The 44,619-nt window shown below is 49.4% G+C and carries 37 protein-coding genes and 1 pseudogene (1 of these 38 cut by a window edge); 25 read left to right on the forward strand and 13 right to left on the reverse strand.

All coding sequences use genetic code 11. The annotated features are described in order from the left end of the window. The 5 genes from C5O22_RS08190 to C5O22_RS08205 form a co-directional block, all read right to left on the reverse strand. On the reverse strand, positions 1–410 hold the start of the coding sequence (locus C5O22_RS08190) for a RelA/SpoT family protein (RefSeq protein WP_132780778.1). It extends 1,627 nt beyond the left edge of the window; 410 of the gene's 2,037 nt are visible here — the first part of the coding sequence; the start codon lies at positions 408–410; its stop codon lies beyond the left edge, outside the window. A 129-nt stretch (positions 411–539) separates the two neighbouring features. After that, the gene (gene prmC / locus C5O22_RS08195) at positions 540–1,403 is read right to left on the reverse strand and encodes a peptide chain release factor N(5)-glutamine methyltransferase (protein WP_132780780.1); all 864 of its coding nucleotides are present in this window, start codon (positions 1,401–1,403) and stop codon (positions 540–542) included. After that, on the reverse strand, positions 1,400–2,470 hold the full coding sequence (gene prfA / locus C5O22_RS08200) for a peptide chain release factor 1 (protein WP_132780782.1): 1,071 nt from the start codon (positions 2,468–2,470) through the stop codon (positions 1,400–1,402). Before prfA ends, prmC begins: the two co-directional genes overlap by 4 nt. Further along, complete coding sequence (locus C5O22_RS13505; protein WP_165910459.1) at positions 2,471–2,641, reverse strand: hypothetical protein; 171 nt, start codon at positions 2,639–2,641, stop codon at positions 2,471–2,473. It lies immediately after the preceding gene. 11 nt (positions 2,642–2,652) lie between these two features. Then, positions 2,653–5,301 (reverse strand): tetratricopeptide repeat protein, encoded by a 2,649-nt coding sequence (locus C5O22_RS08205; RefSeq protein ID WP_132780784.1) that lies wholly within the window; start codon positions 5,299–5,301, stop codon positions 2,653–2,655. A 381-nt stretch (positions 5,302–5,682) separates the two neighbouring features. Between C5O22_RS08205 and cysK the strand changes: the two genes are divergently transcribed. From cysK to hcp, 6 genes are all read left to right on the forward strand, one after another. Next, on the forward strand, positions 5,683–6,621 hold the full coding sequence (gene cysK / locus C5O22_RS08210; RefSeq protein WP_132780786.1) for a cysteine synthase A: 939 nt from the start codon (positions 5,683–5,685) through the stop codon (positions 6,619–6,621). A 42-nt stretch (positions 6,622–6,663) separates the two neighbouring features. Next, a complete protein-coding gene (locus C5O22_RS08215; RefSeq protein ID WP_132780787.1) occupies positions 6,664–7,110 on the forward strand; it encodes an RrF2 family transcriptional regulator in 447 nt (148 codons plus the stop codon). Positions 7,111–7,329: 219 nt separating this feature from the next. After that, the gene (locus C5O22_RS08220) at positions 7,330–8,526 is read left to right on the forward strand and encodes an LA_2272 family surface repeat-containing protein (protein ID WP_132780789.1); all 1,197 of its coding nucleotides are present in this window, start codon (positions 7,330–7,332) and stop codon (positions 8,524–8,526) included. A gap of 158 nt (positions 8,527–8,684) precedes the next feature. Then, a complete protein-coding gene (locus C5O22_RS08225; protein ID WP_132780790.1) occupies positions 8,685–9,134 on the forward strand; it encodes an RrF2 family transcriptional regulator in 450 nt (149 codons plus the stop codon). A gap of 114 nt (positions 9,135–9,248) precedes the next feature. Beyond that, positions 9,249–10,268: a 4Fe-4S binding protein gene (locus C5O22_RS08230; RefSeq protein ID WP_132780792.1), complete on the forward strand. Its 1,020-nt coding sequence runs from the start codon at positions 9,249–9,251 to the stop codon at positions 10,266–10,268. Between the two features lie 21 nt (positions 10,269–10,289). Further along, entirely contained in the window at positions 10,290–11,942 is a 1,653-nt protein-coding gene (gene hcp / locus C5O22_RS08235) for a hydroxylamine reductase (RefSeq protein WP_132780794.1), read from the forward strand. Between the two features lie 106 nt (positions 11,943–12,048). Here hcp and C5O22_RS08240 read toward each other — a convergent pair whose 3' ends face one another. Beyond that, complete coding sequence (locus C5O22_RS08240) at positions 12,049–13,938, reverse strand: methyl-accepting chemotaxis protein (RefSeq protein WP_165910460.1); 1,890 nt, start codon at positions 13,936–13,938, stop codon at positions 12,049–12,051. Between the two features lie 397 nt (positions 13,939–14,335). Between C5O22_RS08240 and C5O22_RS08245 the strand changes: the two genes are divergently transcribed. The 4 genes from C5O22_RS08245 to C5O22_RS08260 are packed head-to-tail and all read left to right on the forward strand — an operon-like array spanning position 14,336 to position 21,392. Continuing rightward, complete coding sequence (locus C5O22_RS08245; RefSeq protein WP_243692910.1) at positions 14,336–15,817, forward strand: extracellular solute-binding protein; 1,482 nt, start codon at positions 14,336–14,338, stop codon at positions 15,815–15,817. Further along, positions 15,814–18,102 carry a helix-turn-helix domain-containing protein gene (locus tag C5O22_RS08250; protein ID WP_132780799.1) on the forward strand — a complete coding sequence of 763 codons (2,289 nt, stop codon included), beginning with the start codon at positions 15,814–15,816 and terminating at the stop codon, positions 18,100–18,102. The genes C5O22_RS08245 and C5O22_RS08250 overlap by 4 nt, the downstream gene beginning before the upstream one ends. An 18-nt stretch (positions 18,103–18,120) precedes the next feature. Further along, on the forward strand, positions 18,121–19,080 hold the full coding sequence (locus C5O22_RS08255; protein WP_132780801.1) for a glycoside hydrolase family 43 protein: 960 nt from the start codon (positions 18,121–18,123) through the stop codon (positions 19,078–19,080). Next, the gene (locus tag C5O22_RS08260; RefSeq protein ID WP_132780803.1) at positions 19,080–21,392 is read left to right on the forward strand and encodes a glycoside hydrolase family 65; all 2,313 of its coding nucleotides are present in this window, start codon (positions 19,080–19,082) and stop codon (positions 21,390–21,392) included. Before C5O22_RS08255 ends, C5O22_RS08260 begins: the two co-directional genes overlap by 1 nt. A gap of 133 nt (positions 21,393–21,525) precedes the next feature. On the opposite strand, the gene C5O22_RS08265 is transcribed toward C5O22_RS08260, so the two are convergent. The 6 genes from C5O22_RS08265 to C5O22_RS08285 form a co-directional block, all read right to left on the reverse strand. Then, on the reverse strand, positions 21,526–22,827 hold the full coding sequence (locus C5O22_RS08265) for an ABC transporter substrate-binding protein (RefSeq protein ID WP_132780805.1): 1,302 nt from the start codon (positions 22,825–22,827) through the stop codon (positions 21,526–21,528). A 49-nt stretch (positions 22,828–22,876) separates the two neighbouring features. Continuing rightward, positions 22,877–23,740, reverse strand: a complete 864-nt coding sequence (locus C5O22_RS08270; RefSeq protein ID WP_243692911.1) for a carbohydrate ABC transporter permease — start codon at positions 23,738–23,740, stop codon at positions 22,877–22,879. After that, entirely contained in the window at positions 23,737–24,663 is a 927-nt protein-coding gene (locus tag C5O22_RS08275; RefSeq protein WP_132780807.1) for a carbohydrate ABC transporter permease, read from the reverse strand. Before C5O22_RS08275 ends, C5O22_RS08270 begins: the two co-directional genes overlap by 4 nt. Before the next feature lie 191 nt (positions 24,664–24,854). Then, on the reverse strand, positions 24,855–26,336 hold the full coding sequence (locus C5O22_RS08280; protein ID WP_347812559.1) for a sodium-translocating pyrophosphatase: 1,482 nt from the start codon (positions 26,334–26,336) through the stop codon (positions 24,855–24,857). Continuing rightward, on the reverse strand, positions 26,303–27,022 hold the full coding sequence (locus C5O22_RS13750; RefSeq protein ID WP_279432193.1) for a sodium/proton-translocating pyrophosphatase: 720 nt from the start codon (positions 27,020–27,022) through the stop codon (positions 26,303–26,305). Before C5O22_RS13750 ends, C5O22_RS08280 begins: the two co-directional genes overlap by 34 nt. A 190-nt stretch (positions 27,023–27,212) precedes the next feature. Further along, positions 27,213–27,968 carry an MBL fold metallo-hydrolase gene (locus tag C5O22_RS08285; RefSeq protein ID WP_207895366.1) on the reverse strand — a complete coding sequence of 252 codons (756 nt, stop codon included), beginning with the start codon at positions 27,966–27,968 and terminating at the stop codon, positions 27,213–27,215. Between the two features lie 132 nt (positions 27,969–28,100). On the opposite strand from C5O22_RS08285, the gene C5O22_RS08290 reads away from it, so the two are divergent. From C5O22_RS08290 to C5O22_RS08360, 15 genes are all read left to right on the forward strand, one after another. After that, the gene (locus tag C5O22_RS08290) at positions 28,101–28,805 is read left to right on the forward strand and encodes a type 1 glutamine amidotransferase (protein ID WP_132780808.1); all 705 of its coding nucleotides are present in this window, start codon (positions 28,101–28,103) and stop codon (positions 28,803–28,805) included. 574 nt (positions 28,806–29,379) lie between these two features. After that, entirely contained in the window at positions 29,380–30,204 is an 825-nt protein-coding gene (gene nifH, locus C5O22_RS08295; RefSeq protein ID WP_132780810.1) for a nitrogenase iron protein, read from the forward strand. A 139-nt stretch (positions 30,205–30,343) separates the two neighbouring features. Continuing rightward, positions 30,344–30,697, forward strand: a complete 354-nt coding sequence (locus C5O22_RS08300) for a P-II family nitrogen regulator (RefSeq protein ID WP_207895367.1) — start codon at positions 30,344–30,346, stop codon at positions 30,695–30,697. After that, on the forward strand, positions 30,694–31,074 hold the full coding sequence (locus C5O22_RS08305; RefSeq protein ID WP_132780813.1) for a P-II family nitrogen regulator: 381 nt from the start codon (positions 30,694–30,696) through the stop codon (positions 31,072–31,074). Before C5O22_RS08300 ends, C5O22_RS08305 begins: the two co-directional genes overlap by 4 nt. A 59-nt stretch (positions 31,075–31,133) precedes the next feature. Next, positions 31,134–32,846 (forward strand): nitrogenase molybdenum-iron protein alpha chain, encoded by a 1,713-nt coding sequence (nifD, locus tag C5O22_RS08310; protein ID WP_243692912.1) that lies wholly within the window; start codon positions 31,134–31,136, stop codon positions 32,844–32,846. A 73-nt stretch (positions 32,847–32,919) separates the two neighbouring features. Further along, positions 32,920–34,305 (forward strand): nitrogenase molybdenum-iron protein subunit beta, encoded by a 1,386-nt coding sequence (gene nifK / locus C5O22_RS08315; protein ID WP_132780814.1) that lies wholly within the window; start codon positions 32,920–32,922, stop codon positions 34,303–34,305. A gap of 27 nt (positions 34,306–34,332) precedes the next feature. Continuing rightward, positions 34,333–35,787, forward strand: a complete 1,455-nt coding sequence (nifE, locus tag C5O22_RS08320) for a nitrogenase iron-molybdenum cofactor biosynthesis protein NifE (RefSeq protein WP_243692913.1) — start codon at positions 34,333–34,335, stop codon at positions 35,785–35,787. Positions 35,788–35,859: 72 nt separating this feature from the next. After that, positions 35,860–37,404, forward strand: a complete 1,545-nt coding sequence (locus tag C5O22_RS08325) for a nitrogenase component 1 (RefSeq protein WP_132780817.1) — start codon at positions 35,860–35,862, stop codon at positions 37,402–37,404. A gap of 12 nt (positions 37,405–37,416) precedes the next feature. Then, positions 37,417–38,751, forward strand: a complete 1,335-nt coding sequence (gene nifB / locus C5O22_RS08330; protein ID WP_132780820.1) for a nitrogenase cofactor biosynthesis protein NifB — start codon at positions 37,417–37,419, stop codon at positions 38,749–38,751. 16 nt (positions 38,752–38,767) lie between these two features. Then, a complete protein-coding gene (locus C5O22_RS08335) occupies positions 38,768–39,070 on the forward strand; it encodes a (2Fe-2S) ferredoxin domain-containing protein (protein ID WP_132780823.1) in 303 nt (100 codons plus the stop codon). Positions 39,071–39,080: 10 nt separating this feature from the next. Then, the gene (gene modA / locus C5O22_RS08340) at positions 39,081–40,019 is read left to right on the forward strand and encodes a molybdate ABC transporter substrate-binding protein (RefSeq protein ID WP_132780825.1); all 939 of its coding nucleotides are present in this window, start codon (positions 39,081–39,083) and stop codon (positions 40,017–40,019) included. Then, on the forward strand, positions 40,016–40,672 hold the full coding sequence (locus tag C5O22_RS08345; protein WP_165910461.1) for a molybdate ABC transporter permease subunit: 657 nt from the start codon (positions 40,016–40,018) through the stop codon (positions 40,670–40,672). The genes modA and C5O22_RS08345 overlap by 4 nt, the downstream gene beginning before the upstream one ends. Before the next feature lies 1 nt (position 40,673). Continuing rightward, positions 40,674–41,438, forward strand: coding sequence for a sulfate/molybdate ABC transporter ATP-binding protein (locus tag C5O22_RS08350; RefSeq protein WP_165910462.1), 765 nt, complete (start codon positions 40,674–40,676; stop codon positions 41,436–41,438). A 41-nt stretch (positions 41,439–41,479) separates the two neighbouring features. Continuing rightward, positions 41,480–42,649 (forward strand): homocitrate synthase/isopropylmalate synthase family protein, encoded by a 1,170-nt coding sequence (locus tag C5O22_RS08355; RefSeq protein ID WP_165910463.1) that lies wholly within the window; start codon positions 41,480–41,482, stop codon positions 42,647–42,649. Further along, positions 42,630–44,207, forward strand: coding sequence for a sigma-54 interaction domain-containing protein (locus C5O22_RS08360; protein ID WP_132780833.1), 1,578 nt, complete (start codon positions 42,630–42,632; stop codon positions 44,205–44,207). Before C5O22_RS08355 ends, C5O22_RS08360 begins: the two co-directional genes overlap by 20 nt. Positions 44,208–44,414: 207 nt before the next feature. Here C5O22_RS08360 and C5O22_RS13510 read toward each other — a convergent pair. Next, a pseudogene (locus tag C5O22_RS13510) lies at positions 44,415–44,619 on the reverse strand (Rpn family recombination-promoting nuclease/putative transposase); the annotation flags it as partial.

Raw genomic sequence — 44,619 nt, forward strand, 5'->3', positions numbered from 1 at the left:
TTTATAAGGATCACCCGAATATCCTGGACCATGGCGAAAAGCATCTTTCGAATGTTTTCGGCTTCCTGAATCGTTTTGTTGTTGGCCTGGATGTCGGCAATTTTGGTGACCCCCTCTACCAGTTTAAGGACCGTTTTCCCGAACTTCTCTTCGATTTCTGCAGGGGTAGCGCTGGTGTCTTCCAGGGTATCGTGTAAAAGGGCCGCAATAATGGTGTCAGCGTCCAGGCGGAGATCCAGCAGGATAAGCGCCACTTCAAGGGGGTGAATAAAATAGGGATCCCCGCTGGCCCGTTTCTGTTCCCCATGGAGCGATTCTGACCATGCGAGGGCTTCCCGAAGGCGTTGTTGCTCTTCTTGGGTGTATGCTTCGGTTATCTTTTGTAAAAAAAGCGTAACGAGCTCATCCATTCTGTTTTCTGTTCCACCTTCTCCTGGAGTCGAGGGATTAAAAATCCCTTCGTCCTCGGGGATTTCAGGGTCTCTTTCCCTTCTATCATCTTAAAAATTTACAAAAAACCTTAGGTATTTGACCAGCCGCTAGGGCTTAATTCCCCGACTTACCCGGGGTAGCCCCGCCAGGTCGCTATAGGTATCTATCCCTATAAAGCCCGCTTTGTGCAAGAGGGTCCGTATGGATTCGACTTGACTGCTGTCGGATTCAAGAAAAAGGGCTCCCCCTGGTTCAAGGTACGAGGGCGCCATGGCGATGATACGTCGAATAAGATCCAGCCCATCGTCCCCCCCATCTAAGGCGCCAAGCGGTTCCTGTTGGACCTCTCTGGAAAGATGAGAAATCAGCGACCGGGGCACGTAGGGCGGGTTGGTGACAATACAATGAAAGGTCCCCCGGATGTTCTCGAAAAGATCGCCCCGACAAAAGTGGATGGCCCCGGGTCCTACAAGGCGCTCGGCGTTTTTCTGGGCAATCGCCAGGGCCCTCTCTGAAATATCGCTGGCCCATACCTCAAGGGAGGGAAGTAGCCTTTTTATGGCCACCGCGATACAACCAGATCCTGTGCAGAGATCGAGGGCTCGAAGGGAAGCTCCGGTTGTGACGGGCCTTTTAGAGAATTCTCTCAGCCAGGCCAGGGCCTGTTCAACAAGACCCTCTGTTTCGGGCCGGGGTACAAGCACATCGGGGGTCACAATAAAATCAAGGCCCATAAATTCCCGGTGTCCCGTAAGGTATGCCACACACAGACCTTTGCGCCGCTCCTCGAGGAGGGTCCTATAAGCGTTCCATTGGGATGGGGTAAGGGATGCCTCTGGATGGGCAAGGAGCCAGCTGCGATCAACCCCGAGGACATGGGCAAGAAGAAGCGCCGCATCTAAAGGGGCGCTTTCGATGCCCGCTTCCTGTAAATGTGTGCTACCGTAGCGACGAGCTTCGGCAATGTTCATGAAGCGGTGGCTTTAAGGAGTTCTTCCCGGGCAGAGAGTTTTAGGGCGTCGAAGAGTTCCTGCAGGTCCCCCTGCATGATAAGGTCAAGCTTATACAGGGTGAGGTTGATCCGGTGGTCCGTAAGTCGATTCTGCGGAAAGTTATAGGTCCTGATTCGTTCGGACCGATCCCCGGTTCCTACCTGGCTTTTGCGGGCCTCCGCCCGTTCTGCCTGGCGTTTGGCTTCTTCCATTTCGAATAAGCGGGCCCGCAGAATGCGCATGGCCTTGGCTTTGTTCTTGATCTGGCTTTTTTCGTCCTGGCAGTGGACCACGATTCCCGTCGGAAGGTGGGTAATGCGGACCGCCGAATCGGTGGTGTTTACGCACTGGCCCCCCGGACCACCGGCCCGCATGACATCGATCCGCAGGTCCTCGGGCCGAATTTCTATTTCTGTTTCTTCCGCCTCTGGGAGAACCGCTACCGTCACCGTAGAGGTATGGATTCGTCCTGAAGCTTCGGTGGCGGGGACCCGTTGTACCCGATGCACCCCCGATTCATACCGCAGGTTCTCGTACACATTTTTCCCCGCAATGGAAAAAATAATTTCCTTTAAGCCACCGAGTTCGGTTTCATTGGAACTCATGACTTCGATTTTCCAGCCCTGGTTTTCTGCATACCGGGAGTACATACGAAAGAGGTCCGCCGCAAACAGGGCCGCTTCATCTCCACCCGCACCGCCTCGAATCTCCATGATGATGTTTTTTTCGTCCAGGGGATCCCGGGGAATCAAAAGGAACTTAAGACGGTCCTTCGCATCCTGTAACTGAATCTCCAGTTCCCGCAGTTCTTCTTTTATCAGTTCCTTCATGCCCGGGTCTTTTTCTTCTTTAAGTAAGGCTTCGGTTTCCTGGATGTTTTTCTCTAATTCTTCGCAGCGCCGGTGGGCTTCCACGATTTCTGAGAGCTGGGCGTGCTCTTTCATGACGTCCCGGTATTTTTTGGGGTCCTTTGCCAGGTTGGGATCTTGAACCAGCAGGTCCAGCTCTTTAAATCGTTCCTGTATCGATACGAGTCGCTCGTTCACTTAGTCCTTCTCCTTAAAATAGGGACAGGTGTAAATAACCAGTTCCATCTGAATCTCTTCGTGGTTAAAGGGTTTTACGGCATCCATCAGGGCCTTTTGAATACGGCAATGATTGTGTTGTACACAGATAGGGCAGGCCCCGTTGCCACGGGAATTGAGCTCTATATTCATACTTCAGCATATCAAAAATTGATGTTTTTCGCAATCTCTGATTGACGGCTCCATTCATACAAAAGATACCGAAGTCGGTCATCAATCAGTTTTAAATGCTGTTGACAGGTGGGGCACAAAAAACGGCCCCCCGCATCCAGATGTTCTTTGGCACACTGGATACAGTAAATTTTCCCGCAGGAAGGACACATACCGGCGGGAAGGTCCTCCGGAGGCTGGGCCACCAGCTTGAGGGGCGGCACGGGAGGAAGCTGTCGGGGAAGTCGCCACAGGCGCTGACAGACCGAACAGGTGACTTTCTCCGTGGTACTTTCAAGGTATTGTTCTTCTAATGCCGTAATAGCAGCCTCCAATTCCGTATCCTCTCTGTTTCGAAGGGTCTTAAGCTTATCGATAAGTTCCCGGGCCTGTTGCCAGCGTCCCATGGTGAGGTACAGCCAGGCCAGTTCTTGATACAGATGGACCTCCTCTGGGGCGGCTTCGATTGCCAATCGGTAGGCCACTTCTGCCCGGGGGAATTCCCCTTTCTTGGTGGCCACATAGCCAATAAGATCCAGAATACGGGAAAGGTAGGGCTCTTTCCCTTCGGTTTCATAGGCATCTGCCAGGATATCGTCCGCTTCTCCGTACAACCCCATATCGATAAGCAGGTGTGCCCGGGAAAGTTGGTATTCAATGGATCGGGGATTCTTTCTCAGCGCTTCCTGAAAAGCCTCGTCTGCTTCTTCAAACCGTCCGAGACGATACAGGATGGTTCCCTTTTCGTGAGCCGCTTCTCCGGTGGTATCGTCGTGCTCGTAGCGACTTACCAGTTCTAGGGCCTGGGCAGGCTCTCCCTGAAGGTACAGAAGCTCTGCCTGGTTGATAATGAGGGGTATTTCTTCGCCTAAGAGTTCCCGGGCCTTTTCAAGATGAATTTTGGCGGTCGTTACATCTCCCTTTGCCATGGCGATCTGGGCGGCCAGGTTGTGGATCCATCCATTACCGGGATCCAGCCGCAGGGCCTCTTCCAGGTGATAGAGGGTTTTTCCATCATGGGTGGAGCCATAGAGGATGAAGCGGCTCTCGGCAAGTCGAAAATGAAAGGTTGCCACCGCAGGATCGAGGGCAATGGCTTCTTCTAATAGGGAGAGCGCCTTTTTCCGATGCCCCTCCTGAATGCTGATCAGGGCCAGGAGATACGGAACGGCCGCGTCTTCCTGGGCATTAAGGGTGTGGGCCCGTTCCAGTTCATGTTGCGCTTTGGGGTATTCTTCCACCGCAAAAAAATACTTCCCTATAATCCCGTGGGCCTCGGCAGAGCTAGACCCCAGTTCCTGGAGTCGGGGGATAAGAAGCTCCAGGTCATGATACTGTTCCTGGTTAAGGAACAGTTTCCCTGCCTTACAGTACCATCGCAGGGCTTCCTCTGGGTTTCCCAGTTTTTCGAAGGTGGAGCCAATGTTTTGGGCCAAAAGGCCGTTGTCATTATCCTTTTGAAAGGCCTCCTGATAGGAACTCAGGGCCTCTTCGTACAGGCCAAGCTGAAAGGCCCCGTGGGCCTGCAAGGTGTGAAGCACCGGATCCTGGGGAAAAAAGCCCAGGGCTTCCCGGGTAAGCTCTATCAATTCTCCGTAGCGGTCCTGGAGATACAGGATTTTTGCCTTCTCTGCCAGGGCAGCGCGGGATTCTTCGGCCTGACTATCTACTTCTATGCAGTGGTCGAAATATTCTTCCGCTTCTTGGTGAAGCCCCAGGAGCAGGGCCGAACGACCCGCCAACAGCAGTTCCGAAGCTGTCCGAGGACCAGGACGTTCTTTCCAAAGCCGTTTCAGCTGAACCAGGGCTGCGTGGGGTTGGTTCATCACAAAAAAGGTTTCCGCCAGATTATAGCGAGCACTGGGACTAATCGGGATAAAAGAGGTCCAGCGGATGTAATAGGCTTCTACGTTCAAAGGCCGGGAATCCACGTGGAGATGGCGGAAGAGGAGAGATGCCGATTGGTGAGTTTCCTTTGGTTTTTCGTAAAGCACTCCCAAAAGGGCAAGCCGACCTTCGGGAATGGTGGCATCCTGGATTTCGGCGGCCCATCGATTGTTGATAAGAATACACATCCGTTCCCCAGAGACGATAAGCCCAATTTGAACCGCCGTGATTGGGACGGAAAGGGATACCGGCGGAACAGAGGGGTTTTCTTGCCTTGTCTTCTCAGACTGGAACTGTTCTCTGGTTTTCCCTGAAGCTTCCTTTTCCTGACTCCGGGGTATTTCGGTCCACCCAATAAGAGGCATGGTCCGGCCGTTAAAGAGGAGATCCAGCCGAAAATAGCCCCTATTGGAAACCAGCAGGGAATAATAGGAACTGTCATCAACCCGATGAAACTGAAGCCCCCCCGCATAATACGCCGTAGGTGTAGAAAAATGAACATCAAGCTGAATAAAAAGATCTTGATAGCGGTACAGGGGATCTTCTATCCAGGTAAGGGTGTGTTCATGGTAAAGTTCTAGCGTAAAACCTTGTTTTGTATAGAAACCCCGGTACTTGGTGCTTTCTTCGGGAATAAAGCGCCCCTTACCAGGATGGCTCAGATCAGTGGTCCAAACTTCTTCTTTAATTTGATCGGGATCGTCTTCCTTTTTCTTAAAAAGCATGCGGAAGAACTGCACTATCAATTTCCACATGTTATTCTTTGTAGCGTAAAAGAAAAATAAAGTCGAGAGGATAGGGCGTTTTGAATAAAGAAACAGGCCCGTTCCGTTGGAGGGGATAAAGGGGTGTTCCTGGGACTTTTTGTATCAGCGATGCACGCCATGATAATGCGTGAGAGAAGGGAAGAAAGGCCCGCAGGTATGGATAACCAACAAAACCTGCTACATCACTTTGACCTCCTCCGCTTTCACCGCCTCAGAGGAGAAAAAATAGTTGACTAAATAAGTATTATATGCCATAGTAATCACTACTAATAAACTATTATTAGTAGTATATTAAAAGGGGAAAGAACAAGAGAACCCGTTGGAGGGAAAAACTCGGGGATTCCCCATGCCTTGCGAAGGAGGTACCACATGGCCAGGATAGCTAAGAAACTTACCGATCTTATCGGAAACACGCCCCTTCTAGAACTGGGGTCCTATGGGAAACAGGAGGGCCTACAGGCCCGACTGGTGGCAAAGCTTGAGTATTTTAATCCCCTTTCGAGTGTAAAGGACCGGATTGGCTATGCCATGATTGCCGATGCGGAAAGGCGGGGCCTTATCTCTCAAGATACGGTCATTATTGAACCTACCAGTGGCAACACGGGAATTGCCCTGGCCTTTGTGGCGGCGGCAAAGGGATACCGCCTTATTTTAACCATGCCCGAGACGATGAGCCTTGAACGGCGAAGCCTTCTTAAGGCCCTGGGGGCAGAACTGGTCCTTACCCCCGGTACAGAGGGGATGAAAGGGGCCATTAAAAAAGCAGAAGAACTGGCAAGCCAGATCCCCAATTCTTTTATCCCCGGCCAGTTTAGTAATCCCGCTAATCCCGAGATTCATCGTAGGACTACCGCCGAAGAAATCTGGCGGGATACGGATGGCGAGGTAGATGTCTTTGTGGCGGGGGTAGGGACGGGCGGTACCATCACCGGGGTAGGCGAGGTTCTGAAAGAGCGGAAAGCGCAGGTTAAGGTGGTGGCGGTAGAGCCCTTTGATTCCCCCGTACTTTCAGGGGGAACTCCGGCCCCCCATAAGATTCAAGGTATTGGGGCGGGTTTTGTTCCTGAGGTACTCAACGTGAAGATTATCGATGAAATCATTACCGTAAAAACGGAAGAAGCGGTGAGTACCGCCCGAAAGCTTGCCCGCTATGAGGGCCTCCTGGTGGGAATTTCCTCCGGAGCGGCGGCTTTTGCGGCAACCCAGGTAGCTAAACGGCCTGAATGGGCAGGTAAAACGGTGGTGGTGCTCTTACCGGATACGGGAGAACGGTACCTTTCTACCATTTTGTATCAGGACCCTCAGTAAAGGGGAACAGAACCTGCAAAATGGAGAAGATAAGGTCGAACTATGAAACTTTCTACCAGAACCCAGTATGGGTTACGGATGCTCTGCCAATTGGCGATGGAGTATCAAAAAAGGCCCCTGCAACTCAGCGAGATCAGTGAACGGGAAGGAATTTCAGAAAAGTATCTGGGGCAAATCATGTTGCTCTTGCGGGCTTCTGGTTTGGTGCTTTCCATCAGGGGGGCCCAGGGGGGCTACTACTTACGGAGGGCCCCCGAGAAGATCCGACTCCTCGAGATGTTTGAGGTATTGGAGGGGAAACTTCTGGATTATGAGATTGAAGAGGGTGGTGCGTCGCCCCCCGATGTTCCAACGGGTTTTAAAGAGGCCAGTGAAGAGCTCTGCATCCAGATTGAAAAAGCCATCCGGGCTGTGTTAGAACGATATACCCTCGATGATATGGTCCGTCTTGGGCTTTTAAAGCGAGGGGTGGTGGATTTTAGTATTTAAAAAGGGTCCCCTCGCAGACACTCGGGGGAGCCCTTTCTGGGCTACCCCTTCATATCTCATAATAAAAAATAGACAAGTTACACAGAGATTCTCTTTAGCTCGATTGAGTAAAAAAAATAGAGGATGTCTTTTTTGTTTTCTAAAAAAAGTGAGATATAGTTTTTTGTACTGAGGTGGTAGATAAACCATAAAAACAACTAAAAAAGTGAGGAGGATCCTATGCGGCGAATAGCGCTGGCGCTGATGATGCTGGGGCTTGCCCTGACGGGGGGAGCTCAGGATTGGTGGGACGATGATTCGGTTCTTCAGGAAGCCCGAAAACGGGCCCAAAAAGAGCAGGCGGAACAAAAAACGTCAGAAAATGAAACAATGACCTCTGTAGAATCGGAATCTAGGGAACCGGATGCGCCGCCGGTCCCGCTTGTCCTCGGGTTTGTGCCGGGCCTTTCGGTGCCTTCAGAGTATCGCACTGTTATTGTGAGCCTTAATGTGATTGGCGGGGCGGCGCCGAAAGTCTCGGGGATCATGGGAAGCGGTATCTTTAGCCTTTCCGGAAGGACCGAGGGAATTCTCGGTGCCGGTATTTTTACTATTACCGGTACCTTAAAGGGCATTCAAGGTGCGGGTGTTTTTAATATAGCCGGTGGGGTGCCCCAGGGAATCCAGATGGCAGGGGTCTTTAATATCAGTGGCTCTCTTCGGGGAGTACAGGGGGCAGGCCTCTTTAATACGGCTGAGACGGTCCGAGGAATCCAGGGGGCGGGGCTATTTAATATCGCCAAGGATGTTAAGGGCATTCAAGGGGCGGGACTGTTTAATGTCGCTGAGGATGTGCAGGGTCTTCAAATTGGCCTTATAAATGTGGCCAATAGGGTTCAGGGTCTCCAACTGGGGCTTATCAATGTGGCTCGCAATGGTATTCATGATGTGGGGCTCCTCTACGATTGGAACCGGGATCTGGTAACTGCCTATGTGCGGAGTGGCTCCTCTTTTTTATATTCTATCCTTCAGATTCGGCTCCCTTCGGATGAATGGTTTGGAAGTTCCCCCAATCCAGTTTATGGCCTTGGTCTAGGTACTCGTGCAGGGAGTCCTGATCTGCATCTTGATATAGATCTTTCAGCTTCGATGACCCAGCGACGGTTGCAGCAACTGGATACTACTACGGAAGAGTGGAAGAATATCAATTGGGTGTACCTGGGTAGTTTAGCCTTTGCGACACTGCGGGGTACCGTAGGTATATCCCTGGGAAATGGGGAATTCTTGATTGGATATGTGGCAGATGTAGAACAATCAGGTACTGAACGTATACCAGCATCTCTTAAAACTGGTAGTGTTTATAATGTTGATATATACCGGCTCTCCATGACCTTGTATGGTTCCTGGTTTATCGGTTTTTCGCTTCCTCTTTTTTAATCATAGGGTGCATATTTCTCTGCTGTAATGAAATCTTGTAGAGTAAGGAAGACTTTTTCCTGGAATAATTAGTCCAGAAAAATTATTTTTCAGAGATTTTTTACAGCAGAGAAGTATTTTTTATTGACAAAAAAATATTTTGGTATCATAATACCATTATGAGTGTTAACCGAATTGTCCATTTTAGCGATGCCAGCATGCTCGGTATCCACGCCCTGATGTATCTCGCCCAATATAGGGGAGAGCGGGTGCAGACCAAGGAAATAGCGAGTTATCTGGGTATCAGCGAAAATCACCTGGCTAAGGTGATGCAGAACCTGGTGCGAAATCAATTGGTCCGTTCGGTTAAAGGCCCCGCGGGAGGATTCTCATTGGCAAAGGATCCGCAGAATGTCACTTTGAAAGAAATCATCGAAGTAATAGATGGGCCCCTGCAGGCCGATTTTTGTCCCTTTAGTAGAGCCTGCAATGCGCAGCATTGTATCTTTGGTTCTGAAATAACCGGGGCTTCCCAGCGTCTGGTCCGTTTGCTGGCGGAACGGACCCTACAGCATATGATAGCCGAAACTCCTCTCCCTGAGGATACAATGAGGAGCGCCGGAAAATAAATAAAAGAGAGAATACTCCCTATGGGAGAGAAGCATCAAAAGGCAAGTTACGTGAGTTTTTTACGTCTTAAAATGGTAAAATAATACCATTATGCTTATATTAGGAGGAAAGGGATGGCAAAACGGACGGTTATAGAAATAAACGAAGACCTCTGTAATGGATGCGGCCTCTGTGCAGAAGGGTGCCCTGAGGGAGCCTTACAAATTATCGAAGGGAAGGCCCGACTCGTGGGAGAATCCCTCTGTGATGGTCTTGGAGCCTGTATTGGTGAATGTCCCCAGGGAGCTATTTCCCGCATAGAACGGGAGGCGGAAGCCTACGATGAACGGCGGGTCATAGAGAATATCATCCCTAAAGGGATGGCTACTATTGTGGCCCACCTGAAACATTTACACCATCATGGCCAGGAAAGCTGGTATCGACAGGCCCTGGCCATACTTGCTGAAAAGGGCATTTCTGTGCCAGAAGAAGTGCGGTCCCTGTCGACATCATCAGACCATGCTGTTTCTGACGAATCAAAAGAAGAGAAGCATAGGGCCACCGGAATTTTTAAAGAAAGGGGGCCTTCAGTATATCGGCAGGGAACGACTTCTATCCCGGCGGATACGCGGGGCAACGAACAGGGGGAGATAAGAACAGGGTGCCCGGGACTTCAAGCAAGAGGATGGAAAGGTCCTTCTACTGCAGTTCCTTCTCTGTCGGAGAAAGGGGATACGCCAGTCTTTCCTGAGGCCCAGGGATTGTCCTTCTCCTATGCTTCTCGCCTGGAACAATGGCCTATCCAGCTTCATCTTATTAATCCCCGGGCTCCGTATTTCCAGGGATCATCGCTTCTTATTGCCGCCAGTTGTACCGCCTTTGCCTGTGGAGCTTTTCATCCGGCCCTGCTTGCGGGGAAAAAACTGGTCATTGCCTGCCCTAAACTGGATGCAAACAAAGAAGTCTATGTGGATAAGATTGCGGCTCTTATCGATGAAAGCCAGGTAGCCCATATCACGGTGGCAATTATGGAGGTGCCCTGCTGTGGGGGGCTTTCTGTGTTAGTCCAGCAGGCCCTTTCTCGGACAAAACGCAAGGTCCCCGTTTCTACGGTAGTGATCGGAATCCAGGATGGAAGCCTTACCTGGAGATAAAACAATTTTAGGAGGAACACTATGTTTTGTTATCAATGTCAGGAGGCCATGAACGGTACGGGGTGTGCGGTTGCAAAAGGGGTCTGTGGGAAAGACAGTCAAACCTCGGATCTCCAGGATCTTTTGATACATACCCTGAAAGGAATTGGCGTATGGGCTAGTTTTGCCCGGGCGGTGGGAAAGCCCACCCCGATGGCAGATCAATTTGTTATGGAAAGTCTTTTTGCGACTATTACCAATGCCAATTTTGATGGGGCCTACTTTGTCCAAAAGATTACGGAGGGCCTTCAAATTCGGCAGGAGCTACAACGGTTAGTAGGCAACGAATTGGTGGTTCCTCAGGGCCTTCACAAAGATATCGCCAATAGCGATGCGGCCATCTGGAAACTTCCCTCGGATCAATTCCCTGCCAAGGCCCAGGAAATAGGTTTTTTGTCGATAGAAGATGTGAACCGTCGTTCCCTGGTGGCGTTGCTTGTGTTTGGTCTTAAAGGAATGGCCGCCTATGCGCACCATGCGGCGGTGCTTGGCTACACCGATGACAACATTTTTGCCTTTATGCATCGGGCCCTGGCTGCCACGGTGGATTCCCATCTTGAGACGAACGCTCTTATTCAGTGGGTATTAGAATGTGGTTCGGTAGGGGTTACTACCATGGCCTTGTTAGATAAGGCAAATACCGCTACCTACGGCAAACCGGAAATCACCAGGGTATCGATTGGGGTTCGTCATAATCCGGGGATCCTTATCTCTGGTCACGATCTTAAGGATCTGGAGATGCTTTTGGAACAGACGGCCGGTACGGGGGTAGATGTGTACACCCACAGCGAGATGCTTCCTGCCCACTATTATCCGACCTTTAAAAAATATCCCCATTTCGCAGGCAACTACGGGAATGCCTGGTGGAAACAGAAGGAGGAATTTGAGAAATTTAACGGTCCCATCCTCATGACCACCAATTGTCTTGTGCCGCCTTCAGCTTCCTACAAAGATAGACTCTTTACCACAGGAATAGTGGGCTTCCCTGGCGTACCCCATATTGAGGCGGACCACAAGGGCTGGAAAGATTTTAGCGCCCTTGTGGAATTAGCGAAAACCTGCCCCCCACCCACACCGATTGAAGAGGGCGAAATTATCGGTGGGTTTGCTCACGATCAGGTGGCGGCCCTGGTGCCCCAGGTAGTAGGGGCCATAAAGGCCAGCAAAATCCGTAAATTTGTGGTTATGGCCGGCTGTGATGGGCGTATGAAAAGCCGTGCATACTACGAAGAGTTTGCCCGGGCCCTTCCCCGGGATACGGTGATTCTTACCGCCGGCTGTGCCAAATATCGATATAACAAACTTCCCCTCGGAGATATTGAAGGGATCCCTCGGGTGCTCGATGCGGGGCAATGTAATGACTCCTACTCCCTGGCAGTAACGGCCCTTACCCTCAAAGAAGCCTTTGCTCTTGCGGATGTGAACGATCTTCCTATTGCCTTTAATATCGCCTGGTATGAGCAAAAGGCCGTATTGGTTCTCTTAGCGCTCCTTTCGCTGGGCTTTAAAAACATCCACATTGGGCCTACCCTCCCGGCATTCCTTTCCCCCGAAGTAGCAGAGGTCCTCGTAAAAACCTTTAATCTGGGAACTATTGGCACGGTGGAGGAAGATATAAAATTGCTTGTGGAGTAATTGGTAGGAACGAAAACGGCGTTTAAAATCTACTATATCTCAGAAAATTGTCCTGTCGGGGTTCCCCGACAGGGATGAAAGTGCAACAGAGTAAAAAGAAAAGGGGTTAGTTTTCCACTGTATTTGTAATAAAGCTTTCTACAACCCTATTCATAGTTTCGATAAGATTTTGGATATCTTTACCACTTTTGCTAAAGTCACGGACACTTTGTGCAATTAGATTAATTTTTTCAATCATCTGCTTAATACTTTCTGAAATATCTAGAGTAGCCTGATTAAGTTGTTTGTTCTTCTCAAGAATAGCTCCCGTATTATTTTTCATACTTTGAGACTCTTGTTGAACGGCGGTAGTAAGTTCATTCATGTTTTTAAGTGCTTCAAGGATCTGCCCTGAGCCTTCTTTTTGTTCTGCCATAGCTCCTTGTAGTTCCTGCACAAGTTGGTTCAATTCTTCAAGGGATTGCGATAACGTATCAAAAGAGCTCCGTGAAACTGTAGTGGATTGAAGTACCTTTTCTATTTCAGTTTGAATTTGGGAGATTTCTGTGCGGATATTCTTTGATTGAATAGCTGCATGTTCTGAAAGAGAGCGAATTTCGTCAGCTACTACCGAAAAGCCTCGACCTGCTTCTCCTGCATGAGCTGCTTCGATGGCCGCATTCATAGCCAATAAGTTAGTCTGGCTAGCAATAGTAGTGATAACTTTATTTGCTTCCTGGAGTGTTCGAGATCTTTCTACAATATGAAGCACCTGCTGATAAGTGTTTTCTTGAAGAGATTGTCCACGTTGAGCCGATCCCAGGAGATCTAAGAATTTATCAGCCATGCGCTTCGTCGTAGTGTTGATAGATTGAATATTGTGGATCATTTCTTCTATTGCCGCTGAGGCTTCGGTAATACTACTTGATTGGTCAATAATGAGCCTCCCCAGCGTATTTATTTGATTGGTGATATCGGTAACCGCATTGCTAGAATCTTGTACACAATTTGCTTGAAGTTTTGTTTTTTCTTGAACTATAGTAGCACTTTGTAAAAGAGGATCTGTGGTCTCTATTGATACCTTTGCATGTTCTTCGAAAATTTTGCTTACCTCATAAAGAGTTTTCTGAGATCTTTGTAATTCTTCAATACTGATAGTAAGGTTATGGCAGAAGGTGTTTATCAGGCCTCCAATAGTTCCTAGTTCATCTATGGAGGTAATATATATCCGTTGACGCAAATCTTTTTCTGCTGACGAAAGAATATCAAGTTGGTTAATAATAGAACGATAAATTATAGCTGTAGTTCTCGTCCAAATCCCTACCAACGTAAGAACAGTGATAAAATATAGCAATGACAAGAATATAACAGTACTATACACTTCTTTTTGGGTAAAGCTGAGATGACCTCGTACGTACTTTATGGTATCAAAGACAAACAGTGCTAGTGACACAGCAAAAATAAATGTCATAAGAGTCATAAAAGAAGGGATAATGAAATTCTTTCGTTGCTGGCGATTATCTCGAAGATCTGAGGGATAGTATTCCAATTGGTGGGAGAGAAGAACCCGAGCCCCAAGCCGGTCTGTGATTACAAATACAAAGGCCCCATCTAACATCCCTAACGATAGAATAAGCAAAAGAATAGAAATTTTATTACAATTTGTACCTATAAAGGGGGATGCGATATATAAAGAGAGTATGAAGATTAGAACGAGGATAATATATAGGATAAGAGATTTTAATGGGGTTTCCCCTAATGTGATGAGCGCTTTTTTATACTGCTCTGCATCTTTTTTTCTTTCTCCAAAAGGATAGTCATAAATACAGCAATATCTTCTGAGTATAAAATAAACTAGTAAAAAAAATAATGCTCCCATAATGAGTATACAGCGGATAATAGAGGCTATTTCGTGTTCGGGATTACGAAAGAACAGAGCCGCTGCAGTGATAAAGCCAATAAAACAAAGATTGGCACTTACGATAATACGGAGATAGGAAGTAGACTTTTTTCTCATGACGTTCATCCTTAAATATGACAAATTTTGTCTATTCCCTATGAGTATACACCCCTCATCTTATAAATAGTCAAGCTCAATATTAAAAAAGTGACAGGTTTGCCCCTCTCGATTGGTTTCGCATCATAAAAAATGTACCTCCCCGTAAAAAATGTTCCCTGGGAGAATTCCCCTTCCCATAGTATACTTACTAGCCATGAAGGCTCTGCTGTGGATACTCCTGGGCTCTATTACTCTTTCTTGCGTTCTGGGAGTAAGGAGTGAAAAAAGAGATGCGACGGAAAGAACAAAAAACGTTCTAACTTATGAGCACTCCCCGCCGTCTCTTCCTTTACCGCCCCCAGGAAAGCTTCCCTTAGTTACTGAGCCGGTTACGTTCCGGGTATTTATTCCCAGCGTGGGGTTCATTGCAGACTTAAAAACCAATGCTTATGTTCGCTGGATCGAAGAGCAGACCGGTATTCATATTGAGTGGATTGAAACAGACCGGGTAAGTGCCCGAAATAAGCTTCTGGCGATGTTCGCAAGTGGTGAATATCCGGACATCATTTTTGGTGCTAATGGAACGGGACTTTCCACGCAGGATATTTATCGATATGGGCGGATGGGGGTATTCTTGCCCTTAGAGGAATTAATAGAAAAGGAAGGCTACTGGATTAAAGAACTCTTTGATACCGAACCTACCATTAAAAAAATAATCACAAGCCCTGATGGTCATATTTATGGTTTACCGGCGGTTTTTACTGATGATTACCATATGACCATGCGCCAAAAGGCATGGATTAATAAGAAATGGCTCGATCGATTAGGACTGGCGGTTCCCAAAACCTTGGAAGAGTTGCACCAGGTCTTACAGGCGTTTAAAAAATTCGATGCCAATGGGAATGGGGATCCTACCGATGAAATTCCCATGGCCGGTGCCACGAGAAACCTTGAAAATGTGGTGCTCTGGCTCATGAATTCCTTTGTTCCTGCCGGCGGACCTGATGATTCTGGGGATCCCCTATTGAATAATTTTGAATTTATTGTAGATGGACGGGTCTTTTTTAGCGCTAACAAAAAAGAATACCGGGAGGGACTTCGTTTTATTCGTAGACTTTTTCAGGAAGGACTTGTGGATATGCATTCTCTCGTACAGGATCGATCCCGATTGCGCTTCTTCGTGGAAGGCCCGGTGAATCGCCTGGGGGTAGTGGTTTCCCATCACCCGGCTAATGTAGCGACCCTTTCCGAAGATCCCCGGGCCCCCCTCCATGAGTATGTGGTATTGCCGCCCCTCATCGGGCCCGAAGGAAAGGCCTATACGCCGTGGCTTATCGATGCGGTAATAAAAGTAGGGGAACTGGTTATTACCAAACAGTGTCGGTATCCCGAACTGGCTTTTCGGTGGGCCGATCATTTTTATCGGATCGAAAGCGCTCTCCATGACAAGGGCATTGAAGGGGTCCACTGGGAACGGATCCCCCAGGGAAAATTCTTTTTTGCCTTTAATGGAAAGCCCGCTAAGTATCGCTATTTAAAGCCCCTTGCCCAGGAAGACAATGCCCAGCTCAATATGGGACCCGGCTGGACCCGGGATTTAAAGAATGAGTTTGCCATCGATACGGGTTTTTCCTATGAAGAATTCCTGTATAAAAGCACCCAGGTGTATGAACCCTTTAAGGTTCGGCGCTATCCTTTTTCGACGGTAAGTATCTCTGATAGGGACTTGGGGGAATTTTATGAATTACGAAGGACGATTCATTCTTTTGTAATGGAAGCGAGTAATCGATTCATTATTGGAGAATTAGATATCGACCGGGATTGGCCATTGTACCTTAAACAATTAGAGCAACTAGGTCTTTCCCGGTACCTTTCTATCTTGGAGAAAAATTTATGAAAGAAACTCCAGGACCGAAAAGGCTTTTGCTGCGATATTTGAGTACTAATCTGTTTATTCTTATCCCCGCTTTTGTGGTAAGTGGTCTTTATTTTTTCGTAAGTTCTGCCCTACTTTTTCGTGCCGCCGATGAGGTTGCGTCGACCCAGCTAGAAAATAGTGTAAATTATGTGGACCGCACTCTTTCAAATTTAGAAAAATTGGCTTCCAAGGTTGTTTTGGATTACCGACTGAATCGATATTCGGTGATGGAAAGTCCCCTTTCTCCTCTTGAATTGTATCGTATGAAGGAACTTACCACCTATCTTTCCATGATTGTGTTGGGTGGGGATTTTTTAGATCGATGTATGCTGTATCTTAAAGCAGGAGAGCGGGTTCTGTATGAAAATGGGATAGCCGAATATTCCACTTTTTATGGAAACTTGCTAAGTGTGGAGGGGTTCACTGCCGATAGCTGGCGTCGCTATATCCTTGCGGGAGAGGGAGGTCGTTTTAATGCCCATTATGCTTTAACTGCAAGCACTGCCCGGGGGGGACGCCCAATGCTTGCCCATTTTCTGGTATGGCCCATCGGTTATGGGGATTACGTTCGGGGTTCCCTCGTAATTATGATAAATGGGACAGAACTGGGGAGACGCCTGGCACGCATACCTGATCAATATGGAGGATGGATTGTGGTGTATGGGCCGGAGGGTAAATTAATTGCCGCTACCTCAGATTCTATTCCCCTAGAGTTCCAGAAACAAATGATTTCTGTCGCTACACAAACGGTAGCAATTGGTACACATCGATACAAGGTGTATAGTCGTATTTCTTCGTATAATGGCTGGCACTATGTTGCCTTTATGGATGAGGAACGGATAACCGCCTCGGTTCGTCGTGTTCAGGTTCTGGCGTCTTTCCTCTTGGGAGGCGGTTTTTTGTTTGCCCTGGCGCTTTCTTTCCTGTTTGCTTCTCATAACAGTCGCCCCATTTCTCATTTGTTTTCTCTCCTTATGCCAGGAAAGAATCCTCTTTTTCAGAAAGGGACGTCCGTTTTTACGTTGCTCGAAGAGGCAGTGCTTAACCTGAGGGATACGAATCTTCAGCTGACGCAAAAGATGGATGTCCTGTTTACCATAGGGAAGGATTATCTTTTCCATAAATTACTCAAAGGTGAATATCGAGATCGGACCCTCTTTTTGGAAGATTGTCGCCGTTTTTCGGTTTTCCCTGCACCTGGTCCGTACTATGTCATAGTTGGGCAGGTTCCGTTTTTTATGAAGGACCTTGATGCTTCGGCGGTATTGAATTCCGATGATAGCCTTGTAATGTTTTTCAGGAATCATCTTGCCATCGATGAGTATGCTCTTTCATGGGGAAGGGGATATGCCGTTGCCATTAAGCGTTGTCTGGGAAACGCTACCTGTAATTTGGATGCGGAAGCTTTTATCGAAGGGGTTGTTCAGAAACTTCCTGCTAAATTACGGGAAGAGGTCTCTTTTGGGGTAGGGCGGCCGGTGGAAGATCCCTTCCTATTGTCCCTTTCACTTGCGGAGGCAGAGACGGCGCTGGCTTCATTGTATGGAGGCGGTTTTGAACGGATTCGTTTTTATACGGCCCTCCCCGCTCCCATGGATGTCTATCGCTATCCTATGGATGTGGAGGCCTCTCTTATTCGCTCAGTGCTGGCGGCGAATCTTAATTTATTCAGTTCCATATGGGACTCTATTTATAAAGAAAACTTTGTTCAACGGAATCTATCTATTAAAGAAGGACGAAAACTGATTCAGGCCCTTTGTCTGACCGCCCGCAGGCTTGCAGTGGAATTCCCTCCCCCACGCCAGGAAGTGTATGCAGCCTATCTTGATGCTATTGATACGACGGAGATTCAGCCCCTCACAGGATTTAAAGAGGTGGAGAAATTTCTTCGGTCTATGACAGAGGAGCGGTGCCGCGAAAAACGGAGTCATAACGAGATCCTTGCCCAGGAAATTCAGGAGTATATTGAAACCCATTTTCAGGACCCCAACCTCTCGCTTACGCTTATTGCGGACACGTTTCATCTGTCGGAAAGTTATCTTTCTTCGTTCTTTAAAGAACAGCGGGGAGAAAATATTTCCTGGTATATTCTCCGGCGGCGGATGACCGAAGCCCGAAGATTGCTTCTTGAAACTCGCGAATCGGTAGATACCATCGCACTCCATTGTGGCTATGTCAACAAGGCTAGTTTCAGAAGGGCCTTTAAGCGAATGTTTGGATTATCCCCTTCGGAATATCGTTCATCCCAGGGAAGGGTACTTTAAGAAGAGGAGGACCGTATAATGGGAATAGGGAAAGATCAGGAAGTAAAAAGAGCTTTTGAAGAGGGGCATGGCGCCAACTACTTACTAAAGAAGCGAGAGGCCATTCAAATTCGGGATCCCTTTGTTCTGCCGGTACAGAAACAGGGGAGATATTATCTTTTTGGCACCACTGACTCTGACTGTTGGCGAGGACCCGGCATTGGTTTTGATTGTTATCGAGGAACTGACCTGGAACACTGGGAAGGCCCTATTCCTGCCTTTCGGCCTTCCCCGGACTTTTGGGGCAAGGAAAATTTTTGGGCCCCCGAAGTCCATGAATGGCAGGGGGCCTTTTATATGTTTGCCAGTTTTAAAGCGCCGGGATATTGCCGGGCCACCCAGGTGCTCCGTTCTGATACTCCCGAAGGTCCCTACTATATTCATTCCCCCAGGCCCCTTACTCCAGAAACCTGGGAGTGCCTTGACGGAACTTTGTATATAGATAATGCGGGTACGCCCTGGCTTGTTTTTTGCCATGAATGGGTACAAACGGTGGATGGGGAAATTTGGGCCCTCCGCTTACGGCCGGACCTGCGGGAGCCCGTAGGAGAACCGGTATTACTTTTCCGGGGCTCTGAGGCTCCCTGGACAAGACCCCATAGGCGAAAGGATGGTTCGATAAATCCTCAAAGTCGCGTAACCGATGGGCCTTTCCTGTATACCCTGTCTACGGGAGAGCTGGTCATGCTGTGGTCCAGTTTTAGCGATACCGGCTATGCGATGGGCTGTGCCTATTCATGTAAGGGCATTTTTGGCCCCTGGATTCATGAATCGGCCCCCCTCATCAATGTTGATGGGGGGCATGGGATGCTCTTTCGATCTTTCCAAGGTGGCCTGTATCTTACCTTTCATAGCCCTAATAAGACGCCGGAAGAACGATTTTGCTATGTGCCGGTCCTGGAAAAGAACGGAAAACTGCAGCTTATGGAGGCCCGCTAATGGGTTCTGCCATTGATCGCAAAGCCCTGGTCCGGCGGCATTGTCCTTCCTTGCATCGGTATGATCCATGGGCCCCTCTTTCAATAGGGAATGGTGAGTTTGCCTTTACAGCGGATGTTACGGGGCTCCAGAATTTTTTACCTCCCCCTGGAGCAGGTATTCCTCTGTGTACGATGGCTCAGTGGGGCTGGCATAGCTATCCGGAAAGCGAAGGGCTTCAAGAATATCAATTAAGAAAACAGTACTTTGAAATTCCTTGCCAGCCGGCGGCGGGCCAGAAAAGGGATCGCCGTTCAGTAGGATACATGACGGACCCGACGGGACAAGACCCGCTTTTTACGAGCCTTCGGATTAATCCTCATCGATTTAATCTCGCGCGGTTTTCCTTTGTGGTTAGGGATACGGAGGGTTCCCCCTGGCGTTCCCTTTTGATGGATGATGTGGGGGAGCCCCGTCAATATGGAGATCTCTGGGAAGGTATAGTGTATAGTTCCTTTACTCTTAAAGGAAATCCTGTAGGGATAGAAGGGACAGTTGCTCCCGATGCGGATATCCTGGCCTTCCGGCTCTGTTCCCCTCTTTTAGAAAAGGGGTTGCTTGGTATCCAAATAAGTTTCCCCTATGCATCCCACGAAGAAAGCGCCTCTGACTGGAAAAGTCCCGAGAAACATGAGACCCGCCTAGTACAAAAGAGTACACCCTTCGGTGCCTATTGGTCCTTTGTTCGTATCCTGGATGCCACCGTCTATTTTGTTCAGGTTCAAGCAAGCCCTGGTGTTTCTCTTACTCCACGGGGGGCTTCAGAACCCCATGCTTTTTGGATTACCGCAGATAGGCCGGAACTAGAGGTGGCCTTCTGGTTCCTGCCACACCTGGTAGATGATCAGAAATTCTGGGCGGCGAAACTTTTTACCGGTGAGTTCCGGGTGCTTTGGCACGAAATTTCCTCCCGTTCTCAACGTTATTGGGAATCCTTTTGGGGCCAGGGAGGTATAGTCGATTTTTCCGACAGTACCGATCCTCGGGCGGCAGAATTAGAGCGGCGGGTGGTGCTTTCCCAGTATCTTACGGCTATTCAGTGCGCCGGGAGCCTCCCCCCTCAGGAGACGGGACTTACCTGTAATTCCTGGTATGGAAAATTTCACCTGGAAATGCATTACTGGCATGCTGCTCACTTTATCCAATGGGGACGGCCAGAACTTTTTGAACGGAGTTTCCTCTGGTACAAAAGAATTTTGCCCCGGGCCAAGGAACGAGCAGCGAGTCAGGGGTATCGGGGTGCTCGATGGCCCAAGATGACCGAGCCTGCTGGAAGCGATGCCCCTTCTCCCATTGGGCCACTGCTTTGCTGGCAGGAACCCCATCCTATCATGTATGGGGAGTTGCTTTCCCGGCGGCAAGGACTTCCGGCGGTCCTTGCCACATATGGGGAGCTTTTTTGGGAAACCGCCGAATTTATGGCCGATTTTCTTCAGTGGGATGAAAAGCTCCAGCGTTTCTGCCTTGGTCCGCCCCTGATCCCCGTCCAGGAGTGCCATGATCCCCGCAGGGTGTTGAATCCAACTTTTGAAATTGAATATTGGTACTGGGCTCTGCAAAAGGCGATAGAATGGTATGAAGGAGCGTCATCGGCCTTGTCAGCTCCTTCCCCAGAGTATAGCCTGGAAAAATGGAAGGATGTGGTAAAGGCTCTTGCAAAGCCCCCTAGTGGAATAGCACAGACCTCGGGTCTTGTGGTCTATTTTGCTCACGAAAATTGCCCCGAGACCTTCCCCATGGTAACCAAAGATCATCCTTCGATGCTTCTTGCCCTGGGTATGTTGCCGGGACGTCGTATCGAAGCTCACATCATGGTTAATACGTTGGAGGAAGTGCTGAAATCCTGGGACTTTTCTTCCTGTTGGGGGTGGGATTTCCCCGCTCTGGCTATGACGGCTGCCCGGCTGGAAAGAAGAGATGATGCGGTGAATATCCTCCTTATGGAGAGCCCCAAAAACACTTACCTCCCTAATGGCCATAATGTGCAGTGGAAAAATGAAGGAGCCCCGGGTGGAATGACTCGTTCCTCATCTTCCCGACGCATCGCCACCCCAGGGCTTACCACTTCTAGAAAGGCGGGAGAAAAAACAGAAACGCCGTCGGTATGGAGTGGTGGACTTCCTGTTTACTTACCGGGTAACGGCGCCCTTCTTCTTGCGGTGGGTATGATGGCGGCAGGCTGGGATGGGGCCCCTTCCCATTCGGCGCCAGGATTCCCCAACGATGGAAGGTGGCATCTTCGCTGGGAAGGGCTTATCCCCCTACCGGAATAGGCGGGGCCCCGGGTTTTGAGTCGGGGACCCTCCAATGGGCCCCCCACATGCTCATGGGAGAGTGTCTAAGGATTACATCAGGACCCCCTATTGTGAGAGGCCCCGACGATCCCCGGTTACCGGCCCATCTATTTTATTTATTGATAAGGCGAATAATCAGGTCGTAGATTTGTTTTCCCCCTTCGGTGGTATTTATTTGGTTAAAGGCAACCTTCTGATAAATGAGGTAGAGGGTACTGTTAAATTCCGTATCATTGGGGAGATTGGGTTTCTGCTTCGAAGAGTGGGCGGCGGCAATACTCATATATTTGATAACCTTTTGATCGTTGATGTCGGTGAACCCCGCGGCCCGGGCTTTTGAGGAAGCAGGGAAGCCCCGGTTGCTTCCCAGAATACGGGCTGCATCAGGATCGTTTACCAGGAAATTGATGAATCGAACTGCCCATTCAGGGTTACGGGATGCCAGGTTCACCGTATAGAATTGGCTGGGTTGTTGCCAGAGGGCCTTTGTTTCTGCTGCCCCCGGTGGTTCCATTAAATCGAGCTCATCCTTGGTAGCAGCCTGATACCCGCCGAGTTGGTTAGACCACAAAAAACCAATGGCCACTTTACCTGCAATAATAGCCGAGGTGTCCGCATTGGATTCCGCAAAACTGGCTGCCACGTCGGGGGGAGGGACAAGTCCGTTGTCCCGAAGATCTTTGAAAAAGTCCAGGTATTCTTTGGCAAGATCCGCCGTCACGGCGGTAGAATTGGTTTCTGCAATATACAGGGGGCGTTGTTTATAGCTTAACCAGTAGCCAAAGAAGGTGGAGTTGGATGCCATGGAACCGATATCCATCATCGGATAAATTCCTGCAGGAAGTTTCGACTTCAGGGTTACAAGGTACTCCCGGAATTCCTTGAAAGACATGGTTGTTTTGGGAAGGGGAGCCCCAATCCGCTGAATAAGGGATTTGTTGTACACTAAGGCGGGCATGTTGACCCCCGTCGAAATACCGTACAGTTTGCCGTTGAAAGTTCCTGATTCAATGGCGGTGGGGTCTAGGGATGCCACATCCAGAATCTTACCTGCATAGGGATCGAGGGGCAACAAAACCCCTCGCTTTACGTAGTCATTGATGTTTCCCCCCATTTGGATGATGTCCGGCCCGCTTCCACCGGCAAGCTGGGTATCCACCTTATTGAAGTGATCCCCCGTTCCTCCAGAAACTTCGGGGTTTATCTTAACCCCCGGATTCCGGGCCTGAAACAGATCGATCGCCTTCTGGCTTATTTCGATCCGGACCCCGCTTCCCCAATACGCCCAGCGAATGATCACCGGTTCACTTCCCTTTTTATCCTGTCCTGTGGGAGGGGTACCCTGTTGAGACCCCGAGGCCATAGCCATGGTGGCAGCCACAAGGGCGAACAAAAACACCAGAGCCTTCTTCATACAAACCTCCTTAATTAGGTATATGACTATTGAGGAAACTCCCCATGAGTTACCCCTTTAATCCTGTGGTGGTAATCCCCTGGATAAAATATTTTTGTAAGGAAAAGAAGAGCACAAAGCAGGGGACAAGAGATAATACCGACATGGCAAACATGGGCCCCCAGGAAGAGATTCCAGAAGCATCGAGAAAGAGTCGGAGCCCCATCGGAACCGTGTATTTCTGAGGAGAATTAAGGTACAGAAGGTGATTAAAGAAATCATCCCAGGTCCAGAGGAACGTGAATAGCATGGTGGTGATAAGGGCAGGCACCGTAAGGGGCATAATAATCCTCAGGTAAATACTGAATTTCCCGCACCCATCGATTACTGCCGATTCATCGAGGTCCTTGGGGATGGTTCGCACAAACTGTACTAAAAGGAAAATAAAGAATGCATCGGTTGCGAAAAGACGAGGAACCACCAGGGGTAAGATGGTGTCTACCCATCCCAGGGTGCGGAAGATAACGTACCGGGGAATGGTTGTTACATGGGAAGGAAGCATCAGGGTGAGCATCATGAGGGCAAACCAGAAATCCCGGCCAGGGAATTTAAGACGCCCAAAGGCAAAGGCGGTTAATGAACAGAAGACGAGATTTGCCACAACGCAGAGAAAACTGATGAGAAAGGAATTTTTAAAAAAGGTTCCAAAGTTTACAATGCCGATGCCTTTCCATCCTTCTATATAATTTTGAAAGGTGATTGTTTTAGGGAAGAGGGATGGGGCTGTAAAAATAATACTTGTTTCTTTAAAGGATGCTGAAATAAGCCACGCTACGGGGTACAGCATCCCCATACCAATGGTGATAATAAAAAAGTGGGTGACGATTTTCTGTACCAATTCAATGTCCCGTCGTCTCATCCTTTTCATTTTCATTCGCCGCTCCCATAGGTTACTAAGGAACCTGAAATTTTAAATGCCAGGGCCGTGAGGGCCGCAATAATAACTAAAAGAAACCATGCCATGGCGGAGGCGTACCCCATTTCTGCAAAGGCAAAACCCTTAAGGTAAAGGTACAAACTATAGAACATGGTGGAATCCAAAGGTCCCCCGCTTCCTCCGGAAATAATGAAGGCCTGCGTAAACACCTGAAAGGCGCTAATCATCTGCATCACAAAATTAAAAAAGATGATTGGGGAAAGCCCTGGAAGGGTAATGGCGAAGAACTGGCGAATCTTTCCTGCCCCATCGACGCTGGAAGCCTCGTAGTATTCTTGGGGAATCTGTTTAAGCCCCGCAAGGAAGATAATCATAGGGGACCCAAACTGCCACACCGCTAGTGCTACCAGGGTATACAGGGCATATCGGGGGTCCGAGATCCAGGACGGAGGGTTGGGTACTCCAAAAAAAGTGCGCAGGAGAAGGTTTACGAGCCCATCGGCAGAAAAAATCCGTCGCCACAAAACCGCTATAGCTACTGAGCCTCCGAGAAGTGTAGGAATGTAATACAAGGTTCGGTAAAAAGGAATAAACCGTAGTTTCTGATTCATCAACATGGCTACTGCCAGCGCAAAAAGAAGCTTTAAGGGAACCGAGAGAAACACATAACGAAAAGTTACCCACAGGGAATTCAAAAACCGCTCATCCCGGGGAAATTGGGCATTCCCCGTAAACATGATGAGGTAATTCCGTAGTCCTACCCATCGAGGGCTCTGGAGCACGTTAAAATTAGTAAATGATAAATACAACGAATACCCCATGGGATAGAGCGTTAGAAAGAAAAAACCGGCTAGCCAGGGAAGAAGAAAAGTATAGGAAGAGAAAACATCTTTAAAGAAGTGGATTGAACGGTGTTTCATGAACCTTTGTACTCCTCTTGGATAACATTGATGCAAAGGTGTCTTTTAAAATCATAGGGGGATAGCGGTATTTTGAGGAGAATTCATTTTTTATGATTTGAGGACAGGTTTTAAGAAGAGGGAAACACCTGCTTTGTAATATACAGCTCGGGGATAAAAACCCCGAGCCGTTTGGTGTTGGGACCGAAGAATTATTTAAAAAGCTGGATAAGCTTCATGAGGTTAAAGTCTGTAAAAATGTTTACCATGATAAGGCTTACCACGGCCATGATTTTGATAAGGATGTCCAGGGATGGACCTACCGTATCTTTGAGGGGGTCGCCCACGGTGTCCCCAATGACGGCCGCCGCATGGGCATCCGAGCCTTTACCTCCGTGATGGCCCTTTTCGATGTACTTTTTCCCATTATCCCAGGCTCCCCCCGCATTCGCAGTGTACAGGGCGAGCATGATTGCAGAAAGGGTTGTCCCAATCAGAAGCCCCCCTACAAAATCGGGGCCAAAGATAAAGCCCGTTACAATCGGAGTAAGGACCGAGATAAGGGCGGGTTTTCGCATTTCACTCAAAGCGCCGGCGGAAGAAATTTCGATGCATTGCCGATAGTTCGGCTTTGCTTCGCCGGTAAGGATCCTGGGATTTTCCTTGAATTGGCGGCGAATTTCCTGAACCATGTTCCGGGCTGCTTTGGCAACGGCATCGATCAAAATACCAGAGAAGAGGTAGGGAAGGGCGGCCCCTACCATGGCCCCTGCGAGGGTCATGGCATTAATCATATTGAGAATCAGTTGGAACCCCTTGGTGCTTTCTGGTCCTGCCTGGGTATACAAATAGGAAGCAAAGAGCGAAAGGGCTGCGAAAGCGGCAGACCCAATAGCAAAACCTTTTCCAATAGCCGCGGTGGTATTCCCTACCGAGTCCAGATGGTCGGTGATATCTCGCACATCCTCGTCTAGCTTTGCCATTTGGCTAATACCACCGGCGTTGTCCGCAATAGGCCCATAGGTGTCTACCGAGACGGTCGTTGCCACGAAGCTGAGCATCCCTACCGCGGCCATAGCTACTCCGTAAAGGCCTGCCAGGAGCGTAGCCCCAATGGTGGCCAGGCCAAGAATGATAACGGGAATGAAAACGGATCGCATTCCCAGGGCCATGCCACTGGTTATGGTAAGGGCAGGCCCTTCCTGGGAGGCCGCAGAAATCTGTTGAGTAGGTTTGTAATCAAAACTGGTGTAGTATTCCGCAAAAAATCCTATCGCTATACCACTGAGGATTCCCAGCACTGCCGCAAACCAGGGGGAAAGGCTTCCCAAAGAAAATCCAAGACCTGTCATATTCTGGTTTGAGAATAGAAACCAGGTGAGAAACCCCGTCCCTAGTATGGTAAGAAAAGCGGAAGTCCAGGTAACCCGATTCAGTTCCCGATGAGGATGATTCCCTGTTTTCCGAAGTACCAAATAAAGAATCCCCATGATACAAGAAAGAATACCTACCGCCGCAAAGAAGAGGGGATAGGTAATAAGCAGTCGGGTAAGTTCAAAAGAAATAGGGGTGGCGGTGTGCATATTGGTGTAATACAGATATCCGGTAAGCACAATAACCGAAATAAGGGACCCCACGTAGCTTTCCAGGAGATCCGCCCCTAAACCGGCCACATCTCCCACATTATCCCCCACATTATCCGCAATGGTAGCGGGGTTTCGGGGGTCGTCTTCCGGGATACGGGTTCTGTTTTACCTACGAGATCGGCTCCCATATCGGCGGCTTTGGTATAGATACCGCCTCCAACCCTATCGAACATTGCAATGATGGAACACCCCAGGGCATACCCTGAAACGGTCATAGTGAAGGGTATAAAATTGATGCCGAGCCAGTTGGTTATAACCACCATGCCATCCTGTGAAATTTGCCCCAGAAGTTCTCCAAATACAACATACACTATACCAAGTCCCAGGAGGGCAAAACCTCCCACGGAGAGCCCCATGACGCTCCCTCCCTGGAAGGCCACCTTGAGGGTTTTCCCCATGTTTCTGGTTTCCCGGGCGGTATTGGCAACCCGTACGTTGGCAAGGGTGGCAATTTTCATTCCTATCCAACCGGCGGACCCACTCATAAGGGCTCCGAGAAGAAAGGCTACGCCGGTGTACCAGGACACCAGTATTCCCAGAATTACCGCTATAAAAATAGCGATAGAACCGATAACTTTGTATTCATGGCGAATAAAGGCATCAGCCCCTTCCTGAATAGCCCCCGCTATCTCTTGCATAAGGGCCGTTCCTGCTTCTTTTCGCTTGACCGCATAGTAATTGGTAGCGGCCAATGCAAAGGCTCCTACTACTGCAAGTACCACGATTCCACCCATAGGGCGCTCCTTATAATTAAAGTAGTATAAGGGTAGATACTCCTTATTTTACCTATTTCATAATATATTTTTATTATTTTAGACAATCATAGTAACAGAAAGAGACTTTTTGTCATCCTTCGATAGGGAATTCTTATTTTTTGATTATATATAGAATTCCCTAGAAAAACGAGAAAAATGCTTATCTCTCTTAGGGCAAATTTCGAATTCGGATTTCGATATTTTTCTCCTGGGCTAAAAGAGGAACCAGTTCCTGAGGATTGGTGGAGGAATAGTGATAGGGATACAGTATTTTGGGCTTAATTTTTCTCGCCGCAGAAGCCACTTGCTGGGGGGTCATGGTGTAGGGTTGATTCATGGGAAGGAAGGCCACATCGATGGGGCCCAGGGATGCCATTTCAGGGATGTCTTCCGTATCTCCCGCTACATAGATGCGGAAAGAACCAAAGGAAAGAATGTATCCATTGTCCTTCCGTTCTTTAGGGTGATACATTTCTCTTCCCGGTGTAGTGTTATAAGCGGGGACCGCTGAAATCGAAAGGGACCCATGGGTAAGGGTCTGAAAATGCTGGAGCACCTCTCCCTGTCCGATTTTATCCCGTACGGCCTGGGTGGTGATGAGTCGAGTGGTAGGACCAGAAAGCATCTGAATAGCCTTCATGTCGAGATGGTCAGCGTGTTCGTGGGTGATAAGGATAATGTCCGCTTTTTCCCATTTCGAATAATCCGTGTATCGAGTCTGGGGATCGATATGAATTTTGAGGTTTCCCACCTGTAGCGCCAGGGTGGCGTGTCCAACAGAAATAAGCTGTACCTTTCCTACCGGCGTGGCAAATTCATCCCGTTCCAGGGTACCTGCCCCTTCCATGGCAAAAACACCTCCCGCGCCTATGATACATAAAAGCAACGATATAGCAAAAAAAATCTGGGTATGTTTCTTATTCATACGTACAATATACTACATAATTGGTCAGGATAAAAGATAAAAATTGATTATCGATGGATGAAATTACTATGAGGGATTCAGAATTATTTCATTAAGTACGGAGCTTGGTATAATTATTGCTGAATATTTTTTATGGACATTGCAATTATTAAGAATACCCTCCGGGAGGGTCCAGGTTTATTTGAGTCGGAATTGGCAGCTTACGGGCTGTCATATGGTGTTTTTGATCTTGATGCGGGGGACCCCTTGCCAGAGCAAGGAACCTTTCGGGGCCTTGTGGTGTTAGGGGGACCGGATAGTGCCAATGACAAAACCCCCAAGATTCTGAATGAGTTGCAGTTTATCCGGGAAACCCTTTCTCAGGGCATCCCCTACATTGGGGTTTGTCTGGGCCTTCAGCTTATGGTGAAGGCCTTAGGAGGCAGGGTGGTGCGTTCTTCCTACAAAGAAGTAGGATTTCGGGGCCCCGATGGGGATTTCTTCCAGGTGGCCCTCACTGAAGCGGGCCGGGATGTCCCTCTATTACGAGATTTTCCTGCGGTTTTCCCCGTGCTGCAACTGCATGGTGAAATGGTCTCGTTTGAAGAAGATTTTCTTCTTCTGGGAACGGGGCACTGGTGTTATCCTCAGATTGTGGGATATAAAACCCATGCCATCGGTTTTCAAGGGCATCTTGAGGTAACCCCTGATATGTTTGAATATCTTATTCAAGAGGATGAGGACTTAAGAGCCCTGGATAAAGGGGCACTCAGAAAAGATTACCTCTGTATTCAAGATGAATACCTTACGGTAGGACGGCTCCTGGTGGCCAATTTTATTAAACTCGTTACAGGGTAATCCCTTTTTTGAGGATTGGGGAAAGCACAAAGTTTTCTGTGTCTCCGTAAAAAACGCGTGGGGGGAGCGCCTGATCGCCTGAGCCGTGGGCTCTGGGTAGTGGGCCGGGCTGGAAGCCCGGCCGGGGAGGGGCTGTGGAAGCGGCGAAGGAAGCAGGCGCGAGGGGGGAGCCGCGGCGGCCAAAGCGGCGGCATGCGGGCTGAGCCGAAAGGGGAGCGGTACGGTGCTCCCCCTCGGGATAAGGTATATCTTGTTTTTTACCTGAAAGTGAAAATTAGGAAGGTTTTTACCTTTCGGTAAATATATCAAAGTAATGTCCGGCTCTGATTCTGTTCTTCTGTCTAATGCTATGTTATTGTAAATAATAGAAATATTTTTTCTTTAGAAGTTTTTCTCTTTTCTGCATAACACTGGCATAGGTCCTGCAATATACCTGGTGAGGTGTTTTTCCCAGTTAGGGGGGCGCCTTGCAGGGTATGTCCTATCTGCGGAGATTTCCCATGGAAGCTAGTGGGGCTGGTGTACCGGAGATAGGGGGTAACGCCTGCATCATAGTCTCTTCAGAGAGGTCGTTATGAGAAAGATTGCTATTTACGGTAAGGGGGGTATCGGGAAATCCACTACTACCCAGAACACCGTGGCGGGGCTTGCTGAGATGGGAATGAAAGTAATGGTCGTAGGGTGCGATCCCAAGGCCGACTCAACCCGTTTGCTGTTAGGAGGATTGTCTCAGAACACGGTTCTGGAAACGCTTCGAGAGGAGGGGACCGAGGTGGAACTGGATGACATTCTTAAGCCGGGTTTTAAGGATTGTCTCTGTGTTGAATCGGGCGGTCCTGAACCGGGGGTTGGTTGTGCAGGCCGGGGGATCATTACCTCGATTAACCTGCTTGAACAACTCGGAGCCTATTCAGAACAGCAGGGCCTGGATTATGTCTTTTATGATGTTCTGGGGGACGTTGTATGCGGTGGTTTTGCCATGCCAATTCGGGAAGGAAAGGCCCAGGAAATTTATATCGTGGTTTCCGGGGAAATGATGGCCATGTATGCGGCCAATAATATTTGCAAGGGAATCGTGAAGTTTGCCGAAGCGGGAAACGTCCGCCTGGGAGGTCTTATCTGTAATAGCCGGAAGGTGGATAACGAGCAGAAGATGATCGAAGCCTTCGCGGAACGGCTGGGGACCCAGATGATCCACTTCGTTCCCCGGGACAATGTGGTCCAGCGGGCAGAGATAAACCGGAAGACGGTTATCGATTTTGACCCTTCTCACCCGCAGGCCGATGAATATCGTACCCTGGCTCGAAAGATCCATGAGAACACTAAATTTGTGATCCCAAAGCCCCTTTCGACGCAGGAGTTAGAAAATCTCTTAATGGAATACGGATTCTTTAATTGAAGGAATTGAAAGAAAGGCAGGAAGAAGGGCTTTCTGGCTTGCCTGGAAGAAGGGAACGCCAAAAGAAGACAGAGGTATGGGGAATCGCAGAGCGTAGCAGCACGGGAGGCCCCCTACCCGACAAAACAAGGAGTGTATCATGGTAATGATTCGAGCGATTATTCGACCGGAAAAGACGGACGCCGTATTGGAAGCTCTCATGGAAGCGGGGTTCCCCGCAGTGACTAAAACCAACGTGGTGGGGCGGGGAAAACAACGGGGTATCAAGATTGGAGAAGTGGTATATGACGAACTTCCCAAAGAAATGATTTTTACGGTGGTGAAAGAGCAGGATAAGGACTACGTCATAAAGACTATTATGCAGGCTGCCCGTACCGGCGATCGGGGAAGTTATGGGGATGGGAAAATTTTTGTAAGCCCCGTGGAAGAGGTGTATACCATCAGTTCGGGCATCAAAGAGACCACAGAGAAACTGGAGGAGGTAGCCCTGTGAAGGAAGTACTCGCCATTATTCGGATGAATATGATGAACAAAACCAAACAGGCCCTGTCGGATGCGGGGATTTCCAGTTTTACCGCCCGGGAATGTGTTGGTCGTGGAAAGGGGATAGTTGATTATTCCATCCTTAAAGGGGCAGAGAAGGGCTACGACGAAGCTATATCGCAGTTAGGGATGAGCCATCCCCTTGTTCCCAAGCGGTGGCTCAGCATTGTGGTTCCCGACAAGCTGGTGCGTAAAACGGTGGAAACCATCATTAAGATAAATCAAACGGGAAAGGCCGGGGATGGGAAAATTTTTATTCTTCCTGTCATGGAGGCCTATCGAATCCGTACCGCTGAACAGGGAGACCAGGTGCTGGATGAGGCATAGGAGGCTTTCTCCTATGGAAGCTCTATAAATGGAGACATGAAGACAAGGGAGCGTAGAACATGAAAACCGAAATGTCTCGCGAAGACATTATAGTGGAAGAGGGGCCTGTGGTGGTATCTCAGGAAGCAGGGAAAGTATCGGACCCAGCGGGGGTATCCAAGAAGTCACCCGTGCTACAAAAGGACCTGCTTCTCGAAAAATATCCCACCAAGGTGGCCCGGAAACGGGACCGGCATGTGGTGGTGAACCGGCTGCATCCCGATGGAACGGTGCCGGAGATTGTGGCGAATGAACGGACCGCACCGGGGGTTATCACTCAGCGGGGGTGTACCTATGCCGGGTGTAAAGGGGTCGTTATTGGCCCTACCCGGAATATCCTTCAGATTACCCATGGTCCCATTGGTTGTAGTTTTTACTCCTGGTTAACCCGTCGTAATCAGACCCGGCCCAAAAGCCCGGATGAACCTAATTTTCTTCCGTATTGCTTTACCACAAATATGGAAGAAAAGGACATTGTTTTTGGGGGTGAAAAGAAACTTCGGGCGGCGGTGCGGGAGGCCTATGAAATTTTCCATCCCCCTGCAATTGCCCTTCTGGCTACCTGTCCTGTTGGCTTAATTGGGGACGATATTCATGCGGTGGCCCGTGACATGAGCGAAGAATTAGGCATTACCGTGTTTGCCATGAGTTGTGAAGGGTACAAAGGGGTTTCCCAGTCCGCAGGCCACCATATTGCGAATAATGCCTTGTTTGTTCATGTGGTGGGGAAAGACCAGCAAGGGGTAGAAGGAAAGTTCAAGATAAACCTTCTGGGAGAATATAACATAGGGGGTGATGCTTTTGAGATTGAACGACTTTTTGAAGAGGCGGGGCTGACCCTTATCTCTACCTTTTCGGGAAACTCCACAATAGAGGGGATGCGGAATTCGCCAGCGGCGGATCTTAACCTGGTGATGTGCCATCGTTCGTTGAATTACATGGCCGAAATGATGGAGAAGAAATACGGTATTCCCTGGATAAAGGTGAATTTTATCGGCGCCCATGCCACGGCTAAAAGTCTACGGCACATTGCGGCCTACTTTGATGATGCGGAACTTTCTGAACGGATAGAGCGCCTCATTGCCAGTGAAATGGAACTGGTAAAGGCGGTGGTAAACGAAATCCGTCCCCGCCTTGAAGGGAAAAAGGTTGCCCTCTTTGTGGGGGGGAGTCGGGCCCATCACTATCAGGAGTTGTTTAAAGAACTGGGGATGGAAGTAATTGCGGCGGGCTACGAATTTGCCCATCGGGATGATTACGAAGGGCGCCGGGTGCTGCCTTCGATTCAGGTAGATGCGGATAGTCGTAATATCGAAAACCTGGAGGTTGTTCCGGATCCTGCGCTTTATCGGCCAAGAAAGTCGGAGGAGGATCTGGCACGGTTACGGTCGAACGGTATTGAGGTAAACGATTATCGGGGCATGATGAGTGACATGGCTGAAGGAAGCCTTGTGATTGATGATATCAGCCATTATGAGCTGGAACGAATCATAGAACTTGCTCAACCGGATCTTATCTGCGCGGGTATTAAGGAAAAATACGTGGTCCAGAAGCATGGCATCCCCATGAAGCAGCTCCATAATTACGATTACGGGGGACCCTATGCGGGATTTACGGGGGCTATCAATTTTTACAGAGAAATTGATCGGTTGATAAATGGTTCGGTGTGGCGCCTTATCCCTGCTCCCTGGGAACGTCAGCCGGAACTCCATGGGGCTTATGTATATGGATAACAGAATACATTGATCTCTGGATGGATGTGTCTGTTGTGTTCATACGGTTCTGTTATGTGAAGGAGAATTATGTATGGAAAAAGCGCTACTTTTAAAACATACACCGGCAGAAGTAAAAGAGCGATCTGCCCTTACGGTTAATCCTGCCAAGACCTGCCAGCCCATTGGGGCCCTGTATGCGGCCCTTGGTATCCACCGTTGTTTACCCCATAGCCATGGATCACAGGGGTGCTGCGCGTACCATCGTTCCATGTTAACCCGCCATTATCGCGAACCTGTCATGGCTTCTACTTCATCCTTTACCGAAGGGGCGAGTATTTTTGGTGGTCAGGGAAATCTGGTCCAGGCGATTGGCACTATTTTTAAGCTCTACGATCCGGATATCATCGCCGTTCATACCACCTGTTTGTCTGAGACTATAGGAGACGATATTCCTCAAATTATTTCTAAGGCTCAGCAGGAAGGGAAAATTCCCCCCGGCAAAGTGGTTATTCATACCAATACGCCCAGTTATGTGGGGAGTCATGTGACCGGTTTTTCCAATATGGTGCGTTCTATGGTGGATTATCTTGCAGAGTCGACGGGACGGCGGGGGAACTATATCAACCTTATCCCTGGCTGGGTGGAACCGGCGGACATGCGGGAAATAAAACGGATCCTTTCATGCATGGGGGTGCCCTTTATTTTGTTCCCTGATACCAGCGGAATACTGGATGGTCCCTTAACGGGGAAGTTCGATATGTATCCTGCAGGAGGAACCCGCATAGAAGATCTGCGACGGACCGGTGATGCGAAAGCTACTATCGCTCTGGGAGAATTTGCCAGCGGCGCTGCGGCAAAACTGCTGGATGCAAAGCATAAGGTGCCCTGTTCCTTATTGGGGCTTCCCTTGGGTCTTAGCGGTACCGATCGATTTGTAGATACCCTCAGAACCATAACAGGAAGGCCAGTGCCGGAAGAACTTATGGAAGAACGGGGGCGCCTTTTGGATCTGATGGCAGATATGCATCAGTATACCTATGGGAAAAAGGTGGCCCTGGCGGGGGATCCGGACCAGCTGTTAGGACTTACGGAATTTTTACTCGAACTAGATATGAAGGTTTCCTTCGTGGTGACGGGGACTCCCGAAAATCGGCTTGAGGCGCCCCTGCAAAAGTTACTTGAGCGCGTGCCCGGGGCACAGTATCGAGTTAACGGGGACCTCTTCCTCCTGCACCAGTGGATAAAGAATGAGCGGGTGGATCTCCTTATTACCAACAGTCACGGGAAATATATCGCCCGGGACGAAGATATTCCCTTTGTTCGCTATGGGTTCCCCATCGTTGATAGGCCCCATCACCTGTTGTTCCCTTCGGTAGGCTATCGGGGAGCTATGTACCTGCTTGAAAAAATTCTTTCGGTTTTAATGGACCGCCAGGATCGGGATGCCCCGGCCGAGGCTTTTGAGTTTGTTCTGTAATAGGCAGGAAATGCCAGGAGGAAGAAGATGATGCCTAACATCCCGGATATTCTGGAAGAACGGCGGAGCCAGGTGGTGTACAGCACCGACGATGCTAGCCAGGGCATGGCCATCCCCACCTGTGATAAACCAAGTGTGGCAGGAAGTGTCAGTCAACGGGCCTGTGTGTTCTGTGGAAGCCGGGTGGTCCTGTATCCTATTGCCGATGCCATCCACATTGTTCACGGACCTATAGGCTGCGCCGGTTTTACGTGGGATATCCGGGGTGCCCTTTCTTCTGGGCCTGAGTTACATCGAAAGAGTTTTTCTACCAACCTGGAAGAACTGGACATTATTTTCGGCGCAGAAAAGAAATTACATACCCTTGCGACCCGATTGATTAGTACCTATAAGCCCCAGGCAGTTTTTATCTACGCTACCTGTATCATCGGGCTTATTGGGGATGATGTTGATCGGGTGTGTCGAATCTTAGAGAAAGAACACGGTATTCCGGTAATTCCCGTTCATTCGGAGGGTTTTAAGGGGGTTAAAAAGGATGGCTATCGGGCTGCCTGTATGGCCCTCTTGAGTCTCATGGAGCGTTCCTGGGGCTCCGTACAGAAAGAACGGGATGGTGCTTCATCCGAAGAAAAAGATGACCCTTCTTGTAATTCTTCAGAGGCCCTTTCGCCTTCCCCATCGTCCCGGCAAGAACCTTCCATAAATCTCTTAGGGGAATTCAACCTTGCAGGAGAAGGGTGGCTCATCAAATCCTATTATGAACGGCTGGGGATCCGGGTGGTATCGATGCTGACCGGCGATGGCCGGGTAGCCGATATCCGTCGGGCCCCTGAGGCGGCCCTTAATCTTGTGCAATGCTCTGGTTCGATGGTCTACCTTGCAAAAAAAATGGAAGAACAATGGGGTATCCCCTGGCAGCAGGTTTCCTTTTTTGGGGTAGATGAAATGGCTCGAGCCATCTATGGGGTGGCCGAATTTTTTCGAGAATCCCATCCAGAACTCCTAGATTCTGCCCGTGCATTGGTCCGGGAGGAACTTTCATCGCTTCTTCCCCGTCTGGAAAAAATAAAGCCCGCCCTGGAAGGGAAAAAAGTAGCCATTTACGTTGGTGGGGGCTTTAAGGCATGGTCCCTTGTTCGTATCCTTCGGGATTTTGGGATGCGGACCGTGGTGGCAGGTTCCCAGACGGGCAGTAAAGAGGACTACGAGGAACTGCGGCGGATCTGTGAAAAGGACACGGTCCTGGTAGATGATTCGAATCCCCTGGAGCTTGGCCGTTTCATCAAAGAAAAACAGGTAGATCTCTTGATTGGGGGAGTAAAAGAACGACCCGTGGCCTACAAAATGGGGATTGGTTTCTGTGATCATAACCACGAACGGAAAATACCCCTGGCAGGCTTTATAGGAGTGTATAACTTTGCCTTCGAACTGTATCAGAGTATTACCAGCCCCGTGTGGGACTGGGTTCGTAGGGAACTATAGGAACCGAGCGAACCATCCTGGAGTAGCAGGAATAGAAAGGGGGCTCGAAAAATACGAAGGGGAATCAAGAAAATGGGTAACCACACATACAAGGGTGTTTTGAATTTTGAATTTAAGAAACCAACGGGTGCTTCTCCCGGCTTCTCTCTAAAGGAAGAGGAAGTCCCCGAAAAGAGCTCTGGAGGAGTAGAAAATCCCTGTCATCTCTGTGCTCCTCTTGGGGCGGTGGTGTTTTTTGCGGGGTTTGAAGGGGGTATTACGATTCTCCATGGTTCTCAGGGCTGTTCTACCTATGTGCGCCGATACCTTATTTCTCATTTTAGAGAACCGGTAGATGTGGCGAGTTCCAATTTTATAGAAGCTTCCACCATATTTGGGGGCAAAGACAATGTACAGAGAGCGATTGGAAACGTGATCCGTCAGTATACCCCTAAGGTAATTGGGATTGCGACCACCTGTCTTGTGGAAACCATGGGGGAGGATATCTATGGGATCGTAAAAGAAATGGAAGCCCGGTATCCCGAGGTATTACTTATTCCTGTCTCGACCCCCGGCTTTCTGTATAACCACCGGGAAGGGTTTCAGCTTGCCCAGAGCGCCCTGCTTCGGGTGCTCGCTACCAGGGGGAACACCGATATTGGGCCCCATCATAAAACCGATACGGATGCCGCTGGGATTCCCTTCGGTAATAATGTAGATCCTCTGCGGGAACCCCTTAAGGGTGCTAAGGTCCCCTCGGTACTTTTGTTCCCTAACTTTGCATCTCCCGCGGATCTCCGGTGGTACAAGAGGGTAGGAGAGCTCTTCAATATATCATTAAAAGTGGTAGGTGATTACAGCCAGACCCTCGACAGTGGTCCCTGGCTTATCTATAGGGGGCTTGCGTCAGGGGGGACCGCCCAGGAAACGATAGCCACGTTGTTTCGTGCCGATGCGGTCATCGGCATAGGGAGTCTTCCCCTCAAAGAGCCGAGCCCAGCTGAGATCCTCCAGCGGTACACCCATATCCCTGCGGTAAATCTGCCGGTGCCGATAGGGCTTGGCTATACGGATCTCTTTATGAAACATCTTTCGAGTCTCTCGGGCCACCCCATCCCTTCTGTTGTTCGGGAAGAACGGGCCCGTCTCCAGGATGCCTATGTGGACGCCCACAAATACGTGGCCACCCTTCCCTGTGCGGTAGTCGGAGATGAAGACCTGGTGCTTTCGCTCGCATCCTTCTTGCTCGAAATTGGGGCTCGGCCAGTGTTCTGCGCGTCGGGAGGGAAAACTGGCTACCTTCGGGATGGAATGCTGCGTTTGCAAGCCCAGTGGGGAGATCGGTGGCCCCGGAACTTTGAACCGGTGATTCTTTCGGGCACGGATTTCCAGCATGTGGAAGAACTAATAAAACGCCTCGGGGTTCGCCTTATCCTAGGATCCAGCAAGGCCTATACCACGGCCCGAACGCTGGGAATTCCCCTTGTTCGCTGTGGATTCCCTATTCACGACCGATTTGGAGCTTCCCAGATACTCCATGTGGGGTATGAAGGAACGTACAACCTGCTACGGTTAGTGGTAAATGCCCTCATCGAGCAGGAACAGGAAACCAACCCCGTAGGATACACCTACTATTGAGGAGGCATACGTATGCATTGGGAACGGCATCCCTGTTTTAATGAGTCCTCCCGTCATCGTTATGGACGGGTCCATCTCCCCGTGGCACCTCGATGCAATATCCAGTGTAATTATTGTAACAGAGATTTTGACTGTGCCCACGAAAGCAGACCGGGGGTCTGTAGCAAAATAATGGAACCCGCAGAGGCTCCCGAATATGTAGAAGCTTTGCTGGCCCGATTCCCACAGCTCGCGGTGGTGGGGATCGCCGGCCCCGGGGACCCCTTTGCCAATCCGGAAGAGACCCTTAAAACCCTCAGTCTCATTCATGGAGCATTCCCAGACCTGCTCCTTTGCGTAGCTACCAATGGGTTAAACCTTGCCCCTTATGTGGGGGAACTGGTGAATTTAGGGGTTTCTCATGTGACGATTACCATAAATACGATAAACCCTTCCGTGGGGCAACGTTTGTATGCCTGGGTTCGTAAGGGTAAACAGACCCTCAATGGTTACGAGGCTGCGGCCTATCTACTCCAGGAGCAGCTTTCCAGTATTCCCTTGCTGAAAAGGGCGAACATCCTGGTAAAGGTGAATACGGTACTCGTGCCGGGTATAAACGAACATGAGGTGGGTATCCTGGCCCAGCATCTTGCTTCTCTCGGGGTGGATATCATGAATATTCTTCCCCTGTATCCTGTTAAGGGAACCCCTTTTGCCCGTTTAGAACCACCCTCTTCAGAGATGGTGCAAAAGGCTCGAGAGCGAGCGGGGACCTATCTTCCCCAGATGTATCATTGTACCCGTTGTCGCGCCGATGCGGCGGGTTTCCTTGACCAGGACCTTAATGTTTTCCAGGAAAAGAAAAAGGAGCGGGGAGAAAAAGCTTCTGGTAAGACCTTTTCTCCGGGAGTTCGCCAGAAAGACAATCCTGTCGTCCTACAGGAGAAAAATATCGCCGGTGCTCCACAGACAGGGGACGCTCGTTACCGCATAGCCGTTGCCACCTATGAGGGACTCCTGGTGAATCAACACCTGGGGGAAGCCAACAGGGTCCAGGTGTACCGATTAGAATCGGAGGGGTGGGTACAGGAAGATGAGCGGTGCCTTCCTCCGCGAGGGGGGGGTGATGCGCGGTGGTCCGGGGTGGCTGAAATCCTCGGGGATTGTGATGAACTGTGGGTTGCAGGAATAGGAGAGAATCCCCGCCGCATTCTGGAAAAAACGGGGCTCGTTGTTCGAATACTAGAGGGTTTTATTCACCAGGTTTTAGAAAAATATCGGCCAGGGGAATCCCTGGAATATTATGAGGTTCATCGCCCTCATCGCTGCGGCGAATTCTGTGGGGGGAGTGGTACCGGCTGTGGATGAGGAGGAGGGTGTTGATATGAAGGGACCAAAGATTCATGTGTTGGTATGCGCAGGATTTCGTGTCGGTTCTCCCGTGCAGGGCATGTGTGCAAAACGAGGGCCGGTGAACCTCGTGGAGTATTTGACCAATGAACTCTCTGACCGTGGTTTGGGGGAAGCGATGGTAACTCCGGTAGGCTGCCTGGGCTATTGTGCAGAAGGACCGGTGGTGGCCGTCTATCCTATGAATCGCTGGTATGGAGCAGTTAAAAGCGAAGAGGATATAGATACGCTCCTCGATGATGTAGAATCGGCGCTGGTCGCATTGCCGAAAGAGTAAAGGGGTACCTATGATGAGGGCTTTTCGTTATTTCGCCAGAGGTAGACGATACGGCAATAGTGCAATAGGTTCGTGGTTTGTGAGGCTTCTCGTCGGGATACTGGTGGTTACCGGTTGTAGGGGGCAGGCGGGGAATACCTCAAAAAAATTACAGTCTGAATTAGTCCTGGCCGCTGCCCCGGTATTGCAGGGGGTCTTGGAGAAGTTAATTGCCGAATATACGGCCCAACACCCTACTGTCAATGTACAGGTTCGCTATGGGCCTTCGGGGGTTCTGGTTAATCAGATAAAAGAGGGGGCACCCTGCGATGTCTTTATGGCCGCTGATATGGATTCCTGTACAGCCTTAATTAACGAAGGGATTGCAAAAGGTCCTGTGGTGGTATATGGACAGGGTCGTCTCTGTCTGGCAGGGAAAGGGCTTATGCCCCTGGCGTCTTATCTGGTTCCCTATATGGAAAAAACTAGCGAGGCGGATAAACAATTAGCATCGATGTTTGAAAGGGTTTTAGAATTCCCCGAGATAAAAAGCCTTTCTATCGCCAATCCAGAGGTTTCGCCGTATGGAAAGCTTTCTGTGGCGGTGATGCGCCAAACGGGAATGGACTTTACCGGTGATACCCTGCGAAGTTCCTCGGGTAGAAGCATAAAACTGGTTACTGCCGCTTCTATCAGCCAGGTTCGGCAGTATGTTCTGGAAGGAATAGTAGATGCGGGCTTCGTTAGCTATAGCATGATAAAGACTTCCTCGGGATTTTCTAATCCTTCGGCCCAATCCTCTGTATCGGAGGGTATTCCCTGGATTATGGTTCCCCCTGGGCTTGCACCGCCGGTTAATCAGGGCCTGGTGCTTCTTTCTAACAAAGAGGCGGCCCTTCGATGGAAGGAGTTTCTCGCTTCTTCTCGGGCCCGGGAGATTCTAGAGGAAGGAGGGTATATCGTACCATGAAATTCGATTTTGTTCCCCTCTGGGTTAGTTTGCGCCTGGGCTTATTGGTAACGATTCTTGCCTTTCTTACCATGACGCCCCTGGCGTGGTATACGGTCCGCAAGGATACCCCCCTTCGTCGGTTCCTTGAATCTTTGTTGGTTATCCCCCTGAGCTTACCCCCCACGGTTCTCGGTTTTTATATCCTTTTATGCTGGTCTCCTCGTTTTTTCCCGGGGAAAGCCCTTGGAGCTATGGGTTTCTCGTTACCGTTCACCTTTCTGGGACTTGTCGTAGCCTGTACCATTGCCCATGGTCCCCATATGTATCAATCCTTGCGAACCAGTTTTGCCAGGATAGAAGGGGACCTGTGGAATGCCAGCCTTTTGCTGGGGAAAGGTCCGGTGGAAACGTTTTTTCGGATTGTACTTCCCCTTTCTCGTCGGGGGATAATCTCTGGCGTTTTAACCACCTTTCTGCATACCCTGGGAGATTTTGGTCTTGTGTTAATGATTGGGGGAAGTATCCCCGCAGAAACGAGAACCATTTCTATCGCTCTGTATGAGCAAGTTGAAAAGATGAATTATGCGGTGGCCCACCGGTACGCAGCCGTTTTAATTGGTATTAGTTTCCTGGGAGTGTATGTGCTTAGTAAACTTCAGAAGGAGTCGTGACATGGGGCTTACAGTACATCTTACGAAAACATTAAAAACGACATCAGAAACAATTCCCCTGGCGTTTGCCCTTACCCTGGGTGGAGGAGAACGGAAGGGGATTATGGGGGCCTCTGGTTCAGGGAAGACAACCCTGCTCCGCATGATAGCGGGCCTTATACGGCCTGACAGCGGCATAATTCGCTGGAACCAACAGATATGGTATGACGAGAATCATTGGGTGGTTCCTAATAAGCGTAAGGTAGGGCTCATGTTTCAGCATCACGCCCTATTTCCCCACCTTACCGTGGAAGAAAATATCCGCTATGGCGCGATGAAGGGGTGCGATGTTCAGGAACTACTCCATATGGGAGAACTGGAAAAACGACGAAATCACTATCCGTTTCAGCTCTCTGGTGGGGAACGCCAGCGGGTAGCCCTCTTAAGAACCTTAGCCTATAAACCTGAAATTCTTCTTCTGGATGAACCCTTTAATGCGCTCGACAGGGGCACTAAAACTCGACTTTTATCCTGGGTCCAGGAAATTTTTGAGTATTGGAAGGTGACCCTCCTTATGGTGTCTCATGAGAATAGCGAATTAGATTCCCTGTGTACTGAAATTTGTTCTGTGGAGGACCTCAGGGCTCTCCATAAGAAATGGGAGAAAATGTCCGAAGGAAGAAACCCCAAAACTTATGGTGCGATTAATACTGGAGGTGTTTCTCCCTTGGCAGGTACCTATGTGTGGGAACTTCCTTCAGAAAAACCGGAGCGCTTATATGTGTGAATGCCTTTCCCACAGGGGTTCTCTGGTAAATGGTAACTAGGATGATACACGAATTTTCAGGAACGACGGAGTTTTCTGGCAATACCTTAAAAAAGGTTACCCTCCTTGATACGACGCTGCGGGATGGAGCCCAAAGCCCGGGGATATGGTTTAGTCCAAAAGAGCAAAGCCACATTCTTCGGGCCCTTTTGCGTGTGGGAATCTCTGAAGTGGAAGGGGGTATACCCGCTGCAAGCCCTTACCACCAGAGGGAATTCCAGAGGCTGGTCGAACAATTTCCAGATATGAAGATCATTGCCTGGAATCGGCTCCGGAAGGATGATGCGGAAGCAAGCCTTCGCACCGGTTGTCGGTATGTTCATCTTTCTGCCCCAACCTCAGACCTTATGAGAGAGGCAAAGTTGGGCTGGTCCCGGGAGCAGTTGCTGCAAAAAACCTACGACTTGCTTCAGTGGTGTGGTGATAAGAATGTGACCGTGTATCTTGGGGCCGAAGATGCCTCGCGGACGGAAGAGTCTTTTTTGATAGATTATTTTTGCCAGGTCGCCGAATGGGGGGCTCGGCGGGTTCGGTATGCCGATACGGTCGGTTGTGAACACCCCCTTTCGGTCTGGCAACGGTTGGGCCGTCTTTGTTTGCAGGTTCCTATTCCGGTGGAGTATCATGGTCATAACGATCTTGGCCTTGCAACAGCTAATACTCTTGCGGCGGTATCAGCGGGTTGTGGGGCTGTTTCAGTCACGGTGAACGGTTTGGGCGAACGGGCAGGTAACGCCCCCCTTGCAGAGGTAGCGGTGGCGCTCAAACTTTGTTGCGGGGTAGAGATAGGAATCGATATGTCTCGATTGCCTTTTTTGTCCCGTCTTGTGGCTCGTCTGAGCCATCGCCCTATTCCACCGGATCGACCGTTGGTAGGTTCCCTCGTTTTTACCCACGAATCGGGAATTCATATAGATGGCCTTTTAAAAGACCCCCGTCTCTATACCTTTGTGTCTCCTCATATGGTAGGAAGAAAACATCGTTTTGTAGCCGGAAGGAATTCGGGTATTGCGGCTCTTCGAACTCTTACGCAACAGAAGGGATACTCTTTTTCTGATGCGGAGCTAGAAAAAATTCTTGATTTGTTAAAGAATCCTTCTGTGTTTCCCCACTTGCGGGGATGTCCTAACCGGTTTCAGGAGATACTTCACCATGTCCAATCCCGTACCTAAAAGCAATTCCTCTTGTGATCATCGCTGTAGCTCCGAGATTTTGCCGATGCTCTATGAAATTGCCATCACGAGCAGAGAAAGTAAGGATCTCCATCTCCTCATGGATAGTATTGTGAATCTGTTGGTTCGTTATGTCTCAGGGGTAAAACGGATTCTTTTAGCGATGTACAACCGTCATACCGAAACAATTACCATAGAAAGCGCCTATGGAATCTCGGCGGATGAACAGAAACGGGGGGTGTATCGACGAGGGGAGGGTATTCTTGGCCGGGTAATAGAGGAGGGGAAACCAGTAATAATTCCTGATCTTTCCCGTTCTCAGGATTTCCTTAATCGAACCGGTGCCTGGAAAGAAGAGGAACGCCGGGGTCTTTCTTTTCTCTGTGTGCCTATTGTGATGGGGCAGGAAAGTCTTGGGGCCCTGAGTATGGATCGTACCATACAGGATGAAAGTCTTTTAGAAGATGATCTTAAAGTTCTTATGATTATCGCTACTTTAGTGGCCCAGGCCTTTGCGTTATACCGGGCTCAAGTAGAAGAACAGGCTCTGCTTAAAGAGGAAAACCGTAGGCTTCACCAGGAATTGGAAGAAAAATACCGAAAGACCAATATCATCGGTAAGTCCAAGGCTATGCGCAGCCTTTTTGGCATGATGGAACGGATATATGATAAAAATACCCCGGTTCTTATTTTGGGTGAATCCGGTACGGGAAAAGAACTGATTGCCCATGCTATTCATTATAACAGCCCTCGACGGGAAAAGCCTTTTATTAAGTTTAATTGTGCGGCCATTCCCGAAAGCCTTGCAGAAAGCGAACTGTTTGGACATGAACGGGGGGCCTTTACGGGGGCGTCGGAACAACGGCTTGGGCTTTTTGAAAAAGCCCACGGGGGAACCCTGTTCCTTGACGAAATTGGGGAACTGTCTCTCTCTATCCAGGCGAAACTTTTACGGGTGCTCCAGTTTCAGGAGTTCCAGCGCCTCGGTGGTCACAGAACTATTAGTGTGGACGTACGACTTATTGCGGCAACCCACCGGGACCTTGACCAGATGGTGAAGGAAGGCCGTTTTCGGGAAGACCTCTGGTATCGACTGAACGTGTTCCCCTTGCTGGTGCCTCCTTTGAGGGAACGGGGGAGTGATATCCTTTTATTGGCCGATTATTTTGTAGAAAAATATAGCCAGCAACATAACAGTGCGGTTCGTCGTATTTCCACCCCCGCTATCGATGCTCTTATGGCATACCATTGGCCCGGCAATGTTCGGGAACTGGAAAATGTTATTGAACGGGCGGTCATTCTTTCGGATGATGGGGTAATCCATGCCTACCATCTCCCCCCTTCCCTTCAGACACCAGATACCTCTCGGACCCATTATCAGGGTTTGTTAGCCCAACGGTTGAGTCAGGTTGAACGGGAGATGATCGTAGATGCCCTGAAGGCTCACCAGGGGAATATGCTCGCTGCGGCCCGAGAACTGGGGATTACGGAGAGGATTATCACAAGACGGGTGAAAGATTACGGCATCGATTATCGCCTGTTTCGACCTAAAAAATAATGTGTATCTCCAACCTTCTAAACGTACATTAAGTAATAGGAAGGAGGCTGGTAGGCTTTCTGTGCCTGCCCCTGGGTGGTATTTATAGCCCCTAGTTTGCACTAACAAGCATCGCCCCGGCACCCTCAAGGGGTGTGCCGGCGCCCCTTAAAGGCCGTGGAACCCCCAGAGGTCCCCAGGCCCCTGAGGACCCGTCCCCAGCTATACTTACAGTTCTTCAATCTCCTCCCGGGAAAGGCCGGTCACCTCGGCAATGATATCAATCTCAATCCCGCGGGCCTTCATCCTCCGGGCGGTCTCCCGGCGTTCTTCTATACGGCCCTCTAAGCGACCTTTTTCTTCGCCCAGGGCTATGCCTTCGTTGCGGCCTTCCATACGGCCTCTTTCTTCACCTAACGTGAGGCCTTCTTTA

Origin of the sequence: Treponema sp. J25, assembly GCF_004343725.1 — a bacterium.
In the GTDB taxonomy this organism is placed as follows: Bacteria; Spirochaetota; Spirochaetia; order Treponematales; family Breznakiellaceae; genus J25.

Coding starts and splice junctions, on each gene's coding strand:
- prmC (WP_132780780.1), bottom strand. CDS start 1,403: ATGAACATTGCCGAAGCTCGTCGCTACGGTAGCACACATTTACAGGAA.
- C5O22_RS13505 (WP_165910459.1), bottom strand. CDS start 2,641: ATGAATATAGAGCTCAATTCCCGTGGCAACGGGGCCTGCCCTATCTGT.
- C5O22_RS08205 (WP_132780784.1), bottom strand. CDS start 5,301: ATGTGGAAATTGATAGTGCAGTTCTTCCGCATGCTTTTTAAGAAAAAG.
- cysK (WP_132780786.1), top strand. CDS start 5,683: ATGGCCAGGATAGCTAAGAAACTTACCGATCTTATCGGAAACACGCCC.
- C5O22_RS08215 (WP_132780787.1), top strand. CDS start 6,664: ATGAAACTTTCTACCAGAACCCAGTATGGGTTACGGATGCTCTGCCAA.
- C5O22_RS08220 (WP_132780789.1), top strand. CDS start 7,330: ATGCGGCGAATAGCGCTGGCGCTGATGATGCTGGGGCTTGCCCTGACG.
- C5O22_RS08225 (WP_132780790.1), top strand. CDS start 8,685: ATGAGTGTTAACCGAATTGTCCATTTTAGCGATGCCAGCATGCTCGGT.
- C5O22_RS08230 (WP_132780792.1), top strand. CDS start 9,249: ATGGCAAAACGGACGGTTATAGAAATAAACGAAGACCTCTGTAATGGA.
- hcp (WP_132780794.1), top strand. CDS start 10,290: ATGTTTTGTTATCAATGTCAGGAGGCCATGAACGGTACGGGGTGTGCG.
- C5O22_RS08240 (WP_165910460.1), bottom strand. CDS start 13,938: ATGAGAAAAAAGTCTACTTCCTATCTCCGTATTATCGTAAGTGCCAAT.
- C5O22_RS08250 (WP_132780799.1), top strand. CDS start 15,814: ATGAAAGAAACTCCAGGACCGAAAAGGCTTTTGCTGCGATATTTGAGT.
- C5O22_RS08255 (WP_132780801.1), top strand. CDS start 18,121: ATGGGAATAGGGAAAGATCAGGAAGTAAAAAGAGCTTTTGAAGAGGGG.
- C5O22_RS08260 (WP_132780803.1), top strand. CDS start 19,080: ATGGGTTCTGCCATTGATCGCAAAGCCCTGGTCCGGCGGCATTGTCCT.
- C5O22_RS08265 (WP_132780805.1), bottom strand. CDS start 22,827: ATGAAGAAGGCTCTGGTGTTTTTGTTCGCCCTTGTGGCTGCCACCATG.
- C5O22_RS08270 (WP_243692911.1), bottom strand. CDS start 23,740: ATGAAAATGAAAAGGATGAGACGACGGGACATTGAATTGGTACAGAAA.
- C5O22_RS08275 (WP_132780807.1), bottom strand. CDS start 24,663: ATGAAACACCGTTCAATCCACTTCTTTAAAGATGTTTTCTCTTCCTAT.
- C5O22_RS13750 (WP_279432193.1), bottom strand. CDS start 27,022: ATGGGTGGAATCGTGGTACTTGCAGTAGTAGGAGCCTTTGCATTGGCC.
- C5O22_RS08285 (WP_207895366.1), bottom strand. CDS start 27,968: ATGAATAAGAAACATACCCAGATTTTTTTTGCTATATCGTTGCTTTTA.
- C5O22_RS08290 (WP_132780808.1), top strand. CDS start 28,101: ATGGACATTGCAATTATTAAGAATACCCTCCGGGAGGGTCCAGGTTTA.
- nifH (WP_132780810.1), top strand. CDS start 29,380: ATGAGAAAGATTGCTATTTACGGTAAGGGGGGTATCGGGAAATCCACT.
- C5O22_RS08300 (WP_207895367.1), top strand. CDS start 30,344: ATGGTAATGATTCGAGCGATTATTCGACCGGAAAAGACGGACGCCGTA.
- nifD (WP_243692912.1), top strand. CDS start 31,134: ATGAAAACCGAAATGTCTCGCGAAGACATTATAGTGGAAGAGGGGCCT.
- nifK (WP_132780814.1), top strand. CDS start 32,920: ATGGAAAAAGCGCTACTTTTAAAACATACACCGGCAGAAGTAAAAGAG.
- nifE (WP_243692913.1), top strand. CDS start 34,333: ATGATGCCTAACATCCCGGATATTCTGGAAGAACGGCGGAGCCAGGTG.
- C5O22_RS08325 (WP_132780817.1), top strand. CDS start 35,860: ATGGGTAACCACACATACAAGGGTGTTTTGAATTTTGAATTTAAGAAA.
- nifB (WP_132780820.1), top strand. CDS start 37,417: ATGCATTGGGAACGGCATCCCTGTTTTAATGAGTCCTCCCGTCATCGT.
- C5O22_RS08335 (WP_132780823.1), top strand. CDS start 38,768: ATGAAGGGACCAAAGATTCATGTGTTGGTATGCGCAGGATTTCGTGTC.
- modA (WP_132780825.1), top strand. CDS start 39,081: ATGATGAGGGCTTTTCGTTATTTCGCCAGAGGTAGACGATACGGCAAT.
- C5O22_RS08345 (WP_165910461.1), top strand. CDS start 40,016: ATGAAATTCGATTTTGTTCCCCTCTGGGTTAGTTTGCGCCTGGGCTTA.
- C5O22_RS08350 (WP_165910462.1), top strand. CDS start 40,674: ATGGGGCTTACAGTACATCTTACGAAAACATTAAAAACGACATCAGAA.
- C5O22_RS08355 (WP_165910463.1), top strand. CDS start 41,480: ATGATACACGAATTTTCAGGAACGACGGAGTTTTCTGGCAATACCTTA.
- C5O22_RS08360 (WP_132780833.1), top strand. CDS start 42,630: ATGTCCAATCCCGTACCTAAAAGCAATTCCTCTTGTGATCATCGCTGT.